53 protein-coding genes, 1 tRNA gene and 1 pseudogene (1 of these 55 running past the window's edge) are annotated in these 54,755 nt (G+C 68.4%); 18 read left to right on the forward strand and 37 right to left on the reverse strand.

Translation table 11 applies throughout. From position 1 onward, the window contains the following. Window positions 1-101: 101 nt before the first annotated feature. On the reverse strand, window positions 102-2,405 hold the full coding sequence (locus RAMLITH_RS25030; protein ID WP_168110197.1) for a HEAT repeat domain-containing protein: 2,304 nt from the start codon (window positions 2,403-2,405) through the stop codon (window positions 102-104). A gap of 14 nt (window positions 2,406-2,419) precedes the next feature. On the opposite strand from RAMLITH_RS25030, the gene RAMLITH_RS25035 reads away from it, so the two are divergent. Beyond that, window positions 2,420-2,776 carry a hypothetical protein gene (locus tag RAMLITH_RS25035; RefSeq protein ID WP_168110198.1) on the forward strand — a complete coding sequence of 119 codons (357 nt, stop codon included), beginning with the start codon at window positions 2,420-2,422 and terminating at the stop codon, window positions 2,774-2,776. Window positions 2,777-2,788: 12 nt separating this feature from the next. Here RAMLITH_RS25035 and RAMLITH_RS26310 read toward each other — a convergent pair. Next, window positions 2,789-3,106, reverse strand: a pseudogene (locus RAMLITH_RS26310) (nSTAND3 domain-containing NTPase); the annotation flags it as partial. Continuing rightward, a complete protein-coding gene (locus RAMLITH_RS25040) occupies window positions 3,003-4,211 on the reverse strand; it encodes a hypothetical protein (RefSeq protein ID WP_168110199.1) in 1,209 nt (402 codons plus the stop codon). The gene RAMLITH_RS25040 and the pseudogene RAMLITH_RS26310, both read right to left, overlap by 104 nt. Before the next feature lie 372 nt (window positions 4,212-4,583). Here RAMLITH_RS25040 and RAMLITH_RS26250 point away from each other — a divergent pair, with 372 nt between their 5' ends. After that, on the forward strand, window positions 4,584-7,556 hold the full coding sequence (locus tag RAMLITH_RS26250; RefSeq protein ID WP_168110200.1) for a TrlF family AAA-like ATPase: 2,973 nt from the start codon (window positions 4,584-4,586) through the stop codon (window positions 7,554-7,556). 73 nt (window positions 7,557-7,629) lie between these two features. Here the strand turns inward: RAMLITH_RS26250 and RAMLITH_RS25050 are convergent, their stop codons facing one another. Next, window positions 7,630-8,325, reverse strand: coding sequence for a DUF6988 family protein (locus RAMLITH_RS25050; RefSeq protein ID WP_168110201.1), 696 nt, complete (start codon window positions 8,323-8,325; stop codon window positions 7,630-7,632). A gap of 583 nt (window positions 8,326-8,908) precedes the next feature. Here RAMLITH_RS25050 and RAMLITH_RS25055 point away from each other — a divergent pair. Beyond that, window positions 8,909-8,984: transfer RNA gene (locus tag RAMLITH_RS25055), tRNA-Lys, on the forward strand. A gap of 11 nt (window positions 8,985-8,995) precedes the next feature. On the opposite strand, the gene RAMLITH_RS25060 is transcribed toward RAMLITH_RS25055, so the two are convergent. The 8 genes from RAMLITH_RS25060 to RAMLITH_RS25095 all read right to left on the reverse strand — a co-directional run bounded on the left by RAMLITH_RS25060 (window position 8,996) and on the right by RAMLITH_RS25095 (window position 17,584). Continuing rightward, a complete protein-coding gene (locus RAMLITH_RS25060; RefSeq protein ID WP_168110202.1) occupies window positions 8,996-9,910 on the reverse strand; it encodes an NAD(P)-dependent oxidoreductase in 915 nt (304 codons plus the stop codon). Between the two features lie 90 nt (window positions 9,911-10,000). After that, on the reverse strand, window positions 10,001-11,422 hold the full coding sequence (locus tag RAMLITH_RS25065) for an FAD-binding oxidoreductase (protein WP_168110203.1): 1,422 nt from the start codon (window positions 11,420-11,422) through the stop codon (window positions 10,001-10,003). A gap of 10 nt (window positions 11,423-11,432) precedes the next feature. Further along, complete coding sequence (locus RAMLITH_RS25070) at window positions 11,433-12,383, reverse strand: 2-hydroxyacid dehydrogenase (RefSeq protein ID WP_168110204.1); 951 nt, start codon at window positions 12,381-12,383, stop codon at window positions 11,433-11,435. After that, window positions 12,376-13,062, reverse strand: a complete 687-nt coding sequence (locus tag RAMLITH_RS25075) for an RraA family protein (protein ID WP_168110205.1) — start codon at window positions 13,060-13,062, stop codon at window positions 12,376-12,378. Before RAMLITH_RS25075 ends, RAMLITH_RS25070 begins: the two co-directional genes overlap by 8 nt. Window positions 13,063-13,083: 21 nt before the next feature. Beyond that, window positions 13,084-14,052 carry a Bug family tripartite tricarboxylate transporter substrate binding protein gene (locus RAMLITH_RS25080; RefSeq protein WP_168110206.1) on the reverse strand — a complete coding sequence of 323 codons (969 nt, stop codon included), beginning with the start codon at window positions 14,050-14,052 and terminating at the stop codon, window positions 13,084-13,086. Window positions 14,053-14,098: 46 nt separating this feature from the next. Beyond that, window positions 14,099-15,058 (reverse strand): tripartite tricarboxylate transporter substrate binding protein, encoded by a 960-nt coding sequence (locus tag RAMLITH_RS25085; protein WP_168110207.1) that lies wholly within the window; start codon window positions 15,056-15,058, stop codon window positions 14,099-14,101. A 25-nt stretch (window positions 15,059-15,083) separates the two neighbouring features. Beyond that, window positions 15,084-16,112: an NAD-dependent epimerase/dehydratase family protein gene (locus RAMLITH_RS25090; RefSeq protein WP_168110208.1), complete on the reverse strand. Its 1,029-nt coding sequence runs from the start codon at window positions 16,110-16,112 to the stop codon at window positions 15,084-15,086. Between the two features lie 2 nt (window positions 16,113-16,114). Further along, window positions 16,115-17,584 carry an aldehyde dehydrogenase gene (locus RAMLITH_RS25095; protein ID WP_168110209.1) on the reverse strand — a complete coding sequence of 490 codons (1,470 nt, stop codon included), beginning with the start codon at window positions 17,582-17,584 and terminating at the stop codon, window positions 16,115-16,117. 103 nt (window positions 17,585-17,687) lie between these two features. Here RAMLITH_RS25095 and RAMLITH_RS25100 point away from each other — a divergent pair, with 103 nt between their 5' ends. Then, window positions 17,688-18,635: a LysR family transcriptional regulator gene (locus RAMLITH_RS25100; protein ID WP_238344396.1), complete on the forward strand. Its 948-nt coding sequence runs from the start codon at window positions 17,688-17,690 to the stop codon at window positions 18,633-18,635. 25 nt (window positions 18,636-18,660) lie between these two features. On the opposite strand, the gene RAMLITH_RS25105 is transcribed toward RAMLITH_RS25100, so the two are convergent. From RAMLITH_RS25105 to RAMLITH_RS25180, 16 genes are all read right to left on the reverse strand, one after another. Continuing rightward, window positions 18,661-19,548 carry an NAD(P)-dependent oxidoreductase gene (locus tag RAMLITH_RS25105; RefSeq protein WP_272954224.1) on the reverse strand — a complete coding sequence of 296 codons (888 nt, stop codon included), beginning with the start codon at window positions 19,546-19,548 and terminating at the stop codon, window positions 18,661-18,663. An 88-nt stretch (window positions 19,549-19,636) separates the two neighbouring features. After that, window positions 19,637-20,131 (reverse strand): DUF3299 domain-containing protein, encoded by a 495-nt coding sequence (locus RAMLITH_RS25110; protein ID WP_168110212.1) that lies wholly within the window; start codon window positions 20,129-20,131, stop codon window positions 19,637-19,639. An 8-nt stretch (window positions 20,132-20,139) separates the two neighbouring features. Beyond that, window positions 20,140-21,345 carry an FtsX-like permease family protein gene (locus RAMLITH_RS25115; protein WP_168110213.1) on the reverse strand — a complete coding sequence of 402 codons (1,206 nt, stop codon included), beginning with the start codon at window positions 21,343-21,345 and terminating at the stop codon, window positions 20,140-20,142. Continuing rightward, window positions 21,342-22,007 carry an ATP-binding cassette domain-containing protein gene (locus RAMLITH_RS25120; protein ID WP_168110214.1) on the reverse strand — a complete coding sequence of 222 codons (666 nt, stop codon included), beginning with the start codon at window positions 22,005-22,007 and terminating at the stop codon, window positions 21,342-21,344. The genes RAMLITH_RS25115 and RAMLITH_RS25120 overlap by 4 nt, the downstream gene beginning before the upstream one ends. After that, window positions 22,004-22,546 (reverse strand): peptide-methionine (S)-S-oxide reductase MsrA, encoded by a 543-nt coding sequence (gene msrA / locus RAMLITH_RS25125; RefSeq protein WP_168110215.1) that lies wholly within the window; start codon window positions 22,544-22,546, stop codon window positions 22,004-22,006. The genes RAMLITH_RS25120 and msrA overlap by 4 nt, the downstream gene beginning before the upstream one ends. Window positions 22,547-22,614: 68 nt before the next feature. After that, window positions 22,615-23,472 (reverse strand): isocitrate lyase/PEP mutase family protein, encoded by an 858-nt coding sequence (locus RAMLITH_RS25130; RefSeq protein WP_168110216.1) that lies wholly within the window; start codon window positions 23,470-23,472, stop codon window positions 22,615-22,617. Beyond that, window positions 23,469-24,836: an FAD-dependent oxidoreductase gene (locus RAMLITH_RS25135; protein WP_238344397.1), complete on the reverse strand. Its 1,368-nt coding sequence runs from the start codon at window positions 24,834-24,836 to the stop codon at window positions 23,469-23,471. Before RAMLITH_RS25135 ends, RAMLITH_RS25130 begins: the two co-directional genes overlap by 4 nt. Before the next feature lie 43 nt (window positions 24,837-24,879). Further along, entirely contained in the window at window positions 24,880-26,352 is a 1,473-nt protein-coding gene (locus tag RAMLITH_RS25140) for a dihydroorotase (RefSeq protein ID WP_168110218.1), read from the reverse strand. Continuing rightward, entirely contained in the window at window positions 26,349-26,858 is a 510-nt protein-coding gene (locus RAMLITH_RS25145) for a LeuD/DmdB family oxidoreductase small subunit (protein ID WP_168110219.1), read from the reverse strand. The genes RAMLITH_RS25140 and RAMLITH_RS25145 overlap by 4 nt, the downstream gene beginning before the upstream one ends. Then, window positions 26,855-28,144, reverse strand: coding sequence for a 3-isopropylmalate dehydratase large subunit (locus RAMLITH_RS25150; protein WP_168110220.1), 1,290 nt, complete (start codon window positions 28,142-28,144; stop codon window positions 26,855-26,857). Before RAMLITH_RS25150 ends, RAMLITH_RS25145 begins: the two co-directional genes overlap by 4 nt. Window positions 28,145-28,148: 4 nt before the next feature. Then, entirely contained in the window at window positions 28,149-28,859 is a 711-nt protein-coding gene (locus RAMLITH_RS25155) for an ABC transporter ATP-binding protein (protein ID WP_168110221.1), read from the reverse strand. Then, on the reverse strand, window positions 28,856-29,611 hold the full coding sequence (locus tag RAMLITH_RS25160; protein WP_168110222.1) for an ATP-binding cassette domain-containing protein: 756 nt from the start codon (window positions 29,609-29,611) through the stop codon (window positions 28,856-28,858). The genes RAMLITH_RS25155 and RAMLITH_RS25160 overlap by 4 nt, the downstream gene beginning before the upstream one ends. Next, a complete protein-coding gene (locus RAMLITH_RS25165) occupies window positions 29,604-30,566 on the reverse strand; it encodes an ABC transporter permease subunit (protein ID WP_168110223.1) in 963 nt (320 codons plus the stop codon). The genes RAMLITH_RS25160 and RAMLITH_RS25165 overlap by 8 nt, the downstream gene beginning before the upstream one ends. A gap of 4 nt (window positions 30,567-30,570) precedes the next feature. After that, a complete protein-coding gene (locus RAMLITH_RS25170; protein ID WP_168110224.1) occupies window positions 30,571-31,443 on the reverse strand; it encodes a branched-chain amino acid ABC transporter permease in 873 nt (290 codons plus the stop codon). A 16-nt stretch (window positions 31,444-31,459) separates the two neighbouring features. Beyond that, complete coding sequence (locus RAMLITH_RS25175; protein WP_168110225.1) at window positions 31,460-32,662, reverse strand: ABC transporter substrate-binding protein; 1,203 nt, start codon at window positions 32,660-32,662, stop codon at window positions 31,460-31,462. Window positions 32,663-32,690: 28 nt separating this feature from the next. Further along, window positions 32,691-33,482, reverse strand: coding sequence for a GntR family transcriptional regulator (locus RAMLITH_RS25180; protein ID WP_168110226.1), 792 nt, complete (start codon window positions 33,480-33,482; stop codon window positions 32,691-32,693). Window positions 33,483-33,643: 161 nt separating this feature from the next. Here RAMLITH_RS25180 and RAMLITH_RS25185 point away from each other — a divergent pair, with 161 nt between their 5' ends. From RAMLITH_RS25185 to RAMLITH_RS25210, 6 genes are read left to right on the forward strand one after another with little or no spacing between them, the layout of a single operon-like run. Then, window positions 33,644-34,336, forward strand: coding sequence for a TetR/AcrR family transcriptional regulator (locus tag RAMLITH_RS25185; protein WP_168110227.1), 693 nt, complete (start codon window positions 33,644-33,646; stop codon window positions 34,334-34,336). Continuing rightward, a complete protein-coding gene (locus RAMLITH_RS25190; RefSeq protein ID WP_168110228.1) occupies window positions 34,333-35,529 on the forward strand; it encodes an efflux RND transporter periplasmic adaptor subunit in 1,197 nt (398 codons plus the stop codon). The genes RAMLITH_RS25185 and RAMLITH_RS25190 overlap by 4 nt, the downstream gene beginning before the upstream one ends. Window positions 35,530-35,541: 12 nt before the next feature. Then, window positions 35,542-38,721 carry an efflux RND transporter permease subunit gene (locus RAMLITH_RS25195; RefSeq protein ID WP_168110229.1) on the forward strand — a complete coding sequence of 1,060 codons (3,180 nt, stop codon included), beginning with the start codon at window positions 35,542-35,544 and terminating at the stop codon, window positions 38,719-38,721. Window positions 38,722-38,735: 14 nt separating this feature from the next. Further along, window positions 38,736-39,425: a protein-L-isoaspartate O-methyltransferase family protein gene (locus RAMLITH_RS25200; RefSeq protein WP_168110230.1), complete on the forward strand. Its 690-nt coding sequence runs from the start codon at window positions 38,736-38,738 to the stop codon at window positions 39,423-39,425. 13 nt (window positions 39,426-39,438) lie between these two features. Continuing rightward, window positions 39,439-39,783: a rhodanese-like domain-containing protein gene (locus RAMLITH_RS25205; protein ID WP_168110231.1), complete on the forward strand. Its 345-nt coding sequence runs from the start codon at window positions 39,439-39,441 to the stop codon at window positions 39,781-39,783. A 25-nt stretch (window positions 39,784-39,808) separates the two neighbouring features. Then, window positions 39,809-41,131 (forward strand): TolC family outer membrane protein, encoded by a 1,323-nt coding sequence (locus tag RAMLITH_RS25210; protein ID WP_168110232.1) that lies wholly within the window; start codon window positions 39,809-39,811, stop codon window positions 41,129-41,131. Between the two features lie 76 nt (window positions 41,132-41,207). Here RAMLITH_RS25210 and RAMLITH_RS25215 read toward each other — a convergent pair whose 3' ends face one another. The 3 genes from RAMLITH_RS25215 to RAMLITH_RS25225 are packed head-to-tail and all read right to left on the reverse strand — an operon-like array spanning window position 41,208 to window position 44,872. Further along, entirely contained in the window at window positions 41,208-42,464 is a 1,257-nt protein-coding gene (locus RAMLITH_RS25215; RefSeq protein WP_168110233.1) for a glycosyltransferase N-terminal domain-containing protein, read from the reverse strand. Beyond that, the gene (gene waaC, locus RAMLITH_RS25220; protein WP_168110234.1) at window positions 42,461-43,441 is read right to left on the reverse strand and encodes a lipopolysaccharide heptosyltransferase I; all 981 of its coding nucleotides are present in this window, start codon (window positions 43,439-43,441) and stop codon (window positions 42,461-42,463) included. The genes RAMLITH_RS25215 and waaC overlap by 4 nt, the downstream gene beginning before the upstream one ends. Before the next feature lie 48 nt (window positions 43,442-43,489). Continuing rightward, a complete protein-coding gene (locus RAMLITH_RS25225) occupies window positions 43,490-44,872 on the reverse strand; it encodes a phosphomannomutase/phosphoglucomutase (RefSeq protein ID WP_168110235.1) in 1,383 nt (460 codons plus the stop codon). A 122-nt stretch (window positions 44,873-44,994) separates the two neighbouring features. Between RAMLITH_RS25225 and RAMLITH_RS25230 the strand changes: the two genes are divergently transcribed. From RAMLITH_RS25230 to RAMLITH_RS25240, 3 genes are read left to right on the forward strand one after another with little or no spacing between them, the layout of a single operon-like run. Then, entirely contained in the window at window positions 44,995-46,533 is a 1,539-nt protein-coding gene (locus tag RAMLITH_RS25230) for a DNA-3-methyladenine glycosylase 2 family protein (protein ID WP_168110236.1), read from the forward strand. Further along, window positions 46,530-47,024, forward strand: a complete 495-nt coding sequence (locus RAMLITH_RS25235; RefSeq protein ID WP_168110237.1) for a methylated-DNA--[protein]-cysteine S-methyltransferase — start codon at window positions 46,530-46,532, stop codon at window positions 47,022-47,024. The genes RAMLITH_RS25230 and RAMLITH_RS25235 overlap by 4 nt, the downstream gene beginning before the upstream one ends. After that, window positions 47,021-47,959 carry a DMT family transporter gene (locus RAMLITH_RS25240; RefSeq protein ID WP_168110238.1) on the forward strand — a complete coding sequence of 313 codons (939 nt, stop codon included), beginning with the start codon at window positions 47,021-47,023 and terminating at the stop codon, window positions 47,957-47,959. Before RAMLITH_RS25235 ends, RAMLITH_RS25240 begins: the two co-directional genes overlap by 4 nt. Window positions 47,960-48,006: 47 nt before the next feature. On the opposite strand, the gene RAMLITH_RS25245 is transcribed toward RAMLITH_RS25240, so the two are convergent. After that, a complete protein-coding gene (locus RAMLITH_RS25245) occupies window positions 48,007-48,315 on the reverse strand; it encodes a hypothetical protein (RefSeq protein ID WP_168110239.1) in 309 nt (102 codons plus the stop codon). 119 nt (window positions 48,316-48,434) lie between these two features. Here RAMLITH_RS25245 and RAMLITH_RS25250 point away from each other — a divergent pair, with 119 nt between their 5' ends. Continuing rightward, the gene (locus RAMLITH_RS25250) at window positions 48,435-49,193 is read left to right on the forward strand and encodes a hypothetical protein (protein WP_168110254.1); all 759 of its coding nucleotides are present in this window, start codon (window positions 48,435-48,437) and stop codon (window positions 49,191-49,193) included. Between the two features lie 3 nt (window positions 49,194-49,196). Here the strand turns inward: RAMLITH_RS25250 and RAMLITH_RS25255 are convergent, their stop codons facing one another. Genes RAMLITH_RS25255 through RAMLITH_RS25275 form a run of 5 tightly spaced genes read right to left on the reverse strand, consistent with a single transcriptional unit; the run spans window position 49,197 to window position 50,153 of the window. Further along, window positions 49,197-49,346, reverse strand: a complete 150-nt coding sequence (locus RAMLITH_RS25255) for a hypothetical protein (protein WP_168110240.1) — start codon at window positions 49,344-49,346, stop codon at window positions 49,197-49,199. A gap of 2 nt (window positions 49,347-49,348) precedes the next feature. Then, window positions 49,349-49,504, reverse strand: a complete 156-nt coding sequence (locus RAMLITH_RS25260; RefSeq protein WP_168110241.1) for a hypothetical protein — start codon at window positions 49,502-49,504, stop codon at window positions 49,349-49,351. Window positions 49,505-49,512: 8 nt separating this feature from the next. After that, window positions 49,513-49,665 (reverse strand): stereocilin, encoded by a 153-nt coding sequence (locus tag RAMLITH_RS25265; RefSeq protein ID WP_168110242.1) that lies wholly within the window; start codon window positions 49,663-49,665, stop codon window positions 49,513-49,515. An 8-nt stretch (window positions 49,666-49,673) separates the two neighbouring features. Next, window positions 49,674-49,838 (reverse strand): hypothetical protein, encoded by a 165-nt coding sequence (locus tag RAMLITH_RS25270; RefSeq protein WP_168110243.1) that lies wholly within the window; start codon window positions 49,836-49,838, stop codon window positions 49,674-49,676. Between the two features lie 15 nt (window positions 49,839-49,853). Continuing rightward, window positions 49,854-50,153, reverse strand: a complete 300-nt coding sequence (locus RAMLITH_RS25275; RefSeq protein WP_168110244.1) for a hypothetical protein — start codon at window positions 50,151-50,153, stop codon at window positions 49,854-49,856. Window positions 50,154-50,368: 215 nt separating this feature from the next. On the opposite strand from RAMLITH_RS25275, the gene RAMLITH_RS25280 reads away from it, so the two are divergent. The 4 genes from RAMLITH_RS25280 to RAMLITH_RS25295 form a co-directional block, all read left to right on the forward strand. Further along, complete coding sequence (locus tag RAMLITH_RS25280; protein WP_168110245.1) at window positions 50,369-51,562, forward strand: acyltransferase family protein; 1,194 nt, start codon at window positions 50,369-50,371, stop codon at window positions 51,560-51,562. A 232-nt stretch (window positions 51,563-51,794) separates the two neighbouring features. Continuing rightward, on the forward strand, window positions 51,795-52,154 hold the full coding sequence (locus RAMLITH_RS25285) for a hypothetical protein (RefSeq protein WP_168110246.1): 360 nt from the start codon (window positions 51,795-51,797) through the stop codon (window positions 52,152-52,154). Then, complete coding sequence (locus RAMLITH_RS25290) at window positions 52,151-53,662, forward strand: oligosaccharide flippase family protein (protein WP_168110247.1); 1,512 nt, start codon at window positions 52,151-52,153, stop codon at window positions 53,660-53,662. The genes RAMLITH_RS25285 and RAMLITH_RS25290 overlap by 4 nt, the downstream gene beginning before the upstream one ends. Next, window positions 53,659-54,755 carry the 5' portion of an O-antigen ligase family protein gene (locus tag RAMLITH_RS25295; protein WP_168110248.1) on the forward strand. The gene runs 259 nt beyond the window's last position, so only the first 1,097 of its 1,356 coding nucleotides appear in the window; its start codon is at window positions 53,659-53,661; its stop codon lies off the right edge, out of view. The genes RAMLITH_RS25290 and RAMLITH_RS25295 overlap by 4 nt, the downstream gene beginning before the upstream one ends.

Here is a 54,755-nt window from a genome sequence, read left to right on the forward strand (position 1 = left end):
TGCCGCCGGCGGCGGCGCCGCCCCATCAAATCGACCCCGTAAGTGTTCATGTGTCCGCGTAAGTTAAGCGGACTCGAGGCTCCTACGCAGCGGCCGCGCGGTCAACATGTGTTCCCTGGTCGCTTACCCAACAGCACCTTTCGGTGGGGGTGGGCCACAAGCCTGCTCACGGCCCTGTCTATCGTGGACTCGGAGCCGAGAACGCCGAGCAGAACGATGACCTGAGCGGCCACTTCGGGCTCCTTGCGAAGGAGCTGTTCAGGGTCGAGAGTACGAAGAATATGAGCATCAAGCACCTCCGCAGCCGAGAGGAGTGCGTGCGCGACCGCTGTTCCCATGCGCGAGTTCTCGGTTCGCAACGCGTATGCCAGCATCCTGTTGTGAACGTCCGGATTGCCGCGGCGGACCACTGCTTGCAGAATAAGAGAACGCAGCTTGGAATCGCGCGTCTTTGACGCCAAGTTGAACAACCGCTTGATTGCATCATTGTCCATCTGCGCCACGTGTGCCAGGGCCGTTGCAGCGACACGCGCGATAGGAAGGCGAGCAACGGGATCGAATCCCATGTCATCGTCTGACCAAGTGTCAGCGACCAGTTTTTCCAGCGCCGGCAGGTACTCGGGACGCGGATCCCGGGCGAGGGCCTCCGCGACAGCTTCGCGCACGTACCGGGATTCGTCGCCGTGCATCGCCAAGAGTCGCTGAGGCAGAGCGCTCTCGCAACGCACCGCGAGGTACTTGAAGGCCTCAGCACGTACTACTCCACGGGGGTGCGACAGCGCCTGCTCCATGATGTCGGTCAGTTGCCTCTGGGCTACAGCCCGCATTGCGAAGCGCGCCACTTCATTGCCAGAGAGCCCATCAAGCAGCCGCTCAAGGTCGGAGCGAATATCGAAGGAGGAATGGAGCAAGGCCCGAATCTTCAACTGCAGTTCCGCCTCGGTCTCAGGCGCGCTGGCCGCGATCATTGAAACCACACGCTCGGTCAAACGCGGGCTCTGCACCTCGTCCGACGCGAGGAAAGGACCGGCCGCTTCTTGCAGCGCTTGCGGCAGAGACTCCCTCCAAGTGTTCAACACCTCTCTCAACTGCGACTCATCTTTCTTAGAGCTCCACGCACGCTTGAGGTCTTCGAAGAGGAGGAGAAGCCGCAGTACGCTCCCACGGCGCTGGATTTCACCGGCGAAGTCGGCAATCCTCGTGTTGCTGCGGACTAAGCAAATCACGACGCTCTCACGGACCGAGCGGCTATCGATAGGCTCGGCCACTCTCTTCAAGAGCAGTGGGAGCAACGACGCGTCCCAGGCTTGCGCCGCTACGTCCCAAGCCCGATCCTCGAACTTAGTGCCGATGCCGAGCTCAAGTAAGGAGCGCACCTCTTGTACGTTCGTAGATGGTTGCCCTTCGGCTTCGTCCGGCAACAGTCGCGCCCATGCTCCGCCAAGGCGCCGCGCCTGTGGGTGGCCGGCAATAGCTTGCCATCCTTGGCTGCGGCGAAGGGCTGCCACGTACTCGTCCACAAGCTCTCCTGCCGTGTAGCCTTCCTCCCCGGCGCTCTCCGAAAGATGCTGAGCGTACCCGTCTGAATACAGGCCGTCCTCAATCTTCTGCCACGTGTCATCCCAATCAGATGGACTTTCCAATTCGTCCAACGCCTTCATCACGACCGAGGTGACTGCCTCCAAGTCCAAGACAGCCCCTGCAGCGATCACCTCGCCATTACTCATCACTCCGTAGCGGATCACCGTGTCCATCGCGCGTATGAAGGAGCTTGCAATGTCAGGCTCAATCCGGCGCAGCCGCTCCACAAGCCGCTTTAGGTAGTGCTCGCTCGCGCTTGGCAGTGCAGTTTCCACCCATTTTCGACACAGCGCACGAACTGATGGGTCTGCGTGCATTGTCGCGAACCATCGCGCGTCAGGTTCGACTCGTTCGCGTCGCTCACGGCCACCAAAGAACATAGGAGCCGGCTCGATTTCCAGCACAAAGCGGGCGAACTCGGCGGGATGACAGTTCGGCGAACCAGCGGCAGCAGCAACTCGCAATGCCTCACGAAAATCTTCCCCCTGCGCCTCTGCCAGTTCGTTGCGGATCCAGCCATCGATCCTTGCCTGTGCCGATGCGCTGGATTGCACTTCCAACATCTCAGATCGCGCGACGAACGCCAGCACGGCGGCTGCCGTCTCTGGACCCCACCCGCCTTCAACGTCCACCTGGGTGAGTGCATCCAAGAGCCTCGCCACTCGCTTGGCAGACTGAACCTGCTCCTCGGCTGCGATCGCAGCAAACGCCGCCTCTGCTCGAGGGTGATAGTAGGAGACAAGCTGGCCCGATTGCCGCAGAGTGCGACCCGCGATAAAGAAGTAGAGAAACCGATCCAAGCCGGCGTCGAAAGCGGCGTCCAATTTCGCGAGGAGCCATGGATGTCGACAAACGCTTGCCGCGTCAGCTTTTTTCGAGCACCCAGCAAAGCCCATACGATGACTGCCCAAAGCTGTTCATGCCTCCCACGCACCTGCTGCGCGATCGTCAACTCAATGAAATCGTGCCGCGCCTTGTCCCGTGCCGCGGCAATCTGTTCAGCGGCCGGAATGCCCGGCTCGTCGGGATCGTGCAGGTTGGCGAAGAACCGATCAATCTCATTCGGGGTCGACAGTTCGTTCAGCACGCGATCATGGACTCGTGCGAGAGAAATCTGCAGGGCGCGCGGCGCAGACGGAATCCGGTCGTCGTACATCCGTCGTCGCTGCGCGCGGCTGTAGTCGTCCGGTTGTAGCGAGATCATCCAGCGCTTGATGCTGTTGCGCACGCCGGCATCCATCATCACATCTTCACGCGTCGTGATGATGAATTTCCGATTTGCACTTGCGGTACGCAGGAGCTGTGGCAATCGATCGAGCCATTGCTCCTGGCGAGGCTCGTACTGGTATTTGCCCCAGGGATCCTCGATGTCAAAGACGACGGGCGTCGTGGTGTCCGCTTCCCGCACTAACGAGGGGCGATCAGCCACGATCCTTCTGTGCCCCTGGCCCGCTTGGTGCACGTGCTCCCAGAGGGCTGCAGCTGTCATAGTCTTCCCGGTGCCGGAGCGCCCGTAGATGATCACCGCATGCTCTCGATCCAGCTTTTCGCACAGCTGCGACCAGTTTTCGGGCCGGATGTACATCGCCACGTCCGCTGACGTCGCCAAATACCCCCCCGTGACGCCCGATGACTTCCGCCAACTCATCGAACGTCCACGTCCGTGCCTCCCGGCCCGTCATCTTCAAGCGTGCGACATCCCGCAGATTCGCGAAGCAGGCATCGCGATTTGCAAGCGGAACCTTCATAGCCTCGACGAGCAACTCACGCACGCGCGAGGCAATTCGTTCTTCATCGTAAGCTTCAATCACCTTGACCCTTCCGGCCGCTTCGGCCGGCAACAGCCTGACGAGTGAAGCCGGCATAGACGGCGGCTCCAACTTCTCGGTGAACCCACGAACAGACAGTGTGCGAGCTACACCGGTCAGTGGGCCGGAGGTGATCAGCAGGTATTCCAGATTGGGAGTCTCCAACCGCTCTTTGGCCGATCTGCGCTGAGGCCCACCGTGTTCTAACAGGCGGGCAATCGCGCTGTGGCTCCAGTCGCCGGTTGCGGTCAACTTTGCCTGGATAACGAGCGGGCGCTCAGCGACCTGGGCGCGAAGACTCATGCGTCCGGGATCCGTCGGATCAGAGGGCGGTGGCGGCGACCCGGTCAACCATGCTTCCACGTCCTCCTGACTCGCCGGCTCTACTTCGATTGAAGACGCCATGCCCTTGGCAAGCACCAGGTCCAGAGCCGCCCAGACTGAGACGTCGGCCTGGTACAAATAACCGCGAAAGCCGGCAGACCCACCGGCAGTCGTTCCGTCACCTAATTGAGTCGTCAGTGCGGTGGGGAACGCCACTTTTTTTTCAATTTGCCTCGGGGCCGCCTTCCCCGTCGTCCGCCTCAACGGCGTCTTCCGCGCACCCCCCTTTGCAACTTGCTTCACAGCGGCCTTGTTCGCGCCAGCTTTTCGCGTCGTGGTCTCCTTGGCAAGCACCATGTTCGGCGCCTGCTGGCGTGCTTTCCCCTTCTTGCCAGGCGACTTACTGACCACCGATGCTCGTGCCGCAGCGGGCTGCTTTGCCGACTGCTTGCCTGCTGGATCTCGGCTCGTTGCGCCTGCGCCTGACTTCTTCGACATGCTCTCGTGCCCCGCCTTGTTTGGACGAAATAAGTATGCCGTGCACCTATGCGTGCAGTTCGCTTACTCGTCCCCACTTGCGTTTGTCGTGTGAGATCGATAGCCCCGGCAATTCGCTGATCCGAAGCAGTCATGTGAACCTTCTTCTCACTAGCAAAGCCGGTCGTCTGAAAAGCATCTGACGGCTTCGGCCTTCACAGAGGCGGCGCCGGCACCCCCTCCTCGACACGCCGGTATACCCGTGTTGAACAGGGTTAGCACGAGGGAGCGCCCGCCCGCAGATGAGCAAAATGCACCCCTTCTGTTACAGTTTTGCTGATGAAACGCGCGCGCGCAGCACGCATGGGATGACAGCAAGACAAGGGGAAAGAAGTGATCACGCGCGGTTCGGAATGGCATCGCTGGGAGCCCCACATCCATGCACCCGGCACCCTACTAAACGACCAGTTCAAATACGGCGACTGGGACGGCTACCTAACGCTTCTGGAGGCTGCGACACCGCGGGTCGAAGCCATAGCCGTCACCGACTACTACACGACCTCCCTGTACGAAGAGGTACTCTCACAAAAGGCACGGGGGCGGCTTCCAGGAGTGGCGCTGATCCTTCCCAACATCGAGGTGCGCCTCGATGTCGCAGCGAAGTCGGGTTTTGTGAATCTGCACCTGCTCGTTGACCCTCACGCCACCGACCACCTTGTCGAGGTCCGTCGTTTTCTCGCCCGACTTCAGTTTCCTGCATACAACGACCGATTCGCCTGCACCCCTGAGGATCTGGCGCGGTTAGGCCGGATGGCGGATCCCGCTATCTCGGACGAACGCGCCGCGTTCGCACATGGCGCTACGCAATTCAAGGTCAACTTCGCACAGCTAAAAGGGGTCTATGTCGAAAGCGCGTGGGCGAAGGCCAACATGCTGATTGGCGTCGCAGGCGGCTCGGGCGACGGTACCTCCGGTCTGCACCAAGCGGCTGACCAGACGCTCCGACAGGAGATAGAGAAGTTCGCACACTTCATCTTCACCAGCAGCCCGGCACAGCGGGAATTTTGGCTCGGACAGCGCGGGCTGACTGCGCAGGAGCTCCAGGCCCGCTACGACGGCTGCAAGCCGTGCATGCACGGTAGCGACGCGCACAACCTGACGACCACCGCGAAGCCAGTGGGAGACCGCTTCTCTTGGATCAAGGGCGCGCTGACATTCGATTCGCTGCGCCAATCCTGCATCGATCCTGCATGTCGCACGTTCGTAGGGCCCGAACCGCCTAAGACTGCGATGCCGTCCCAGGTCGTCTCCCAGCTTGTCATAGAGGAGGCCGACTGGGCCGCAACAAAGTCAATCCCGATAAATCCAGGCTTGGTCGCGATCATCGGCGCTCGCGGCTCTGGCAAGACTGCCTTGGCCGACATGATCGCTGCCGGATGCGAGGCGCTCGGGGACACCGCTTGGCGCCAGGACGAAGACGTCAGCCCCTCTTTCCTAGTCCGAGCCCGCCCCCTTATCGGCGACAGCAAGGTGCGCCTGCAATGGGGCGGCGGGGAGACGACGGGCGGCTACCTGGATGGTCGAGATGTCGACGATGCATGGTCGTTTCCGCGCGCACGGTATCTCTCGCAGCAGTTCGTGGAGGAGCTGTGCTCCGCCCGAGGTGCATCGGAGGGCCTTGTCCGCGAGATCGAGCGCGTGATCTTCGAAGCCCACGCGAACGATGATCGTGAGGGCGCTGTCAACTTCGGCCAACTATGCGAGAACCGTACAGAGCGCTACCGGCAGGCGCGGCAGCGTGAGGCTGAAGCGATCGCAGCGATTTCCGACCGAATCGCCACAGAGTTCGAGAAGGACGCCATCGTTACCAGCCTGCAGTCGCAAGCTGCCGGCAAGGAAACGCTTATCAAGGGCTACACCGCCGACTTGGCTAAGTTGGTCGTGAAGGGAACTGAAGCGCAGGCCAACCGTCACGCAGAGTTGAGCGCAGCCGTGCAGACTCTCACGGGTTGCATCGCGGCGTTCTCTGCACAGCGACGGACCTTTGTAGCAATGCAGGACGAGGTCAAGAACACGCGGACGGCCAAGGCGCCGGAGATGTTGCGGCAGGCAATTGCGCGCCATCCGAGTAGTGGCCTCAACGCAAGTCAATGGGATGCGTTTCTTCTCGTGTACAAGGGTGACGTAGACCGCGCTCTCACCGGCTACATCGCATGGGCGGACGAGCAGATCGCCTCTTTGACCGGCCAACCTGTGACCGTGGGTGACCCGACCGCAGCACTGATCGCGAGCGACGCCGATCTCACCAAGCTTCCCCTGTCGCTACTCAAGGCGGAGATGGGCCGATTGGAGAAGCTGATCAGCGCTGACACGATTGTGCGCAATCAGTATTCCGCGCTCACCCAACGAATCGCGACGGAGAACAGTGCGCTGCAAAAGCTCAGGATGCAACTCGTGGATGCACAGGGAGCCGCAGAGCGGCGGAAGGCGCTTCAGCAGGAACGTGAGGACGCTTACGGTCGCCTGTTTACCGCAGTCATCAGCGAGCAGCACGCGCTGGAGGATCTGTACGCACCGCTGATGACACGGCTCACCGCAATGAGCGGCACATTGAGGAAATTGAGCGTTCAGGTGTCCCGTACTGCCGACGTAGCAAGCTGGGCTTCCCATGCCGAGGATCATCTGATCGATCTCCGCAAGTCAGGGCCTTTTATGGGGCGCGGAACGCTGGCGGAGGTTGCCCGAACCGAGCTGCAGGCGGCCTGGGAAGCAGGTTCGGCAGCCGAAGTGCAGGCCGCGATGGCATCGTTCATCGCCAAATACACGAAGGACCTTCTCGCCCACGCCCCATATGCGCCCGCCGACCAGACAGCTTTCCGCAAGTGGTCCACCCAGTTCGCCCGTTGGCTGTTCGGTACGGACCACCTCGCCGTTCGCTACGAGATCCTCTACGACGGCACCGACATCCGAAAACTATCACCAGGTACGCGGGGCATCGTGCTGCTGCTGCTATACCTTGCACTCGATGATGCGGACGACCGTCCCCTCATCATCGACCAGCCCGAAGAGAACTTGGACCCAAAGTCCGTCTATGACGAACTCGTCCCTCTTTTCATGCAGGCCCGATCGAAGCGACAGGTGATCATCGTGACGCACAACGCTAATCTTGTGATCAACACGGACGCGGACCAAATCATCGTCGCTGATGCGAGCCCCTCCATGGGTTCCGGGCTTCCTACGTTTAGGTATGTCGCTGGCGGGCTAGAGGATGCAGACATTCGCAAGCAGGTGTGCGACATTCTGGAAGGTGGGGCGGAGGCCTTCCAGGCGCGGGCGCGCAGGTTGAGAGTGCGCCTAGAGCGCTGAAGACATGCCGGACTCGTGGCGACTGTTCCGGTTTGCAGCAATGTCGGGCAGGGACTCACCCTATCACTCGATCTCAGTCCCCTGGCTTCGACTCAGGAGCTCCGGTGAGCTTCTGGGTTATCTCCTCGCAGAGGTCCTTCTTGCCAGTCAACTCACCAATCTGACGCAATGCAATCAGAGCCAATGTACCGGCGACCTGAACTAGCTCAATGACTTGCTCGGGATCGAAGTCCGGCTCGATCGTCCGTGTTCCATCGGCATTCTGCTTCCATCGGTTGGAGACTTGGCGCAGGCCGCCGTGAGTAAAGTCGTTCATCGCCTTCCAAGTCGAAGCCTTCAGCTTGGACAGAAACTTGTCTGCAAAGTCTTCATGTTCCTCGATGGCAGCGACCATTTCGCCGAACGTCATCTTGGGCCAGATCCCCTTCTCCGCGAAGCCTGTGACATCTTCAGCTGATGCACGGCGATGCAGCCATCCCGCGCGGACCAAAGCCTCGAACTCCGCTCGCGCGAGAGCGAACGCAGATGCGAACAGGCGCGCAGAGACGAGCTGGATGATCGAGAAGTGGTGCTCAATGGCGAGGTCATAAAAGAGCCCGGGCACAAGAACACGGTGCTCCTGCTTGATCTCCAGACCGTCCAACCGATTGAGGATCCATTCGCGACCATCCCACGCAGCGGCGACCACCTCCCTGAGATTCTCGGGAAGAGCGGGGGCTTGGGGCAGGTCCGGCATAGTTTCTGTGGCTGCTTGCTCGGGGTCTGCCATCAAAAAAGAAAAGCGCCCCTAAACGGGGCGCTTTCACAGAATTGGCGGGGGAGGGCTCTCTTTGGGCCTAAGACTTCCCTAGTGACGTTCGTGACCTCCCTGCAGAGTCCAGTGCGCACAACCCCCAGAATCCCTGCGCCCTTTCGATTGCTTCGCAGCTTTAGTTTGACCTTCATTTCCTGCCCTTCCCTTGGCTCTCGATCTCTAGCGAGACCTCGAACACGATGAAAAAGGAGGCCATGACCACCAGACATCCGCTGAGGAGGTCTCCGGGCATCACCGTGGCCGACATGGCACCGAAGACTGAAACTGGAGCCAGTTTACTCCATGTGGTCGCGCGTGCTATCCGGTCCAGGCCTCGTAACCCCGCCGCACAACTCAGCGAAGGTCGGCTTGAGAGCACTGCTTGCGGTCGTCGTCCGCTCGAGTTGGACATGGAGGCTGTGATACACTCCAAAACGTTGTCCCCGCCGACGTCGAAGGGCTTGCTGATCGAAGCTAAGTCCTTGTCAGATAAGGCCTGTGGATACATTTGTGGCTGAGTCGGAGCGATCCTCCTCCTCTCCACCACGATTTCCTCAGTGGGTTCTTAGCTCAGTTGGTAGAGCAGCGGACTCTTAATCCGTAGGTCGTAGGTTCGAATCCTACAGGACCCACCACTCTCCTCTTTTCACACCGCCCTTGGGCTGCCCGCCTGGAACAGGCGGCTGATCACGGGCCAATAACGATCCTTGTCGCCGGCCTCGATCGCACTTTGCAACAGCGCGTCGACGTGCCGGGCACCCTCGGCGTCGACGCCGCATTCGCCGGCGAGCTTCAGCGCGTAGCGCAGATCCTTGCGGGCATAGTCCACCGAAAACGCCCGCAAGGGGAACTCGTCGGGCACGATGGCCTTCATGCCATGGTTGCGCAGTGCGAAGCTGTCGGCAGAACCCTTCGACAGGACATCGAACAAGGTGCCGACGGCGACGCCGGACCGCTCGCCGATCGCCTTCGCCTCGCTCAGCGCCGCGACGATCTCGAACAGGACCATGTTGTTCAGGATCTTGACCACCTGTCCGCAGCCGACCGCGCCGCACAGGGCGATGTCGCTGGCGAAGGTGGCGATCAACGGTCTCACCTGCTCGAATTCCTCCGGCGTGGCCCCGACCATCACCGACAAGGTACCAGCCTCCGCAGCCGCCCGGGTGCGCGCAACAGGCGCGTCGATGAACACCATGCCTTGCTGCGCAAAGTCGTCGGCCAGCCGCCGCGTGACATCCACCGACGTGGTACTGAGGTCGACCACCATGAGGCCGCGCCGGCCGTTCGCGAGAATGCCTTCGGAGGCCCGGCAGACCTCATCCACGATCTCGCCCGAAGGCAGGGACAGGAAGAGCACGTCGACTGAAGCGGCGATCTCCTTCGCGGAGGACGCGGGCTTCACGCCTTGCGCTACCAGCCGCTGCAGCGGGGCCGCATCCTTGTCCAGCGCGATCAGGGCAGCGCCCGACTTCGACGCCAGATTGCGGCAGATGGGCTCCCCCATGACGCCTAGGCCGATAAACCCGATGGAACGGGGCTGCGCAACTTGACTGCTGTTCATGGAAGATTTCCCTGGAATGGATGTGAGTGTGTGGCGGACCGGATCACGGCTGGGGCTCGGTTCGAGGTGGCATCGGACTTTTCGGCGGTTTCACTCCACGGACTGATGGGGCAGTACCTTGCCCGGGTTCATCAGCCCCCTTGGATCCAGCGCCTGCTTGATCCGCCGCAACAGAGCGATCTTGACCGGGTCCTCGTATCGCTGAAGATCGGCGGTGCGCAGGCCCCCGATCCCTTGTTCAGCACTGATGGAGCCACCATGGTCGCGGACCCGGTCGTGCACCAGCAATGACAAGTTCTGCTGCACGGCTGCAAAGGCTGCTTCCTGCTGACGCACGGGTTGCAGGATGTTGTAGTGCAGATTGCCATCGCCGAGATGGCCGAATGTGGCACTGCGCACTCCCGGGAATTGCTCCTGCAACACCCTGTCGGTGGTCGTCACGAAGTCAGCCATGCGAGAGGTGGGAATAGAGATGTCGTGCTTGGCACACCTGCCTTCTGCCGCCACCGCCAGAGTGATGCTCTCGCGCAGGTGCCAGAAAGCTTGCGACTGCGCCACGCTCTCGGCAATCGCCGCATCGTCGATCTCTCCTGCCTCGAGCGCCGCCGAAAGGAGGACATCGAACCGGTCGCGAGCGCGCAGCTCGCTTTCGGCGTCCGAGGACTCGAGCAACACGAACCAGGGGGCCGTCGGCAGCGGAAGCCGCTGGTCCGGGAAATGCCTTGGCACGAGTTCCAGAGCCACCGACGACATCAGTTCGAAGCCAGTGAGTTCCGCACCCAGCACGGAACGGGCTCGCGCGAGCAACGCGACAGCCTGCTCGATGGATGCCGTGGCGGCAAAAGCAGTGCGTTGCCCTGCCGGCAGCGGAAACAACTTCAGGGCCGCGGCGGTAATGATGCCGAGTGTGCCTTCCGAGCCGATGTAGAGATCGCGCAGGTCGTAGCCGGTGTTGTCCTTGCGCAATGCGCGCAGCCCGTTCCAGACCTCGCCTTCGGCCGTGACCACCTCGAGGCCCAGCGTGAGCTCGCGTGCGTTGCCGTAGCGCAGCACCTGCGTGCCGCCCGCATTCGTGGCCAGGTTTCCGCCGATCATGCACGTGCCTTCGGCGCCCAGCGACAGCGGAAACAGGCGACCGGCGGCGCGCGCCGCCTCCTGCACCGCCTGCAGCACGCAGCCGGCTTCTGCCACGAGCGTGTTGTTGTCGGTGTCGATCGAACGGATGCGATTCATGCGTCCGAGCTGTATGACGACGGCACGTCCCGACTGGTCCGGCGTGGCGCCGGCGACCTGCCCGGTATTGCCTCCTTGGGGGACGATCGGAGCGCCATGCTCGACGCACGCGCGCACAACGTCACGCACCTGCTCTGTCGTGGCCGGCCGCACGACGGCAACCGCGCGCCCCGTCGCCACCTTGCGCCAGTCGGTCAGGAATGGCGCGCAGTCGTCGCCGGTCAGTACGTGGGATTCGCCCACGGCACGACGCAAGGCGCCCAGCAAGCTCTCGTTCATGATGTCAGTTTCAGGCGCGAATGGGAGTGAGCAGGCCGCGTCCGGCCATGAAGGAGGCCAGGTTGTCGAGCACGAGCTGCCCCATGGCACGCCGGGTTTCGACCGTGGCGCTGCCTACGTGCGGCATGAGTGCGACCTGGTCCATGTCCATCAGCTCCCGAGGGACCGCAGGTTCGTTCTCCAGCACGTCCAGGCCGGCTCCGCCCAGCCGTCCTTCCAGGAGCGCGCGCACCATCGCAGCCTGGTCGATCACCGTTCCGCGCGCGATGTTCACGACGATCCCCTCCGGTCCGAGCGCGTCGAGGACCTCGGCCGACACGAGGTGCCGCGTCGCAGGTCCACCCTCGCACGCAACGACGAGGAAGTCTGCCCAACGCGCCAGTTCGGTCAACGAGGACTCATACCGGTACGGGATGCCCGCGCGCTTGCGCCGGTTGTGATAGCGCACGTCCATGCTGAAACCGGACCCGCGGCGTGCGATCGCTTCGCCGATCCGGCCCAGGCCCAGGATGCCGAGGCGCTTGCCGCTCACCCGCGTGGAGAGCGGAAAGGCACCGATCGTGCGCCATTGCCCCGTCTTCACGTAGCGGTCGCCGACGGCGGTGCGGCGGGCGGCGGCGATCAGCAGCCCCCAGGCCAGATCGGCGACGCAGTCGTCGAGGACGTCTGGCGTGTTGCTGACCACGACGCCGCGGGCACGCGCTGCCGCAACGGCTATGGTTTCGTATCCGACGCCCCAACTGCAGATCGCCCGCAGGTCCGGCAGACGCTCGATGATGGACGCCGTGCAGCCGTGGCGCACGGAAGTGACCACGGCCGAGACACCGGCAGCGCGCCTGGCGACGGCTTCCAGCCCGCCGGGCTCCGCCCACAGGCGCAGCACTTCGTACTGTGCCTGCAACTCCCGGTCGATCTCGTCGCCTAGCGGGCCGACCTGGAGGACCGCGGCCCGCTCAAGCATCTTGCCGAGGAGCGGATTTCTTCAGCGGAATGTAGTTGGCGTCGGCCGCGGCTTCGGCAAAGCTCTTGCCGGCGCGAACGCCTTTTTCGACCGCGTGGTCCACCCCCAGGATCCGCTCGGCTTCGACCAGCACCCGCGGCACTTCCTGGCGCGGCACCACCACGACGCCGGTGTCGTCCACCACGACCAGGTCGCCCTCCTTGACGGAAATGCCGCCGATCGTGACCGGCTCGCCCATCGCCTGCAGCTTCAGGCGCGTCTTGCCGGTCGTTGGCGTCACCCAGCGGGCCGCCAGGGTGAGGCCGGTGGCGCGGATTTCGTCGGTGTCGCGGCAGCCCCCGTCGATGACGACCGCCGTCGCCTGCCGGCCGGCGGCGGCCAGCGAGGCGATCCCCCCAAAGGTTGAAATCGCCGCGCCGCCCACGTCGACCATCAGCACGCGCCCGGGACCGGTCGCCGCGACGAGCCGGCCGACCGCGAAATCGGCCCGGTCGAAGTCGCCCAGCGGTCCCCATTCGTGGCGCGCGGTGGCAGCGAAGCCGACGGCCACGCCTTCACCACTGCGGCGCGCGATACCCTGGACCACGCCGGCGATGCCGCAGGCGTCCAGCGCATCCGACCACGTGCTGCTTCCCATCCGGGCGCAGCGTTCGAGCAGCGCCTTGTCTTCTGGATTCATCGAATGTCCCTGTCTCGGTTGTCAGTCCACCTGCGCGCCGGACAGGCGGACGGCCTCGGCCCAACGCTTCAGCTCGGCCTGGATATGCGCCTGGAAGGCTTGCGGCGTGCTGTTGTCCACGTCGCCACCCATGTCCTTCAGCTTGGCGGTGAACTCGGGAACGGCGACGATCTTCGCCACGTCGCGGTAGATGCGATTGGTCAGTTCCGGCGACATGGTTCCGGGGCCGAACAGCCCGAACCACGTGGCAGCCACGAACCCCGGCATCCCCGCCTCGGCAAACGTGGGCACGGAGGAAATAGCTTCCACGCGCTTGCTGTGCGCCAAGGCAATGGCCTTGAGCTTGCCCGCCTTGATGTGCGGCAGTGCGGCCGACAGGGTGACGAAGGCCATCGGGACCTGGCCGCCGATCAGGTCCGTGATCATCGGCGAGTCGCCCTTGTACGGCACGTGCGTCAGCGTCAGCTTGTTCTGGGCCTTGAACAGTTCCATCGTCAGGTGCTGCGGCGTTCCATTGCCGGTGGAGGCGAACGACATACCGGGATCGGACTTCGCCTTCGCGATCAGGTCGGACAGGCTCTTGACCGGCAGGGAAGGATTCGTCACCAGCACCAGCGGGATCGTGGAGGTGAGAGTGATGGGCGTGAAGTCCTTCACCGGGTCGAACGGCACTTTCTTGTAGAGGCTCGCCCCGATCGTGTGCGCCGCCGTCGTCATGTACAGCGTGTAGCCGTCGCCAGGAGCCCGGGCGACGAATTCGGCGGCGATGAGCGTGCCCGCCCCTGGCTTGTTCGCCACGACCACCGGGTGACCCCAGGACTGGGTGAGCTTGTCCGCAACCATGCGGGCAATCACGTCGGTCGCGCCGCCGGCCGGATACGGCACGACCAGGCTGACCGGCTTGGTCGGATAGTTCTGCGCGGTGGCGGCCAAAGGCAGGGCAATGGCGCAGGCCAGCAGCGCTCGCGCGCCGAAAGTCTTCAGATTCATGGCTTATCTCCTGAGTAATGGTTGTGGTTGATGGGTCGATCTGCGGTCAATCGGTCCAGCGCTTCCTTGCCCACATCCGGCGGAAACCGGCTTCGGACGCGTCGAGGCGCTTTTTCCACTCGGCGCCGGGCAGGTAATCCATTTCGGTGAACTGCTGCTTCATCTGCGCCTGGAACTCGGGACTGGCCGCGATCTGCCGCAGCGCAGCGGCGATCTTCTGCTCCACGTCGGCGGGCAGGCCCCTGGGGGCGACGATGCCGCGCTCGGAGGCGAACACGAGGTCGACGCCCTGCTCCTTGAACGTGGGCACGTCCGTGGCGAGACTGGACGGCTTCGCGCTTGCCTGCGCCAGCGGCCGCATGGTCTTGCCGGCCTGCGGCATCACTTCACCCAGGTTCAGGCCGCCGATGGTCACGTGTCCACCCAGCATGGCCGTCTTCAGCGGGCCCGCGCCCTGGAACGGGACGTGAAGCAGCCTGGTGCCGGTGAGTTCCTCGAACATCACCATCTGCAGGTGGTCGTCGGTTCCCGCGCCGGTCGAGCCATAGCTGATGGTGCCCGGAGCCCTCTTCGCGGCGGCGATCACTTCGGCAAGGTTCTTGTACGGGCTGCTCAGCGTGACGCTGAACGCGCTCGGATCGCGTACCAGGTTGCCCAGGTAGGTGAAGTCGGCGGTCGTGAAACCGGCGTCGCGCTCGATCGGCAGCGTCAGAACACCGGGAAAGTTGGTCATCCCGAGCGTGTAGCCATCAGCCTTGGCACGGGCGACGTAGCTCAGGCCAATGGCGCCGGAGGCCCCAGGTTTGTTGTTGACGACCACCTGGCCGCCCAGCGCCTTGCCCAGATGCTGGGCCAGCGTACGGGCCGTGATGTCGGTCCCGCCGCCGGCGGCGAAACCGACCACGATTTCGATCGGCCGGTCAGGCCAGGCGAATGCCGGCGCCGAAGCGCACAAGGCGGAAATGGCGACGGCGGTGCCGGCGAGCAGCGATTGCAGATTGTTCATTGGTTCCTTCTCCTCGGATCGGGCGCTACCTGGCGCGGGCTTCCTGCGCTTCGCGCCAGGCGAGCAGGCGGCGAATGCCTTCCTTCATCGAAACCTGCGGCTTCCATCCGATCACCTCACCGGCAAGATCGTGCGGGATGTGGAAGGCGCCACCCGACGTCAGGCGCACGGTTCCCGGAGGATCCGGCTTGATCTCGGGCTCCAGCGTGCTGCCGCAGTAGTCCAGTACCAGTTGCACCAGTTCTCCGGTGGTCACGGGCTCGGGGCCCGAGATGTTCATCGCCACGTCGGTCGCGGCGCTGCGGAACGCGGCGACGTTGGCGCGAGCCACGTCGGCGACGTTCACGAAATGCTTGGTGTCCTTGCCGTCTCCCGGCAGCACGGGCCGCTCACCGCGGCGCACCCGGTCGTAGGTTTCCATGATGTACAGCGCATTGGCGGCGCGGTAATGCTGCCGCTCGCCGTAGACGGTGGAATAGCGCAGCACGAGGTAGTCCTGTCCGTACTTCTGGTGGTACTGGCGGCACAGCTGCTCGCCCATGATCTTCGAGGCGCCGTACAGGATGGCCGCCGGCGGCGCCCCCGTCGAATGGAACGGCCCCCCCTCGGCCAGCGCCCCGACGATGCCGGTTCCGTAGCCGTACACCGCGTTTGAGGAGGCGAAGACCACCTTTTTCACCTTGTTGACGCGACAGGCCTCCAGCATGTTCTGCGCACCGCGGACGTTGACATCCACGGCTTCCCACGGCGTCTGCGAGAAACCCAGCGTCATGTAGGCCGCCAGGTGGAGCACGCCGTCCATGCCCTCGGTGGCCGCGATCAGCTCGTGCAGCCGCATGAGATCGCCCCTGACGATGCGAACGCGCGGGTTGTCCTTCAGGTGCGCGATGGCCTCGGGCGTGCCGAAGGCGAAGTTGTCGAGCAGCACCACTTCCTTGACGCCGGCCTCGAGGAGGCGGTCGGCCGTGTGCGAGCCCACGAGGCTGGCCGCGCCGGCGATGAGGATGCGCGAGCCGTCGAGATCGAGGGCCTTGCCCTGCTTTGCGGTAGTCATGTTCAGAGTCCCAGGGGTTTTTCGTGCATGCCGAAGAAGACGCTCTTGACCTGCGAATACAGGCGCAGGCCGTGGAAGCCCTTCTCGCGGCCGATGCCGCTGGCCTTGAAGCCGCCGAAGGCGGTGGCGATGTGCGATTGCTTGTACGTATTGATCCAGACCGAGCCGGCCTGCAGCTCGCGCGCCACGCGCCAGGCGCGGGCGTAGTCGCCCGTCCACATGCCAGCCGCGAGGCCGTACACGGTGCCGTTGCCTTGTGCGATCACGTCGGCTTCGTCCTCGAAGGGAAGGCACACCAGCACCGGGCCGAAGATCTCCTCCTGGCAGGCACGTGCCGTGTTGGGAAGCCCCTCGATCACGGTGGGCTGGTAGAACCAGCCGTTGGCGAGTGCCGGATCGTCCGGAAGGCCGCCGCCGACCAGCACCCGGCCGCCTTCGCTGCGGGCCAGGTCGACATAGCCGGCCACCTTGTCGCGGTGGGCGCGGGACACCAGCGGGCCCATCTGCGTCTTCGGGTCATGGGGCATGCCGACGCGCACATTCCTGGATCGCTCGACCAGCGCGTCCATGAAGCGTCCGTAGAGCGACTTCTGGACGAACAGACGGGTGCCCGCCACGCAGCTCTGCCCCGCCGAGCCGTAAATGCCGGAGGCGACGCCCGCCACCGCCTTGTCGAAATCGGCGTCGTCGAAGACGATATGCGGCGACTTGCCGCCCAGCTCGAGGCCGACGGGAATCAGGCGTTGGCCGGCGATGGCGCCGATGGCGCGGCCGGTCTCGGTGCCTCCGGTGAACGACACCATCCGCACGCCAGGATGCTTGACCAGAGCGGCGCCGACGTCCTCGCCGTATCCCGGCAGGACCGTGAGCAGGCCATCCGGCAGGCCGGCTTCGGTGCAGATGCGGGCGAGTTCGAGCGCCAGCTGGGGCGTCTCTTCCGACGGCTTCAGCAGCACCGCATTGCCGGCTGCCAGGGCCGGTGCCACCTTCTGCGCCTCGGCCATGATGGGCGAATTCCACGGCGTGATCGCCGCGATGACGCCGTAGGGCTCGGCAAGCGACATGGAGAAGTACTCGCCGCGCGGGCTCGTCACCTCGTTCTGCCATGTCTCGCACAACGCGGCGTAGTAGCGGAAGAAGTACGCCGCGTTGTCGACCATGTTCTGGCATTCCTTGAGCGGTTTGCCGCTGTCGAGCATCTGCAGCTGCGCCAGTGCCTCGCGCTCGGCCGTGATGCGCCGGCCGATCTCGTACAGCGTCGTCGCCCGTTGGTCTGGCCGCAGCTTGCGCCAAGGCGAGCTGCGGAATGCTTTCTCCGCGACCACGACGGCATCGTCCACATCGCGCGGCGTGGCGCGTGCCACGGTGCCGATCACCGACCCGTCACCGGCATAGATGGAACTGATGGTTTGGCCGCGGCCGTCGCGCCACTCGGCGCCGATGCGGAAAGGCTTGACTGTCTCTGCGTTCATGAGCGTTCCTGAGCAGGGTCTCCGGACCCGGACCAGCCGATCATGGTTGCGCGAGCGGTATTAGGGCAAATCGAAATTCGCGGTCTATTATTAGCCCATGACTATGAGCATCAAGTATCGGCCGCTGAAGGCGTTCCTGCTGGCGGTCCAGACCGGCTCCTTCACCCATGCAGCCGATCGGCTCGGCGTGACGCAGCCGTCGTTCACGGCGCTGATCCGCGACCTCGAGGACATTCTCGGGGTGCGGCTGTTCGATCGGAACACCCGTGGCATTGCGCTCACCGCCGCCGGCAAGGACTTCCTGGCCCGGATCGAGCGCCCGGTGGCCGATCTCGAGGAGGCGTACCGCAGCATCCTGGACCTGGCTGCGGTGCGGCGCGGTTCTGTCGTGGTAGGGTCGTTGCCATCGACGTCGCTGACCCTGGTTCCCCCGGCGTTGAGGATGCTGCGGGCGGCGCATCCGACACTGCGCGTCCGGGTCGTGGAGGCCCACAACGACGACCTGGTGACGATGGTGCGCACCAACCAGATTGAATTCGCGATCGCGGCGATGCTTGCGCCGGCAGCAGACCTGGCGTTCCAGCCGTTGCTCGAGGACGCGTTCGCTGCGGTGTTCCCCGCCGGCCACGAGCTGGCCGCGCGACCGCGCCTGCACTGGCGCGACGTCGCTCCCCACGACCTGATCCTGCTGTCCCGGGGCTCCAGCGTGCGCGAGCTCTACGACGAGGCCATGGGGGATCGCCCCTCGACGGCGACGGCAGCCTCGCGGTACGACGTCACGCACATGACGACCGCGATCCGGCTGGTGCGCCAGGGATTGGGCATCACCGTGCTCCCCTCGCTGGCATTGCCGGAGCTCGATCTCAAGGGCTTGCTGGCATGCAGGCTGGCGGACGCATCGGCCCGGCGAACCATCGGCGTCCTGCATCGCAAGGATCGAAGCCTCTCGGCGGCGGCGAGCGCTTTCGCGGCGCAGCTCGCCGCCGTGGCCGCCTCGGTGATCAGGGACGCTGGCGGGAAGGCCCGCAGCAAGCCCGCGGTTCCCCGTTAGGAGCTGCGCTTTCTTCGTCCCCCGATCACCTCCTCGGCGCCAGGATCTCCACCAGTTCGGGAATCAGCGCCTTGTCACCGGCGCGGCCCAGCGCGCGCTCGAGCGTCCCCAGCACCGCGGCGGCAATCTCCTTCTCAGCGCCGGCCTCTGCTGCCATGGCGTTGTAGTAGCCGAGGTCCTTGGCCGCATTGGCCACCGAGAAGCGCAGCCCGGAGACGTCGCGCGCCAGCAGGAAGGGCTTGAGGCGCTCCAGGGCGATGCCGCCGCCGCCGCCCTTGGCCAGCACGTCGACGAACACTTCGGGCGAAACGCCGCTCTGCTGTGCGCAGGCGGCAGCCTCCGCCAGCAGCGTCACCATGCCGAGCGAGACGTAGTTGTGCAGCAGCTTCATGCTGTGCCCGGCGCCGATGGGGCCGGCGTGCATGATGTTCTCGGCGAAGCAACGCAGCAGCGGCCGGCACTCCTCCAGCAGCGCCGCGTCGCCGCCCACCAGCAGGTTGAGGCGGCCCTCGGCGGCCTCCTTGGGCGTACGCGTCATCGGCGTGTCCAGGAAGCGGCCGCCCTTGGCCTGCACGGCCTGCGCCATGCGCGCCGTGGTGCCCGGGATCGAGGTCGAGCAATCGATCACGACGGTGCCCGCGCGCAGGCCCTTCAGCACACCGTCGGAACCGGTCAACACCGCTTCGACCTGCGGGGCGCCGGTCAGCACCAGGATCACCACGTCGGAGCGGGCGGCGAGCTCCGCCGCGCTGGTGAACGTGCGGGCGCCGCCCGCCTCCAGCGCATCCAGCGGCTGGTTGCCCGGGTGTTCGAGCACCGCCAGCTCGTAGCCGTGCTTCTGCACGTTGGTCGCGATGCCGTGGCCCATCATGCCGATGCCGACCATGCCGATGTTCTTCATTGCAGTCTCCAGTGAGTGAGTTCGCCGGCCCCGCGGCGAAAACCGTCAGCATACCTGCCGGCGCAGCCGCGGCAGCGAGCGTTCTCCGCCGGAAGGCGTCTTACTTGACCCCCACGCCGTCGGTGATGCGGTAGTACAGGCCGTACTGGTCGTCCTCGAGCAGCGCGAACTTGCCTTCCACCACGACCGGGTCGAGCGTGTAAGGCACCGGCGTGCGGGTGCGCACCTCCACCATGCTCTCGGGCCCGCCGGGCACGCAGAAGCCGCACGACAGCGGCACCGACGTCAGCAGGAAGTGGGTCTGCTTCTCGCCCGGCTCCAGCGGCATCATGAAGCCCTGCACCCGCTGCGTCTTCTGGTGCAGCGCCTGCTGCGGCTTGTCGAAGACGGGCAGCACCTTGTTCTTCTCGGTCTTCGTCTTCACGGCCGTCAGCAGCGACCACGGCACCACGTCGGAGCGTGCCGGCAACGGCGCGAACGGGCTGTTCGGGTCGTGGATGCCGGGGCCGGTGCCCAGCGGCACCGGTGCGCTCAACTGCGCTGCGGCGGACACGGCGATGAGGATGGCGGCAAGGCCGGCGGCGGCTCGTTTCATGGGGGGCTTCACCTGGGATTGAGCAATTCTGCGACATCGACGCGGTAGGCGCTGACGGCGGGGATCAGCGCGGCGAGCGTCGCCACGATCAGAGCGGCGGCCGGGATCCAGAGTTCCTCGGCGAGCCAGAGCCGCCCCGTCACGGGCAGCGAACGCTGGGCCTCCAGCATGGCACCGACCAGCCCGGCCAGCGCATGGCCGGCGGCCAGCCCCAGCGCCGACGCCAGCAGTGCCAGCCACCAGGCCTCGCACAGCAGCAGCGCCGCCACCTTGGCCGGGCGCGCGCCGAGCATGCGCAGCATCGCGAGATCGGCCCGCCGCTCGCGCACCGCGTTCCACAAGGCGATGAAGACGCCCAGGGCCGCCGTCAGCAGCAGCACCGCGCCGAAGCCGCGCAGCACGTCGGAGCCCACGCCCACCATCCGCAGCAGGCGCGAGACCTCCACCGCCGGGGCCGCGGCCTGCATGGCGGTGCTCGCGTTCACGAACCGCGGAAAGCTCACGGCGGCCAGCGGCGTCTTGTACTTGATCAGCGCCATGGTGACTTCGCGCTTCTCGTCCTGGGCGTGCGCCTTCCCGTCGGACGGCTGCGGAGTGTGCTCGTGCACCTCCCACACCGATTCGGTCGACGTCAGGACCAGGCGGTCGGCCACGCAGCCGCAAGGCTCGAGCACGCCCGTCACCTGGTACGGGTGTTCGCCGTGGCCCGCCCCGCCGCCGCCAGCGATGCCGTGGCTGCCGGCAAAGCTGTTGCCGGCCCGCAGGCCCGTGTCCTGCGCCACGTGGGCGCCAATCACGGCTTCGAGCGGCGCCTGCCAGGCACGCCCATGGTCCAGCGTCAGCCGGTAATGGGCGAGGTAATCGGCGTTGGTGCCGACGATGCGGAAACCGCGGAAGCTGTCGCCGAGGCTGAGCGGAATCAGTTTCGCGACGTGCGGATGGCGCGCAAGCCTTTCCACCTCCGCCAGCGGGATGTTGCCGGGCGGCACGTCGATGTGGAACACGCCCGCCAGGATCAGCTGCATCGGGCTGCCCTTGGCGCCCACTACCACGTCGATGCCGGCGAGGTCGCGCTCGAAGGCGCGGTCGACCTGCTCGCTGGCCAGCAGCACGAAGGTCATCGATGCCAGTCCCAGCGTGAGCAGCAGCAGGTTGAGCAGCGCGGCGAGCGGGCGCGACCAGAGGTAGCGGAACGACAGCGCGAGCGTCTTCACGCGACGGCCTCGCGCGCGGCAACCGGCGCCGCCAGCAGGTAGACCGAGGCGCCGGGCAGCGCGTCCTGCACGCGCCTGTCGTGCGTGGCGACAACGAGCGTGGCCTCGCAGCGGGCGGCCGCCTCGCGCAGCAACTTCACGGCGCTGGCGGCGGCGACATCGTCGAGGCTGGCGGTCGGCTCGTCGGCGAGGATCACGCGCGGGCTCATGAGGACGCTGCGCGCCAGCGCCACCCGCTGCGCCTGTCCGCCCGAGAGTTGCGACGGCCGCCGGTGCGCGAGCTCGGCCACGCCCAGCGCCTCGAGCGCCCGCTGCACGGCGGCGCCGTCCTCGGGCAGCCCCGCGGCATAGAACGCGAGCCCCAGGTTGCCAGCTACGGTGAGCGCCTGGCTCAGGTGCAGCCGCTGCGGCAGGAAGCCGAGGTGGCGCGAGCGCCAGCGGTCGCGGGCCGCGCCGGCGAGATCGCCCAGCGGTTGCCCCGCGACGACCATCTCACCCGCGGCCGGCGTGAGCAACCCCGCCGCCAGCGACAGCCAGGTCGACTTGCCCGTGCCGGAATTGCCGCGCAGCAGCAGCGTCCCGCCTTGTGGCACCGACACGTCCGGGAAGGACAGGTCCGGCCCGCCGGCGTAGGCGTAGCGCAGCGCTCGCGTCCGGATCACGCTTTCACCAGGTCGACAAAGGTCTTGCGGAACTTGGCCACCTTGGGCGCGGCCACGGCCATGCAATAGCCCTGGTGCGGGTTCTTCTCGAAGAAGTCCTGGTGGTACTCCTCGGCCGGCCAGTAGTTGGCCAGCGGCAGCACCTCCGTGACGATGGGCCGCCCGAACAGCTTGTCCTCGCCCATCTGCCGGATCATTTCCTGCGCCACCCGCTGCTGTTCTTCCGTCGTGTAGTAGATGCCGCTGCGGTACTGGGTGCCGGTGTCGGCGCCTTGCCGGTTCAGCGTCGTGGGGTCGTGGATGACGAAGAAGACTTCCAGGATCTGGCGCACGCTGATCTGCGCCGGGTCGTAGGTGAGCTTGACCACCTCGTTGTGGCCCGTCGTCCCGGTGCACACCTGCTCGTAACTCGGCCGCTCGACGGTGCCGTTGCTGTAGCCGGACTCGACGTCGGTCACGCCGCGCACCTTGACGTAGACCGCTTCGGTGCACCAGAAGCAGCCGCCGCCGAGGACGATCGTTTCGAGCGCAGTGGACATGGATGACTCCTTGCTGAAGAAGCGCCATCGTAGCGGCGGCGTCCGGGCGCTTCACCGCGCCCCCTCGATCACCCCTCGTAGCGCTTGCCGGTCGCCATCAGGTCGGGCGTTCCGATCAGGCCGTTGAGCTGGTCGAAGTCCAGCATCCGGCCGCGCCACGGCGCCGTCGTGCCGTGCTGGCGCAGGCTCGCGTAATAGCCTTGCAGCGTGTGCGCCACGGCCCGCGCCGTGCCGCCTGGAAAGATGACGATGCGAAAGCCCCGTCGCCCCAGTTCCCCCGCGTCCTGCACCGGTGTCTTGCCGCCCTCGACCATGTTGGCCAGCAGCGGCACGCGCTGCGAGAAGCGGGCGCAGGCCGCGTCCATGTGTTCCGGCGAGCGCAGGGCTTCGACGAACAGCGCGTCGACGCCGCACTCGAGGTAGCGTTCGGCGCGCTCCAGCGCCGCCTCGAGGCCTTCCACCGCCAAGGCGTCTGTGCGCGCCAGGATCAGCGTTTCCGGGGAGCGCCGGGCATCGAGCGCCGCCCGCAACTTGCCCTGCATTTCGGCAACCGGTACCACGCCCTTGCCGTCGAGATGGCCACAGCGCTTGGGAAAGGTCTGGTCCTCCAGCTGGATCATGGCGGCGCCGGCGCGCTCGAACTCGCGCACGGTGCGCTGCGTGTTGAGCGCATTGCCGAAGCCGGTGTCGGCGTCGACGATCACCGGCAGCCGCACGCGGTCGGTGACGAGCGCCAACGTCTGCGCGACCTCTGTTGCCGTCGTCAAGCCGACGTCGGAGCGGCCCAGCCGCGTGTAGGCGATGGAGGCGCCGGAAAGGTACAGCGCCTCGAAGCCGGCCTGTTCCGCGATAAGCGCGCTGAACGCGTCGTAGATGCCGGGTGCGAGCAGCGGTTGCGCCGACTGCAGGCGTTGCCGCAAGGTCATGTCGATTCCTTGGCTGAAAGCAGTTGGGCCGCCGTGGCGGCCGAGATCGCGCCGCCGGCAACGGCGCTGAGCAAGCCGTTGCCCGAAAGATAGCCCCACACGGCGTTGCCCGAGACGCCGCGCGCCGCGCCGCCGGCGGCCAGCAGGTTGGGCCAGGGCGAGCCGTCCTGCCGCAGCACGCGGCAGTGCGCGTCGATGTCCAGGCCGCCCTGGGTGTGGAACAGCGCGCCGGTCACCTTCACCGCGTGGTAGGGCGGCGCGAGGGCGCGTGCGAAGCGCCGGCCGTCGTCCGCGACCGCCCCCGGCCTCACGCCGTCCAGCGTCGCCTGCAGGACGGCGGGGTCGCAGCCGATCATCGCGGCCAGATCGGCGACGTTCGCAGCGGTGCGCACGGCGCCCGCCGCCCGCGCCTCCACAAAATCCGGAAACTGCTGCGCGAATTGAAGCAGCGGCGTGTCGAAGACGTCCCACGCGATGCCGCCGGGCTGCGCCAGCACCTGCACCGCGGCCTCCGAATAGCCCTGCGTCTCGTCGTGGAAGCGCCGGCCCTGCGCATTGACCTGGATTCCGCCTTCCGTCATCAAGGCCCACGAGATCAGGATTCCTTGCGCCTCGGCCCACGAGCCATGGCCCTGGTAGCCGCCGAGGTCCGCCAGCCGCGCCGCCAGCGCCCGCCCCCACGCGATGGCGCTGCCGTCGTTGCCGGCATGGCCGCCGAAGGTGGCATCGGCCATCTCGGGCAGCAGTTCACGCACCAGTTCGCGGTTGCCGCCGAAGCCGTTGCAGGCCAGCACCAGCACGTCGCAGCGCAGATGCTCGGTCGTGCCATCGGGGCGCACGAAACCCAGGCCCACGGCCGCGCCGTCCTGCATCCACAGCTGCGTGACCCGTGCCTGGGTGATCACCGGTACCTCCGCGGCATCGGCGGCGCGGCGCAGGCGCTGCATCAGGCCGGCGCCGGTGCGCTCCGGCACGGCGTGCATCCGCGGCCTGGTGTGGCCCGGATAGAGAAAGCCTTCCAGCACCTCGAACTGCAATCCGTGCCCACCGGCCAACGCGTCGAGGGCCGGAGCGATGGCCCGCGCGTAGGCCTCGACGAGGTGGGGCGCCGCCGTGCCGCGGGCCTTGGCCTGGATGTCGGCGGCGAATCGCTCCGCGCTGTCTTCGATGCCTTGCGCGCGCTGCGCGGTGGTCCCCGCGGCGGGAATGAAACCCGAGGAGAGTGCGGTGGAGCCAGCAGGCGCCGCGTCGCGCTCCAGCACGACGCATTCCCGGGAGCGGCCGGCCAGCATCAATGCACTGGTGAGCCCGCAGGCGCCGGCGCCGACGATCGCCACCGGTACCTGCGGCGCGTCGGCGGGCATTGGCCCCGCGCAGACCTCAGGCGCCACTTCCGCCGCCATCGCTTCAGGCCGTGGGACGGAACAGGTACTGGCCGTCCGGTTTGCCGATCACCCGGCCGTCCTGGCAGATCAGCGTCCCGCGCAGGAAGGTCTCCTCGACCCGCGCGGACAGCTCCAGCCCCTCGAACGGCGTGTAGCCCTGGGTCGAGGGCGAGTCCTTGGCCGAGATGGTCCAGGTGCGCGCCGGATCGACCAGCGCGAGGTCGGCGTCGTACCCTTCCGCGATGTCGCCCTTGCTGTTGAGGCCGAAGCGCTGCGCCGCGTTCCAGCTCGTCACCCTGGCCATGTGGTTGTAGCTCATGCCGCGGCGCGTGCCTTCGCTCACCAGCGCCGGCAGCAGGTACTCGGTGCCGCCGAAGCCGCTCTTGGCCATCCAGATGTTGCCGAAGTAGCGCTTGGGAATCTTGGTCTCGTGGCGGCAGCACGCGTGGTCGCTCACCACCCAGTCCAGCTCCTCGGCCAGCAGCGCATTCCACAGGAATTCGACGTCGGCGCGGGGACGGATCGGCGGATTCACCTTGGCCAGTTCCGCCGCCGGGCTGTCGATGTCGAGCATCAGGTGGCCGATGGTGACCTCGCGCTTGAAGTCGATGTGCGGGAACACGTCGGCCATCATCAGCGCCGCCTGCACCGCCTTGCGCGACGACAGGTGCAGCAGGTTGATGTTGGGCAGCGCCGTCTCGTTGGCGAGGTAGCTGGCGATGAACACGGCCAGCCCTTCCGAATGCTGCGGCCGCGACGCGCTGTAGGCCGCCAGCCCGGAGAGCGACTTGTCCTTCTCCACCAGCTTGGTGTAGGCCGTCATGATCTCGGCCGTCTCGCAGTGCAGCGACAGCGAGATCTGGTGCGCGCGGTCCGGCAGCTTCTCGCGGGCGGCCTGGATGGCGCGCATGACGAACTCGAAATGGGCGTAGTCGTAGCGCTCGCCCTCCCCGATCATCAGGAACTCGCGCTGGCTGTCGCTGGCGCCGTGCAGGCCGTGCGAGCCGTAGAACATGAAGATCTTGAAGCTGGCGACGCCGAACTTCTCGATCAGGGTCTCGATCTCGGTGTTGTGCGTGCTGTCCATTGGCGCCAGGTGGAAGCCGTAGTCCACGTGGAAGCGCCCTTTCGACAGCTCCAGCACCTCGGGATAGAAATCGCGGTACGGCCCGCCCTTGTTCAGGTAGTACTGGCCGGTGCGGAAGTAATTCAGGCTGGACGTGACGCCCCCCATCGCCGCCGCCTTGCTCTCGCTGACGGCGTCCTCGACCAGCGGCGAGTAGATGCCGCTGTGCATGTGCGCGTCGACGACGCCGGGAAACGCCAGCCGGCCCTTGCCGTCGTGCACCGTCTTCGCCAGGGACGGGTCGATGCCCGGCGCCACCTTGGCGAACTTGCCGCCGGCGATGGCGATGTCGGACTCGTGCACCGTGTTGCCGTGGGGCCGCACCACGCGCACGTTCCTGATCAGCAGGTCATAGACGGGAGCGCTCATGGGGTGGTCCTCCGTGAAGAGCGTTGTTGCAACTGCGCGAGCAGGCCCCCGGCCGCGACCATGTCGAGCAGGAACCCGGGAATCGGCTGGGTGGGCAGCAGCTCGCCGCCCGGACGCACGATGCGCCCGGCCGCGGCGTCGAAATCGATGCGCTCGCCCTCGGTGATCTCTTCGGCCCGCTCGCACGTGAGCAGCAGCAGCCCGACATTGAATGCGTTGCGGAAATACAGGCCGCTGAAGGACGGCGCCACGACGGCGGCGAGCCCCAGGTGCACCAGCGCCGAAGCAGCCTGCTCGCGCGACGAGCCGATGCCGAAGTCGGGGCCCGCCACCAGCACGTCGCCGGGCCGCACGCCGGCGGCGAAGTCCGGGCGCACCGATTCCAGGCAATGGCGCGCGACGACCTCGATGCCGTGCTTCATCGCATGGCCGGGCGCCAGCTGGTCGGTATCGACCTGCGCGCCGACCCGCCACACGCGCGCACCGGCGGCGGCAATGGCGGTCATGGCCGCGCCTCCGCCAGCACTTCGCGTGGATCGCTGATCACGCCCCGCAGCGCGGAGGCCGCCACCGTGTACGGCGACGCGAGATAGACCTGCGCCGTCGGCGAACCCATGCGGCCCTTGAAGTTGCGCGCCGTGCTGGAGATCACCGTGGTGTGGTCCTCCATGACGGCGCCGTAGCCGGCGCAGGCGCCGCAGGCCGTGGCGTACAGCTGCGCGCCGGCGTCCACCAGCGCCTGCAGCACGCCTTCGGCGCGCGCCGCCTCCTGGTCGGCGATGCTGGCCGGCGCCACCATCAGCCGCACGCCGGGGGCGACGCGCCGGCCGCGCAGCACCTGCGCCGCCGCCCGCAGGTCCTCGAGCTTGGCGCCGGTGCAGGCGCCGATGTAGGCGACGTCGACGGGCGTGCCGGCGTGCTCGGACACTGCCTTCGCGTTGGCCGGGCTGTGCGGCGCCGCCACCACCGGGGCCAGGTCCGCGGCGTCGAATCGGTGCGTCTCGCAGCCGGGCAGCGCGAGCGCCTCCGGATCGGTGAACAGCCCGGCGATGTCGACGCCGGGCGCGCCGTGCGCCGCGAGCCAGTCCACCGTCGTGGCATCCGGCGCGACCAGTCCCACCTGCGCCCCGAGTTCGGCACTCATGTTCGCCAGGGTCATGCGCTCGGCCATGCCGAGGGCCTGCACGGCGTCGCCGCAGAACTCGATCGCCTGGTAGGCGCCGCCGTTCATGCCGAACCGGCCGATCATGTGCAGCATCATGTCCTTGGCCAGCACGCCGGGAGCGAGCTGCCCGTCCCACTGCATCCGGGTCGTGCGCGGCACCTGCAGCCAGATCTCTCCCGTGACGACCACCCCCAGCATCTCGGTCGCGCCGACGCCGAACATGTAGGCGCCGAACGCGCCGCCGGTCGGCGAGTGCGAATCGCCGCCGACGCAGAACATTCCGGGACGGATGTGCCCGTGCTGCGGCACGACGACGTGGCAGATGCCCTGGCTGTCGTAGACGTGCGGCAGGCGCTGGTCGCGCGCCCATTCGCGCGCGATCCGCACGATGCGGCGCGAATCGTCGTCCTGCTCGGGCACGTAGTGGTCCATTACCAGGACCACGCGGGACGGGTCCCAGATGGACGCGCCCAGCGACTCCAGCATCGGCTTCAGTCGGCGCGGGCCCGACGAGTCGTGGAACATGGCCAGGTCGACCTTGCAGGTGACGATCTCTCCCACCGGCACCTCACTGCGCCCGCATGCGCGGGCCACGAGTTTCTGCGCCAAGGTCTGGGGGATGTTCATGGGATCACAAGCCGAGATAGGCGCGGCGCAGCTCGTCGCTGCCGAGCAGTTCGGACGGCAGCCCGGAAAACCGTACGGCGCCATTCTCCAGGACGTAGGCGCGGTCCGCCACCTCCAGCGACTGGCCGACGTTCTGCTCGACCAGCAGGACGGCCAGGCCACCGTCGCGCAGGCTGCGGATCAGCGCGAACAGCTCCTCCACCAGGATCGGCGACAGGCCCAGCGACGGCTCGTCGAGGATCAGCAGGCGCGGCTCGGCCATGAGCCCGCGGCCGATCGCGAGCATCTGCTGCTCGCCGCCGCTGAGCGTCCCGGCCAGTTGCGCGGCACGCTCGCGCAGGCGCGGAAACAGCTCCAGGGCGCGCTCCAGGTTCTGCCCCCGGCGCTCGCGCCCGCGCGCATAGGCGCCCAGCTCCAGGTTCTCGCGCACCGTCAGGTTGGGAAAGATGCGGCGCCCTTCGGGCACCTGGATCAGCCCGGCGCGGACGACGTCGCGGTAATGGGCGCGAGTCAGGTCCGCGCCATCGAAAGCAATGCGGCCCGACCATGCGCGCACCAGCCCGGACACGACGTTGTTCAAGGTGCTCTTGCCGGCGCCGTTGCTGCCCAGCAGCGCCACGGCCTCGCCGTCGCCGACCCGCAGGTCGATGCCACGCAGCACTTCGACGGCGCCGTAGCCGGCCCGCAGGCCCTGCACCTGGAGCAGCGCGGTCATGCCGGCGCCTCCTGCGCGCGCAAGCGCGCCGCCGCGCCGTGGCCGAGGTAGGCCTCGATCACCCGCTCGTCGCGCGTCACCTCGCCGGGCGTTCCCTGCGCGATCAACTGGCCCTGCGCCAGCACCCACACGTGGCCGGCCAGGTTCATGACGGCCTGCATCACGTGCTCGATCATCAGCACCGTGACGCCGCCGGCGTTGATGTCGCGCACGACCGGGATCATGTCGGCGATCTCGGTCGGATTCAGCCCGGCGAGCACTTCGTCGAGCAGCAGCAGTCGCGGCCCGGTGGCCAGCGCCCGTGCCAGTTCCAGCCGCTTGCGCCCGGCCACCGTGAGGTCGGCGGCCGGCTTGTCCAGGTGCGGCGCCAGCCCGACCCGCTGGGCGACGATCTCCGCATGCTCCAGGGCGGCGCGCCGGCTCGCCAGCCGCAGGTGGGCGCCGACGGCGATGTTCTGGCGCACCGTCTGCTGCGCGAACGGCTGGACGATCTGGAACGTGCGCGTCATGCCGGCGAGCGCATTCCGATGCGGCTCGCGGCCGGTGATGTCCTCGCCGGCGAAGCGGATGCGCCCGCGATCCGGCTTGAGGAATCCCGACATCAGGGCGAACAAGGTGGTCTTGCCGGCGCCGTTGGGGCCGATCAGCGCCGCCAGGCTGCCGGCCGGAACCTCCAGGGTGACGTCGCGCACCGCCTGCAGCCCGCCGAAGGAGCGGGAGACGCCGTCGAGCGCCAGCAGCGCCTTAGCCACGCCGGTCCCCTTCCCTGCGGCGCCAGCGCAGCGGCACGCCCATGCCGGCGATGCCGCGCGGCAGGAACATGACGATCAGCACCAGCACGGCGCCGTAGATCACCATGTTGATGCCGGGCAATGCGCCGAACAGGTTGCGAGTCAGGTCCGCCAGCAGGTGCAGAGCAATCGCGCCGAGCACCGGCCCCCACAGCGTGCCCATGCCGCCGACGATCGCCGCCACCAGCGCCTCGACCGAGGTCGCCGGGCCGTACGCGATGCCGGGGTCGATGTACTGGAACACCTGCACGTAGAACGCGCCGCCCGCGCCCATCAGCGCGCCGGACAGGCAGATCGCGCCCAGCTTGATGCGGAACGGATCGACGCCGACGGCTCGCGCCGCGTCCTCGTTGTCGCGCACCGCCTGCAGCCAGGCGCCGAAACGCGAGTGCCGCAGCCACGCGCTCACGAGCAGCGCGGCCGTCACGAAGGCGAGGATCAGCCACAGGTAGCCGGCGCGGTCCGCGAACTGCATGTTGGCCGCCGACTCGCGCAGCGGCACCATCAGCCCGACGCCGGCGCCGGTGAACGGCACCGACAGCGCGACGATCCGGAACACCTCCGCGAAGGCCAGCGTGACCAGCGCGAAATAGGAACCCTTCAGGCCGTAGCGGAAGGACAGTGCGCCGACGAACAGCGCGACGGCGGCGCTCGCGGCGAGCGCCAGCGGCAGCGCCAGCCAGGGATTGACCCCGTGCAGCTGCGCGATCGCCTGGGCGTAGGCGCCTGTGCCGAAGAACAGCGCATGGCCGAAGGAGAACTGGCCGCCGAAGCCGCCCAGGATGTTCCAGGCCTGGGCCAGCAAACACGCGTACAGGGCCATCATGGCGAAGTTGAGGACCACGCCCGACGACGTGGCAAGCGGGATGCAGGCCACCAGCGCGGTGAACAGGGCGATCGCGGGGAGATCCCTCACCGTCTTAGCCTCTCGCCCCGAACAACCCCTGCGGCCGCAGCAGCAGGACCAGGATGAAGATCGCGAAGATGCCGACCTGTCCCAGCGACTCGCCCAGGTAGAGGCCACCGAGGGACTCCACGACGCCGACGATCAGCCCGCCCAGCAGCGCCCCGGCGAAACTGCCCATGCCGCCCAGGACGACGATGGTGAAGGCGACCAGCACGAAGCCGGTGCCCACCTGCGGATTGACGTAATAGGCGGGCAGCAGGAAGCAGGCGGCGGCGCCGAGGCAGGCAAAACCGATGCCGAAGCTCATGGCGTACACATGGTCGACGTCGATCCCCATGAGGCGGGCGCCCTGCTTTTCCTTGGCGACGGCGCGGATGGCCCGGCCGAGGTCGGTCTTCGCCATCAGCAGCATCAGCAGCGCGGAGACCAGCAGCGCGCCGCCGAACGCGATCAGCTTGGTCAGCCCGATCATGGCCGGCCCGATCGCCACGGTGGTGAGGGTGTAAGCGGTGTCGATCGTGCGGGTGTCGCTCTTGAACAGCAGCAGCGCCCCGTTCTCCAGCACGATGGCCAGCCCCAGCGTCACCAGCAGGATGTTCTCGTCCTTGCCGTGGCTGGCGCGGTTGACGACCGCGCGCTGCAGGCCGTAGCCGAGCGCGAACATCGCCGGCACGACGGCCGGCAGCGCCAGGTAGGGGTCGATCCCGAACCGCTCCTTGAGCAGGTACACCGCGTACAGCGCCACCATCAGCGCCGCCCCGTGGGCGAAGTTGATGATGTGCAGCACGCCGTAGATCAGCGTCAGGCCCAGAGCCACCAGCGCGTACACCGCGCCGGTGGTGATGCCGTTGAGGACGGCGGGAAACAGGATGCTCAGTTCCAGCATGCGCGGGGCCGGCTCCTCAGGCGCGCAACGGGAAGACCGGCTCGATCTCGCGGTACTCGCGCGGCACGATCACCTTGATGTCGTTCTTCGCCACCTGCGTCATGAGCGGCTGCGCCCCGGTGTTCTGCCCGTTCACGAACTTCGTCGGCCCGTACGGCATGAAGTGGTCGGAGAAGGTGCTGGCCTCCAGGGCGGCGGTGATGGCGGCGCGATCGGCGCTCTTGGCCCGGTTGATCGCGTCGGCCAGCAGCATCATGGCCGTGTAGGTGTTGAAGATCTCGTAGGTGTAGAACAGGTTCTTCGCTTCGACGCGCTTTCGCAGTTCGGCCGAGCGCTTGTCCTTCGGATTGAACCAGTGGTTGCAGTCGATGATGCCGTTGGCGGCGTCGGGAAACTCCTTGACGAACTTGTAGCTGGAGGCCGCGCCGCCCAGCACCGAGTAGATCGCCTTGGGCGTCACCTTCTGCTGCTGCATGGTGCGCACCAGCAGCGCGTACTCGTTGTAGTAGTTGGCGGGGATGACGATGTCGGGGTTGACGGCCTTCATCCGCAGCACGATGTTGTTGAAGTCGCGCGTGGGATTGGCGTGCTTGATGACCTCCTTGACCTCGTAGCCGTAGCCTGGCAGTTCGCGCGCCAGCAGGTTCGCCGTGCCGGTGCCGAACAGCGACTCTTCGTGGACGATCATCACCGTCCTGGCGGGTTTGCCGGCCGCGGTGTTCAGCACGTGCAGGTTGGCCACCGCGATCTCGGCGCACTTCTTGTAGCCGGGGCCGAACCGGAACGTGTTCTTCAGGCCGCGCTCGACGATCTGGTCGGCGACCCCGACGTCGACCACGTGCGGCAGGTTGTACTTGGCGGCGGCCTGGGTGGTGGCCAGGCAGATGGCGGACGCATAGGCGCCGAGCACGGCGGCGACGCCCGCCTCGTTCATCTTCTCGACCTCGGCGGTACCGGCCTGCGGCGTGGACTGGGCGTCCCCGAGCAGCGCCTCGATCTTCGCGCCGCCCAGCGACTTGATGCCGCCCGCCTTGTTGATGTCCTCGATGGCCATCAGCGCGCCTTGCCGGCACTGCGAGCCCGAAAACGCGAGCGCCCCGGTCACCGGGTGCAGCACGCCGATCTTGACGGCGCGCGGCTGGGCGCCGGCGACCAGCGGGACGGCGACGGCCGAGGCGGCGGCGGCCGTTTGCGTCAGAAACAAGCGACGGGTGCTCATGGTCTTTGCTCTCCTGGAGTGGCAAAAGCTACTGAAAGTGGGCGGCGAGGTCGGTGCTCACCCACACCTTCGCGTCGATGCTGCCGACGCGCGACAACTGCATCTCGTACTCGTAGCGGTCGGGCCGGTACAGCCCGTGCAGCCACTGCACCGGGCGCTCCTGCTCGTCGAAGATCAGGCGCCGCACGGCCAGCAGGGCGCTGCCGACCGGCAGGTCCAGGTGGCGGGCAACGTCGGCGTCCGCGAGCCGGGCCGAGATCGTCTGCACGGCGCGGCCGACCTTGACGCCGGACTGCTCCAGCAGCAGCAGGATCGGCTTGGCCTCGAGGTCGCGCCGGCCGAAGCCCCGCGCCACTTCCGCGGGAACGTAAGTGGTGATGTGCGACAGCGGCCCGGCGGCGGTGCTGCGCACCCGCACCGCCTTCTGCACCGGGGCGCCCGGCGCCAGCCGCAGCGCGCCGGCGACGCTGTCGGACGCCGCCACGGTCGCCACGTCGAGGACCTTCACGGTGGTGCGCAATCCCATGCTCACCAGGTTCTCCAGCAGCCCCGTCAGGTGGGTGCGCATCGGCTCGGTCCCGGCCGCGGCGGGCGGGGGGCCGGGGTCGAGCGGCCGCGTGCCGCGCCCGGGTTCGCGGGCGATGAGGCCTTCCCGCGCCAGTTCTGCCAGGGCCCGCCGCACCGTGACGCGCGCCACGCCGAACTGCTCCATCAGGGCCAGTTCGCCCGGCAGTCCCGCCGCGAACCGGCCTTCGCGCACCTGCTCGCGCAGCACCAGGTAGATCCGGTGGTACTTGGGCAGGGGCAGCGGGTGCGCCATGGACGGCATCGTCGGCGGCGTCAAATGTCCTGTCACTAGGACAATTACCACCCCGGCCGGGCGCGAAAAACATCTGACCTGCCGCAATAAGGCTCCGCGGAAGGCTTGACCGGAATGCGTGAAAAAGTTACTGTACTAACCGGTCAGTCAGTACATCCGAAATGCCTTCTCTCGCCGGCACCCCTGCCGAAGCCGCCCCTGTCCCTCCGAAACGCGAGCGCCGCAAGGAAGCCCGCCCCGGCGAGCTGCTGGCCGCCGCCCTGGAGCTGTTCGTCGAGAAGGGCTTCGCTGCCACACGTTCCGAGGAGGTCGCGGCCCGCGCCGGCGTGTCCAAGGGCACCCTCTTCCTCTACTTCCCCACCAAGGACGAGCTGTTCAAGGCGGTGGTGCGCGAGAACGTCTCCGGGCGCTTCCGGGAACTGAACCAGGAGTTCCGCCAGTTCGAGGGCAGTTCGGCCGACATGTTGCGCACCGGCCTGCGTCTGTGGTGGGAACGGGTGGGCGCCACCCAGGCGTCGGGCATCAGCAAGCTGATCATGAGCGAGGCGCGCAACTTTCCGGAGCTGGCGGATTTCTGCCAGCACGAGGTGATCCAGCCCTGCCAGGAGCTGATCTGCTGGATCCTGCAGCGCGGCATCGACCGCGGCGAGTTCCGGCCGGTCGACCTGCGCTATGCGGCTGCCAACACGATCGGCGCGATGGTCTTCCTGATGATGATGAAGCACTCCCTGGCGCCTTGCCTGCCGCACGACCAGCGGCTCGACCCGCAGCGCTTCATCGCCGCCCACGTGGACACCTTGCTGCAAGGGCTGTGCGTGCGGCCGCACGGCGTCAACGACGCGCCGGCATCATGAACACGCGCCTGCTCAAGTGGGTCGCCCTGCTGGTGCTGCTGGCACTGGTGGCCGCCGGCGCGTGGCGCGCCTGGTCGGCGCGCCAGGCGCAGCAGGAGGCGCTGGCGCTGGCGACGGCCGGACGCCAGCAGACGGTGGTGGAACTGGCCGCCACCGACGTGGCGCGCGCGCAGCGGCACCAGCTCACCCAGGGCCTGCCGATCTCCGGCTCGCTCAAGGCGGTGAATTCGGCACTGGTCAAGGCCCGGGCGGCCGGCGAGCTGCAGGGCCTCGCCGTCCGCGAAGGCGACCGGGTCCAGGCCGGGCAGGTCATCGCGCGGATCGAATCGACCGAGTACGCGGCGCGCGTGCGCCAGGTGCAGGAACAGGCCGACGCCGCCAAGGCGCAGATCGACATCGCGCAGCGCCAGTGGAACAACAACAAGGCGCTGGTCGACCAGGGCTTCATTTCGCGGACGGCGCTCGACACCTCGCTGAACAATCTCAACGCGGCGCAGGCGAACCACCAGGCGGCGCTGGCGGCGGTGGAGGTCGCCCGCAAGAGCCTCGACGACACCGTGGTGCGGGCGCCGATCGCGGGCTTCGTCGCGCAGCGGCTGGCGCAGCCGGGCGAGCGCGTCGGCGTCGAAGCCCGGATCGTCGAGATCGTCGACCTCTCCAGGCTGGAGCTGGAGGCGACGCTCAGCGCGGCCGATTCGCTGGCCGTGCGCGTGGGCCAGGAGGCGCAGTTGCAGGTGGAAGGCAAGCCCGAGCCGGTGCGAGCCCGGGTGGCGCGGATCAATCCGAGCGCCCAGCCGGGCAGCCGCAGCGTGCTGGCCTACCTCGCGATCGAGGCGCCCGCCGGCCTGCGGCAAGGCTTGTTCGCGCAGGGCACGCTGCACACCGGCGAGGTACGGGCCATCGCGGTGCCCCTCGCAGCCGTGCGCACCGACAAGCCGGCGCCCTACGTGCAGGTGGTCGCCAACGACGTGGTCGCGCATCGCACGGTGGAGCCGGGGGCGCGCGGCGCCGTCGGCACCGAGACCATGGTCGCCGTCACCGGGTTGAACGAGGGCGCCCTGGTGCTGCGCAGCAGCGTCGGCCCGCTGCGCGAAGGCACCCCCGTGCGCTTCACGGGGGGCCACCCTCACCCCAGCCCTCTCCCGCAGGCGGGAGAGGGAGCAAGTCCGCCAGCGGCCGCGCCCCGCCCCTAGCCCCTCCCCAGCATGTGGTTCACCCGCGTCAGCCTGCGCAACCCGGTCCTCGCGACGATGGTGATGCTCGCGCTCGTGGTGCTGGGCGTGTTCTCGTACCAGCGGCTGAAGGTCGACCAGTTCCCCAACATCGACTTCCCGGTCGTCGTGGTCACCGCCGAATATCCGGGCGCGTCGCCCGAGATCGTCGAGAGCGAGGTGACCAAGAAGCTGGAGGAAGGCGTCAATTCGATCGCCGGCATCAGCTCGCTGTACTCGCGCACCTACGAGAACTATGCCGTCGTCGTGATCGAGTTCCAGCTGCACATCGACGGGCGCAAGGCGGCGGAGGACGTACGCGAGAAGGTCGCCAGCATCCGGCCGCTGCTGCGCGACGAGGTCAAGGAACCGCGGGTGCTGCGCTTCGATCCGGCCAGCCGCGCGATCTGGTCGGTGGCCGTGCTCCCGGACGCCAGCCGCGGCAAGGCGCTGAGCCCGGTCGAACTCACCAACTGGGCCGACCAGGTGCTCAAGAAACGGCTGGAGAACGTGCGCGGCGTCGGCTCGGTGACGCTGGTGGGCGGCACCCGGCGCGAGATCAACGTGTACCTGAACCCGGCCGCCATGGAGGCGATGGGCATCACGACCGACCAGGTCGTCGCCGCGGTGCGCAACGAGAACCAGGACCTGCCGGTCGGCGCCGTGCGCTCGCTGGCGCAGGACCGCGTCGTGCAGATCGCCGCCCGCATGGAGCGGCCCGAGGACTTCGCCCAGATCATCGTGGCCCGCAAGAACGGCTTTCCGGTGCGGGTCGGGCAGGTGGCGCGGGTGGCCGACGGCGCCCAGGAACTGGACAGCCTGGCCCTCTACAACGGCGAGCGCACGCTGCTGCTGACGGTGCAGAAGTCGCAGGACGAGAACACGATCCAGGTGGTGGACGGGCTCGCCGCCACGCTGGCCGGCATGTCGGCCCAGCTGCCGCCGGGCCTGCGGCTGGCGCCGGTGACGGACGCCTCCCGGCCGATCCGCGTCGCCGTGGAGAACGTGCGCAAGACGCTGGTCGAAGGAGCGCTGCTCACGGTGCTGATCGTCTTCCTGTTCCTGAACTCCTGGCGCTCGACGGTGATCACCGGGCTCACCCTGCCGATCGCGCTGATCGGCACCTTCCTGTTCATGCATGCCTTCGGCTTCACCATCAACATGGTGACGCTGATGGCGCTGTCGCTGTGCGTCGGCCTGCTGATCGACGACGCGATCGTGGTGCGCGAGAACATCGTGCGCCACGTCCAGATGGGCAAGCCACCGTACCAGGCCGCCATGGAAGGCACGAATGAAATCGGCCTGGCGGTGCTCGCGACGACGCTCTCGATCGTCGCCGTGTTCCTGCCGATCGGCTTCATGGGCGGGATCATCGGCAAGTTCTTCCACGAGTTCGGCGTCACCATCGTCGCGGCGGTGCTGATCTCGATGTTCGTCAGCTTCACGCTGGACCCCATGCTGTCCTCGATCTGGCACGACCCCGAGATCGAGGCACACGGCAGGCGCAAGGCGAACCCGGGCCTGTATGACCGCACCATCGGCCGCGTCACCGGCTGGTTCCACCACGCGACCGAGTCGCTGGGCGAGGTCTACCAGGGCATCCTGCGCTGGTCGCTTCGCAACCGGCTGCTGACCCTGGTCGCCGCCGTCGCGATTTTCGGGTTGAGCGTGGCGATGCTGCCGCTGCTGGGCACCGAGTTCGTGCCCAAGGCCGACTTCTCCGAAACGACGCTGAACTTCAACACGCCGGTGGGCTCGTCGCTGGAAGCGACCGAGGCCAAGGCGCGCCAGGTGGAGGCGATCCTGCGCGAGGCGCCGGAAGTCGACTACACGCTGACGACGATCAACACCGCCAACGCGCAAGGCAAGATCTACGCCTCGGTCTACGTGCGGCTGGTCGACCGCCAGCGGCGCACGCGCAGCGTCGACGAGATGTCCACCGTGCTGCGCGAGCGACTGAAGCAGGTGCCGGGGATCACGGTGACCCACGTCGGCCTGCTCGACGCGGTGGCCGGCTACAAGCAGATCGAGTTCTCGCTGCTGGGCCCGGACCTGAAGGAGCTGGAGCGGCTGTCCAGGCTGCTGACCGAGCGCATCCGCGCCGTGCCGGGGCTGGTCGACCTCGACTCCAGCGTCAAGCCCGACAAGCCCGTGATCGCCGTCGACGTGCGGCGCAACGTCGCGTCCGACCTCGGCCTGTCGGTGGCGCAGATCGCCGGCGCCCTGCGCACGCTGGTGGCCGGCCAGACGGTAGGCAACTGGCGGGCGCCGGACGACCAGACCTACGACGTCAACGTGCGCATGGCGCCCGACGCGCGCACCACGCCGCAGGACCTGGAGCGCATTCCGTTCGCCCTGGGCAGCAACCCGGACGGCAGCGCCCGCATCGTGCGCCTGAACCAGGTGGCGCAGGTGCGCGAAGCGACGGGCCCGAACCAGATCAACCGGCGCGACCTCACCCGCGAGGTGGCGATCAGCGGCAACGCCGCCGGCCGCTCCGCCGGCGAGATCTCGGACGAGATCCAACAGCGCCTGGAAGGCGTTGCCTTGCCGCCGGGCTATTCGTACAAGTTCAGCGGCTCCACCAAGAACATGGCCGAGTCGTTCGACTACGCCGTCTCGGCCCTCGCGATGGCCGTCATCTTCATCTACATGATCCTCGCCAGCCAGTTCAGGAGCTTCCTGCAACCGCTGGCGCTGATGACGTCGCTGCCGCTGACGCTGATCGGCGTGGTCCTGTCGCTGCTGGCGTTCGGCTCGACCTTGTCGATCTTCTCGGTGATCGGCATCGTGATGCTGATGGGACTGGTGACCAAGAACGCGATCCTGCTGGTGGACTTCGCGATCCGCATGCGCGATCAGGGCATGAACCGCACCGAGGCGCTCCTGCACGCCGCCAAGGTGCGGCTGCGCCCGATCCTGATGACGACGCTTGCCATGATCTTCGGCATGGTGCCGCTGGCCTTCGCGATGAGCGAGGGGTCGGAGCAACGCGCGCCGATGGGCCAGGCCGTGATCGGCGGCGTGATCACGTCGTCGCTGCTGACGCTGGTGGTGGTGCCGGTCGTGTACTGCTACCTCGACGACCTGGCCGCGTGGCTGCGGCGGCGGCGCCCCGCCGGCGGCGGTGCCCGCGCGGTGCCGGCCTCTAGAATTGATGACATGACCTTGTGAAACGGAGCTCTCCAATGACGAACCTCAGCAACCTCGACCTCGCCCGCGCGAACATGATCAAGCAGCAGATCCGCACCTCGAACGTGACGGACGACGAAGTGATCTCCGTGCTCTCGGCGGTGCGGCGCGAGGAGTTCGTGCCGCTGGCCGACAAGGCCCTGGCCTTCGCCGAACTGCGCATCCCGCTGGTCGAGCCCGCCGAGGAGGCGCTGCGCAACGGCCATTGCATGCTGGAGCCGCTGATCGAGGCCCGCATCCTGCAGGAACTGCGGCTCAAGCCGACCGACAAGGTGCTGGAAGTCGGCGCCGGCTCGGGCTATATGGCCGCCCTGCTGGCCCAGCGCGCGCAGCGCGTGATCACGCTGGAACTGCACCCCCAGCTGGTGGAACTGGCCCGCGCGAACCTGCAGCGCGCCGGCGTCACCAACGTCGAGGTGCGCAAGGCGGATGGCTGCAAGGGCCTGCCCGGCGAAGCGCCGTTCGACGTCATCGTCCTCAGCGGCTCGGTGGCCGAGGTGCCCGCGGCCCTGCTGTCGCAACTGAAGATCGGCGGGCGCCTGTCGGCGATCGTCGGCTTCGACCCGGTGATGCGCGGCACGCTCATCACCCGCACCGGCGAGAGCACGTACACGACGGCCCAGCCCTGGGACACCGTGGCGCCGCGGCTGCAGAATTTCCCGGAGCCGGCCCGGTTCCAGTTCTGAAGGGGACGACGCGTTGATCGATCAGGTGCGGCCGGCGGAGCTCGCCGCGTGGATCCAGTCGCACGCCGGGGCCGGCCGTCCGGCGGTGGTGCTCGACGTGCGCGAGCCGTGGGAGCTCGCCACCGCGAGCATCAAGCCCGACGGCTTCGAGCTGGTCGCGATCCCCATGAGCCTCATTCCCGTGCGCCTGCAGGAGCTCGATCGCTCGCAGCCGGTGGCGGTGCTGTGCCATCACGGCGGCCGCAGCCAGCGCGTCGCCATGTTCCTGCAGCAGCAGGGATTCAGCGACGTCGCCAACGTGGCCGGCGGCATCGAACTGTGGTCGCGTGAACTCGACCCCGCCGTGCCGCGCTACTGAAACGAAGACAACCCAAGGAGGGATCATGACGAGCTTGCGGCTTCTTCCCCTGGCGCTCGCCCTGGCCGTGGCCGGCATCGCGCCGGTCCGCGCGCAGAGCCTGCTGGAGCTGTACGAATCGGCGCGTGCCTACGACGCCACATGGCAGTCGGCGAAGGCGCAGTACGACGCCAACCTGTTCCGTGCCGAGCAGGCGCGGGCCGGCGTGCTGCCGTCCGCCAACCTCGGCGCCGGCCTCGTCCGATCGAACTTCGAGTCGACGGTCCCGCAGGTCGACCGCGGCATCACGACCCAGAGCGCCACCATCAGCGCGTCACAGCCGCTGTACCGGCCGGCGAACTTCGCGACCTGGGAGCAAGGCAAGCGCCAGGTGGACCTGGCGCAGGCGCAACTGACCTCCGCGAGCCAGGACCTGATCGTCCGCGTGAGCCAGGCCTATTTCGACGTGCTGGCGGCGCAGGACACGCTGGCCTTCGTGCAGGCGCAGAAGACGGCCGTCGGCGAACAGCTCGAGTCGGCGAAGCGCAATTTCGAGGTCGGCACTTCGACGATCACCGACACTCGGGAAGCGCAGGCCCGCTACGACCTCGTGATCGCGCAGGAGATCGCGGCCGAGAACGACCTGCGGGTCAAGAAGCTGGCGCTCGACTCGCTCGTCGGCAAGCCGAACGTGAAGCCCAATCCGCTCGCGTTGCCGGCCGCGGTGCCGGCGCCCGAGCCCGCCGACGTCAATGCCTGGGTGCAGCAGGGCGAGGAGAACAGCCCGGCGATCCGGCAAGCGAAGACGGCGGTGGAGATCGCGCAGCTGGAGACCGAGAAGGCGAAGGCCGGCCACCTGCCGACGCTGGACCTCACGGCCAGTTACGGCGTCAACCGCAACCCCGGCGGCAGCGCTTCGGTGCCGACCTCGACGCGCAGCAACACGGCCAGCATGGGGCTGTCGTTCAACCTGCCCCTCTTCGCCGGCTTCGCGACCCAGAACCGCATCCGCGAGACGCTGTCGCTCGAGGAGCGGGCGCAGGCCGACCTGGAGGCGAGCCGCCGCGCGGTGGCGCAGGCGATCCGCAGCGCCTTCTTCGGGCTGGTGTCGGGCCAGGGCCAGGTGAAGGCGCTGGAGGCGGCCGAGGCTTCGAGCCTGAGCGCGCTGGATGCGAACCGGCTGGGCTACCAGGTGGGGGTGCGGATCAACATCGACGTGCTGAACTCGCAGAGCCAGTTGTTCCAGACGAAACGCGACCTGGCGCAGGCGCGCTACAACGTGCTGGTGGGGCACCTGAAGCTGCGGCAGGCGGCGGGGACGCTGCTGCCTGAAGACCTGGCGCGGTTGAACGCCTTGCTGGCGAAGTAGGGAAGCGGGAGCGGACAGCCGTACGCTGTTGCGGCTTCTGCGTAACCTCTGCGGCTTTTGCGTCCGGCTGTTTGCATTAGCCCCGGATCAACGCCAGTACCGCCTCCGCCGTGCGGTCCGCCGCCCCGCGGTGGGCGGCGGCGAAGGACAGGCCGGCCGCGGCGGTGGCCTCGCGGCGCGGCGCATCCATCCCGAGCTCGATCGCCGCGCGGACCCCCTCCTCCATGCCGCCCACGCGCAGCGCCGCACCCGCCTCCTGCGCAAGTGCCGCCGCCTCCGCGAAATTGAACGTGTGCGGTCCCATCACGACCGGGCAGCCGCACGCCGCCGCCTCGATCAGGTTCTGGCCGCCCAGCGGCTCGAAGCTGCCGCCCAGCAAGGCGCAATCGGCCAGCCCGTAGTACAGCGCCATCTCGCCCAGCGAATCGCCGATCCACACCTGCGCGTCTTCGGGCGGCGCGGCCCACTGGCTGCGGCGGGCCATGCCGAAGCCGCGCGCCGCGACGAGCGCCGCGACCTCGTCGAACCGCTGCGGATGGCGCGGCACGATCAGCCAGCGGATGCCAGCCGCCGCGTCGCCGAGCGCCCGCACGGCGTCCAGGAACTGCGCTTCCTCGCCCTCGCGCGAGCTGGCGAACATGACGACCGGCAGTCCCAGCGCGGCGCGCCACGCACGGCCTTGCGCAAGTTGCACCGGATCGGGCGCGGCATCGAACTTGAGGTTGCCGAACACGCCCTGGACGCTGGCCCCGGCTTCGCGCAGTCGTTGTGCATCCGCCTCGGTCTGCGCCCACGCGGCCGCCAGGCCGCCATACGCAGGACGCGAGAGCCGCGCCAGCCGCCGCGCCTGCGCCAGCGACTTCCCGCTCAGGCGCGCGTTCGCGAGCACCAGCGGCACCTGCCGGGCGCGGCATTCCGCCACGACGTTCGGCCAGACCTCGGTTTCCATCAACACGCCGGCGCTGGGCCGGAAATGCTCCAGGAAGCGGCGCACGGCGCCCGGCGTGTCCCAGGGCAGCCAGGCCTGGCAGTCGCCGGTGCGCAGCAGGCGCTCGCCTTCGGCCCAGCCGGTCGCCGTGCCGTGCGTCAGCAGCACCCGCAGCGACGGATCGCGCTCGCGCAGGCGTTCCAGCAGGATCGCGGCGGCGCGCGTCTCGCCGAGCGACACGGCATGGATCCACAGTGCCCCGGGTTCCGCCGCCGTGCGGTAACGTCCGAAGCGTTCGTCTATCGCATGGAGGTAGCCGGGCTCGGCCGCGCCGCGGCGGCGCAGCTTGCGGCGCAGGAAAGGCTGCGCCCCGATCAGCAGGAGCGAGTAGAGCGGCCGGATCACGCCGTGCTCACCTCGCGCCACGCCTCCCACACGGCATCGACCGAAGGGGTGGGCTCCGCGTAGACGGACCGCTGGCGCGTACGGCCCGGCCCCGGCAGCGGGCCGGTGCGCCAGGCCGTGTCGAAGTTGTAGATCTGCACGTGCGGCAGGTCGAGGGCGACGGCGACGTGGCTGAGGCCGCTGTCGACGCCGACGACGCCGCTGCAGGCGGCCAGGCGGTCGGTCAGTTCGCCGAGCCCCGCGCGCGGCCAGACCTGCGCGGCCGGGCCGAGCGTCTGCGCCAGCCGCTGCGCGCGCTCGAGTTCGGTGTCGTCGCCGTGCGGCAGTCCGACGCCGAAACCCTGCGCGACGAGCCGCCGGCCGAGGTCGATCCAGTGCGCTTCGGGCCAGCACTTGTCGGCCCGCGACGTGCCATGGACGAAGGCGACGCAAGGCTGGCGATCACCGGCGGCGGCGGCGCTGGCGCGCAGGCCGAAGCGCAGTTCGTGCGGGACTTCGTAGCCGAACGCGCGGGCGCACAGCTCGCGCGAGCGCGCGACGGCATGCACGTGCGGCTCGATGCGAACGGCGACGTCGGCCAGCCACCGCGTCGGCGCTTCGTAGCTGGAGCCCTCGGTGCGGTTGGCCATCGCATAGCGCCGGCCGTCGGGCGCGAGCCGCGCGGCACGGGCGACGAGCGCGGATTTCGTCAGGCCCTGCAGGTCGATGACGGCGTCATAGGCCTGCCCGCGCAGCTGCTCGCGGAAGGACCGCCATTCGGCGCGCGTCCGGGGCGCCAGCGGGGCCTTGCGCCAGCGGCGCAGGCCGAAGGCGATGACGTGGCGCACGCCATCGCAGCGTTGCACGAGTGGCGCGAAGCCGCCCTCGACCACCCAGTCGATCGCAGCATCAGGTCGGGCGGCCCGCAGGTCCTGCACGGCCGGCATGGCGTGCACGACATCGCCGAGGGACGAGAGCTTGACGATGAGGATGTTCACAGGCCGTCATTGTGGCCGAGAGCCGTCTGCCGGCTTTCCTGTACCGACTCAGTGCGCCGCCGCCCCGACCTGCGCATCCGGCTTCACGCTGCGCAGCAGGGCCAGCATCTCGCCCTCGATCCGATGCAGCGCCTCCGGCGTGTGGCCTTCGAACCGCAGCACGAGGACCGGCGTCGTATTGGACGCCCGCACGAGCCCGAACCCGTCCGGCCAGTCGACGCGGACGCCGTCGATCGTCGAAACCTGGGCCGGCGGCGCGAACCGCGCGCTGGCGACGAGCCGCTGCACGAGGACGTGCGGCTCGCCCTCGGCGCACTTCACGTTCAGCTCCGGCGTCGAGAAGCTGGTCGGCAGCCCGTCGAGGACGGCGCTCGGATCGTCGTGGCGCGAGAGGATCTCCAGCAGCCGGGCGCCGGCGTACGTGCCGTCGTCGAAGCCGTACCAGCGCTCCTTGAAGAAGATGTGGCCGCTCATCTCGCCGCCGAGCGGCGAGCCGACTTCCTTCATCTTCGCCTTGATCAGCGAGTGCCCGGTCTTGTACATCAGCGGCACGCCGCCGGCCTCGCGGATGGCGGGCGCGAGGCGCTGCGTGCACTTCACGTCGAACAGGATCGTGCCGCCCGGCACGCGCGACAGCACGTCGCGGGCGAACAGCATCATCTGGCGGTCGGGATAGATGTTGTTGCCGCCCCGGGTGACGATGCCGAGCCGGTCGCCGTCGCCGTCGAAGGCGAGGCCGAGGTCGGCGCCATGCTCGCCGATGGCGGCGATGAGGTCGCGCAGGTTCTCCGGCTTGCTCGGGTCGGGATGGTGGTTCGGGAAATCGCCGTCGACCTCGCTGAACAGCTCGATCACTTCGCAGCCGAGGGCCCGGAAGATGCCGGGAGCCGAGGCGCCGGCGATGCCGTTGCCGGAATCGACGACGATCTTCAGGGGCCGGGCCAGCTTGACGTCGCCGGCGATGCGGTCGCGGTACGGGGCGAGGACGTTGACGTTGCGGACCGTGCCGGGTTGTTCGGCGGCGGGGCCGCCGGCTTCCATGGCGTGGCGCAAGGCCTGGATCTCCTCGCCGTAGATGGCGCGGCCGGCGAGGACCATCTTGAAGCCGTTGTAGTCCTTCGGGTTGTGGCTGCCGGTGAGCTGGATGCCGCTGGAGCAGAGGGTACTGGCGGCAAAGTACAGCATGGGCGTCGTGGCGAGCCCGATGTCGATGACGTCGACGCCTGAACTGCACAACCCGCGGACGAGGGCGGCGCTGAGCGAGGGACCGGACAGGCGGCCGTCCCGGCCGACGGCGACGGCCGTCTCGCCTTCGGCGCGGGCCATGGCGCCGAACGCGCGGCCGAGCGACTCGGCGACGGCCTCGTTCAAGGTGCTGGGGACGACGCCCCGGACGTCGTAGGCCTTGAAGATGCTCGGCGAGAACTGCATGGAGGGGTCGCTTCCTGGATGAGGTGATGCTCGAAGGTGATCGACCATTCTAGGCCGGCGCCCGCAGGCAACATGTCCGAAAACGGCCAGTCCGGCGCCGGCCGCTGCTTATCATCGGCGCCATGAGCCCGTATGTCTCCGACCTCGAACCGGACGCCTGCTACCTCGCCCTGAAGGCGCGGGACGCCCGCTTCGACGGCTCGTTCTTCACCGGCGTCACCTCGACCGGCATCTACTGCCGGCCCGTGTGCCGCGTGCGGACGCCCAAGCGGGAGAACTGCCGCTTCTTCGGCCACGCGGCCCAGGCCGAAAGCGCCGGCTTCCGGCCGTGCCTGCGGTGCCGTCCCGAGCTGGCACCGCGTTCGGTCGCCTGGTCGGTCCAGGATGCAAGCGCCATCCTCGCCCACCAGGCAGCCCGGCTGCTGGAGGATCCCGAAGCGTGGGGCGGCACCGTTCCGTCGGTCGAGCAACTGGCGGCCCGGCTCGGCGTCAGCGACCGCCACGTGCGGCGCATCTTCGAAGCCCAGTTCGGCGTTTCGCCGGTGCAGTACCTGCAGACCCGGCGGCTGCTGACGGCCAAGCAATTGCTGGCGGACACGGCGCTGCCCGTCACGCAGGTGGCCCTGGCGAGCGGTTTTGCGAGCGTGCGGCGCTTCAACGCGGCGTTCGTGGCCCATTACGGACTCAATCCGACGCAGTTGCGGCGCGAAGGGGCCGAGCGGCACGGCCAGGGCGTCACCGTGCGCCTGGGCTACCGGCCGCCGTACGACACGGTGGCCATGCTGGCCTTCTTCGCGCAGCGGCAACTGCGTGGCGTCGAGCTGGTGCGGGAGGCGGCCGACGGCGGCAGCCTGGTGCGAACGCTGGCCGTGGAGGCCGGAGGCTGCGTCCACCGTGGCTGGCTGGCGGTGCAGTTCGACGCGGCCCATCACCAACTGGTGCTACGGGTCGCCGACTCGCTGGCCCCCGTCCTGCCGCTCGTGATCCGGCGGGTCCGATGCGCGTTCGACCTCGACGCCGATCCGCGCAACATCAACAAGGTGCTGCACGGGCCGTTTCCCGGCGGCGACGGCTTGCGGGTGCCGGGCGCGCTGAGCGGCTACGAGCTGGCCGTGCGGGCCGTGCTGGGCCAGCAGATCACGGTGGCGGCGGCCCGGACGCTGGCCCAGCGGCTGCTCGACCGCTTCGGCGAACCGATCGCGACGCCGTGGCCCGAGCTGACGCGCCTGTTTCCCGAACCGGCCGTGCTGGCAAACGCGAGCGGCGACGCCCTCGGCCAGCTGGGCATCGTGCGGCAACGGCAGGCGGCGATCGTCGCGATCGCGCGCGCCGTCCACGAGCAGCGGCTCGAGCTGCACGGCAGCGCCGACTTGGCGGCGACGCTGCAGGCGTTGACGGCGCTGCCGGGGATCGGCGACTGGACGGCGCAGTACATCGCGATGCGGGCGCTGCGCTGGCCCGACGCGTTCCCATCGGGCGACGTCGCGCTGCACAAGGCGCTCGGCGTGCAAGGCGAGCCGCGGCCGGCGCGGGCGGCGCTCGCTGCTTCCGAGGCCTGGCGGCCGTGGCGCAGCTATGCCGTGATCCGCGCTTGGCACGGCCTGGCAGTGCCGTCCCCATCCACCGCAGCGCCGTCGCCGGTGCTCGAGGAGTCAGCATGAAATTCCATCCTTCGCTGGTGCAGGCGCGCCATGCCAGCCCGCTCGGCCCCATGATCCTGGCGGCGAGCGAAGCGGGCCTCGCGGGAGCCTGGTTCGAAGGACAGCGCCACCTCCCGGAGTGCTCCGGGTGGCGGCAGGCGCCGGATCATCCGGTGTTGCTCGAGGCGATGGCCCAGCTCGACGACTACTTCGCCGGGCGGCGGGACGGCTTCGACCTGCCGCTGGACGTCGCCGGCGGCACGCCGTTCCAGCGGTCGGTGTGGCAGGCGCTGCGAACGATCCCGCGCGGACAGACGATCAGTTACGGGGCGCTCGGTGCACGTGCCGGCTGTCCGGCGGCGGTCCGCGCGGTCGGGGCGGCGGTGGGCCGCAATCCGCTGTCGATCGTGGTGCCGTGCCACCGCGTCGTCGGGGCCGACGGCTCACTGACGGGCTACGCCGGCGGCCTCGAGCGCAAGCGCGCGCTGCTGCGACTCGAGGGCGCCGCATGACGGGTGCCGACAAGCCGCTGGCGGCGCCAGCGCTGGCCGTGGCGCCGCCACGCGCCTGGGTCGCCGAATTCGTGCTGCTGGGCGCGATCTGGGGCGCTTCGTTCCTCTTCATGAAGACGGCCGTCCACGACTTCGGCGTGCTGCCGACGGCGGCGGTGCGGGTATTCATCGCGGCGGCCTGCCTGTTGCCGCTGGTGCGGTTGCGCGGCCTCGGCCCGTCGTTCCGCCGCCACTGGAAGATGGCCTGCCTGCTGGGCATCCTCAATTCGGCGATTCCGTTCGTCTGCTTCTCGTTCGCGCTGCTGTCGATCACGACGGGGCTCTCGGGCATCCTCAACGCGACGGTGCCGCTGTTCGGCGCCGTCGTCGCGTGGCTGTGGCTGGGCGACCGGCCGAGCGTTTCGCGCATGGTCGGCCTGTCGATCGGCTTCGGCGGCGTGGCACTGCTGGCGTGGGACCAGGCCCGCTTCAAGCCGGGCGCCTCGGGAATCGCGCCGGTCTGGGCGATCCTGGCCTGCCTGGTGGCGACGCTGTGCTACGCCGTCGCCGCGAGCGCGACGAAGCGCTACATGGCCGGCGTGCCGGCGATGGTGACGGCCGCCGGCAGCCAGCTCGGCGCCGCCCTGGCCCTCGTCGTTCCGGCGCTGTGGCTGTGGCCGGCGCGGATGCCCGGTGCCGATGCCTGGGCCGCCGTGGTCGCGCTGGGCGTGGCGTGCACGGGCATCGCGTACATCCTGTACTTCCGGCTGATCGAACATGCCGGCCCGTCGCGGGCGCTGGCCGTGACGTTCGTGGTGCCGGTGTTCGCGGTGTTCTACGGCGCGCTGCTGCTGGGCGAAGCCGTGACGCCGTGGATGCTGCTGTGCGGCGCGATCATCGTGTGCGGGACGGCCTTGTCGACGGGGTGGCTGAAGCTGCCGGCGCGGGGGAAATAAACCCGTACGCAGGGACGGCGTCTGCGTACCGAGGTCCGCTCCCGAATTCAGAACCGAGGGAGGTCCCGCAGAGTCCGTCCCGGCGCCTCCGGGTCAAGCGCCAGCGTCTCCGTCCCTTCGGGCAGCACGTCCACCTTCACCTCCGGGCCGGGCTGCAGGCGGCCCTCGTCGTCGGGGAACAGGCTGATCACGGTGTCGCCTTCGACCAGGCGGTCCACGACCTCCGTCAGCCGCGTCGGCGCGGGGCGCAGGTCCCAGCGTTTCTGCGAGCTGTCGATCAGGCCCATCATCGCCTCCACGATCTGCGCGCCCGCGTAGCGGACGGCGGTGATGCCGTATGTCGCTCTCTCAACCATGCGGCGATTGTGTGCTGCAGGGATGGCCGCACGATCAGGCAATCGCCACAACGGCCGTGGGACCGTGCCTACGGCAGCGGTACGCGGCGCTACACTGCTGCGCTTTGGCCGCCGCCGCAATGACCGCCCAGCGCCCGCCCTCCTCCGCCGAAGCGGCGCCGCCCCCGCTTGGGAAGGCCCACGCGCGTCGCCTGCGCGAGATCTGGCGCTCGGCCGGCTGGCCATGCCACGACCTGCTCGAGGTCGACCTGCTCGCCGCCGGCCTGCTCGAGCGGGTGCACGCGCCCTCCGGCCACGAAACACTGCGCGTGACCGATGCCGGCGTGCAACTGCTCGCCGCGACAGCCGTCGGCAACCGCGCCTCCTTCTCCGCTCACGAGGCGCTGGTGGAGCGGGTTGCGCGCGAGATGGGACGCGCCGGCCGCGTCGCATGGCGCGGACTCTCGCTGCGGGCGCAGGTCCCCGCCGAAGGCGCGGCGGCGACGCGCTGGTGCATCGCGAAGCCCGACGTCTTCTCGATCCGCAACACGACGGTGGCGACGTACGTCGACCCGGTCGTGCACGAAGTGAAGGTGCGCCGCGCCGACCTGCTGGGCGACCTGCGCAACGGGGCCAAGCGCGCCGCCTACCTCGACATCGGCGAATGCTGGTACGTGCTCGGCTGCGACGCCAGGGGCCGCTGCATCGCGGCGCCCGACGAGGTACCGCCCGAATGCGGCGTGCTCGTCGTCGAGCACGGCCGCCTGGTGCTGGCGCGCGCCGCGCCGCGCCGCGGCCGCAACGGCCTGCCGTTCGGGGTGTGGATGGCGCTGGCCAAGGCGGCGCCGGTGGCGGGCCTCGACGAAGGCGCGCAGCCGCTGCTGGGCCTCGCAGCCTGAGGCCTACTGCTTCGGGTGCTCGGACTTGCCGGGCTGCGGCGTCTTCACGCGCCCCTTTTCCGGGTCCTGGGCTTCCGTCTCGTGCAGTGGCTCCGGATTCGCCGGCTTGGGCGGCTCGGTCGGCGCCGGGCTGGGAGCGGATGCGGTGCTCATGGTCATTCCAGGTCGGGGTCGCCGCCCGAGTCGCGCGGCTGCGTCCCGTCCGCGTCGTGGTCCTCGGACGGAATGTCGTCTTCCATGCCCTGCTCCGGCTCTTCCTTGTGCTGGCCGGGTTCCGGCGGCACGCGGCCGCCTCGGGTGACGTCGTTCATGTCGCTCCTCAGATGGTGGGCGGCTTGACGCCCGGGTCTTCGGGCTCCGCGGGCGGCAGCATGGGACCGAACTCCGGCTCCACCGGCAGGTGGGTCGGATTCTCCTGCCCCGGCTCGGGTTGCGGCGGCAGCGGTTCGGGCTCGACGGGATGGGTGGCCATGCCCCGCATCATCGCGCGGCGCGCGGGGACCTGTCCAGCGCAGGGGATGCCTGCCCGGTCTCGCCATCGGGCCGGGGCGGCGGCGGCCGGTCCGGCGGCGAGAAGCCGTCGTTCAGCACGGGCGGTCCGGGCTCGTGATCGTGCAGGCTCGGATCGACGTCGTAGGGAATCATGAGCCCGGCGGCAGCTCAGTTGTCGTGAGTGATCCGCTGCGCCTCGCGCCGCACGACCGTGCTCGGCTCGTGCGTGAACGGCAGGCGCGGCAGCCCGATCAGTTCCTGCAGGTGCGCGTGGGCGCGATCCATGTCGGCGCCGATCATGGCGAGCGCGACTTCATGGCCGGGTTCGTTCTTCGCGATGTCGAGGTAGGCCGCGCGCAGGCGCTGGTAGTCCTCCTCGGCCCGGGCGACTTCTTTCTGCAGGGTTTGCACCCGGGTGTGTTCGGAACGGCTGTAGCGCATGGGTCGGACCAGGTTTGGTGCAAGCATGGCGCCGTCCGCGCGTGCCCCGCGATTGCGCATGGCACGTTGACGCGAGGCGGAGCGCCACTCGTGAAATCGATGCTAGTGAACAGCAAACCACACCCCTGTAGGACAAGCCAGACAGACGCCGCAGGCGCACGCCTCTGTCGCCCATTTCGCGCCAGAGCTTCGCTAGGATCAACGTAATCGAAGCACACGCTACAACCACTGTCGCAGCGCGCATGTCCGCACCGAAGAACACCGCCAATCATTTCGACGCGCTGGATGGCTGGCGCGGGCTCTGCGCCTGCCTGGTCGCGCTGTTCCACTTCCACGGCAACAGCCCCGTGTACTCGTGGGACCTGATCCGCAACAGCTACCTGTTCGTCGACTTCTTCTTCGTGCTCAGCGGCTTCGTGATCGCGTGGAACTACGGCACGCGGCTCGGCACGTGGACCGATGTGCGTCAGTTCCTCGTGCTGCGCGTCGGCCGCCTGTACCCGCTGCACGCCTTCATGCTGGCGCTGTTCGTCGCCTGGGAGGGCGCCAAGCTCGTGATCGGCCGCATCAGCCCGCCGGGGCCGCAGGCCTTCGTCGGCGAGAACCAGCCCGAAACGATCCTCAGCAACGTGTTCCTGGTGCAGAGCCTGCACGTCAACGACGCCCTGAGCTGGAATGCGCCGAGCTGGTCGATCAGCACCGAGCTGTGGGCCTACGTCATCTTCGCCCTGGTCTCCGTCACGCTGGGGCTGCGGCACTGGATGCTGGCGCTGGTCGCGCTCGCCGCGCCCCTGTTCCTGCTGTCGGTGACGAGCACCGGCATGGACGTCACGTACGACTGGGGACTGGTGCGCTGCGTGTTCGGCTTCGCGCTGGGCGTCGCCTGCGCGCGCCTGTACCGGTTGCGCGGCGAGCGTCCCGAAGGGCCCGGCACGGCGGCGACGCTGCTCGAGTGCGTGGCCCTGGCGGCCGTGGTGTGGTTCGTCGCGTGGGCCGGCAAGAGCAACTGGTCGCTGCTGGCGCCGTTCGTGTTCGCCGCCGCGGTCCTGGTGTTCGCCGACGAGCGCGGCTGGTGGAGCCGGCAGCTGCAGCGCCCGCTGTTCAAGTGGCTGGGGATGCTGTCGTACTCGATCTACCTCACGCACTACCTCGTGGTCGTGCTGCTGCCGGTGTTCTTCAAGCGCGCGCTGCACCTGGACCTGTGGACGCCGGTCACCCTGGCGAGCGGCGAAACCGTCGAACTGTTCGGGCGCAGCGCCGTCGAGGGCACGGCGCTGTTCGGCGTGGTGCTGGCACTCACGATCGCGTTCAGCGCCTTCACCCATCGCTGGATCGAAACGCCGGGCCGGGACTGGAGCCGCGCGCTCGCCAGACGGCTCGCGCGCCGCACTGCTGCGGCTGGCGCGCCGGCACCGACCGGGGTGTCGGCCCCCTGACGCGGGACGCGGACACGCTCATCAAGGGGAACTTTTCGCCATGGACCTGCCACGCCGGGATGCGGTACAGCAACATGCGGCGCGGGGCGCCGCGCAGCGTATGCCGCACGTGGCGCTTCGCTCGCGTGCGACGGCGACGAATAGCCTGAAAGAGCCAAGCCGAGCGGCCCCATCCGCGACGTCGCCGGCGCAGAATTTCATTTCGACCTTCCAGCATTCCAGGGAGACACAGATGCATCAATTGCTGACTTCCATCGTCCTCTGCCTTGTTGCGCACACAGCGGCCGCCCAATGCGTCGACGCGACGCCCCTGGCAGCGCAGGTCCACGCCGGCGCCGGCATGATCCGGACCTCCGCGACGGCCGCCGCGGCGCCGCTGCCCAAGCCGGCCGGCGGCGACCTGATCAAGACGGCGGCCGCCGGCCCGCGCGAAGTCGCGATGCGGCAGTCACCGTCGGTCTCCGGGCCGCCCAAGGCGCAGGCGGCCGACGAGGAGGACCAGCCCCGCCGCACGGGTCCCGCGATGCTGATCGCGGCACTGGCCGTGATGACGGCGATCGCGCTGCGCCGCTCCGGGGGGTCCGGCCAATGACGTCGCGGGCCCTCGCGGCGCTGGCGGAACGCGCGCTGAAGTGGAGCGCCGCGACGACCGTCGCGCGGTTCGCGCTCCAGTTCGGCGCGCAGGTCGCGCTCGCGCGGATCCTGGGCCCCGACAACTACGGCGTGTACGGCATCGGCATCGCGGTGCTGACGTTCGTCGCCTTCCTCTCCGGCTCGAGCTTCAGCTGGAACCTCATGCTGCTGCCCGCCGTCGACGACGACGACATCCGCTTCTCCTTCACGTGGCAGGTGATCGTCGGCAGCGGCTGCGCGCTGGCGATGTACGCCGCCGCCCCGGCGATCGCCGTGTTCTTCGGCGACGCACGGGTGGAGGGCATGGTGCAGCTGCTCTCGATCGCCAGCCTGCTCACGGCCGCGAGCGCGCCGGCCACCTGCCTGCTGCAGCGCGACCTCAACTTCCGGATGCTGGGCCTGGTCCAGCTCGCGAGCTATGCCGCCGGCTACCTCCTGGTCGGCGTGCCCATGGCCTTGCACGGCTGGGGTCCGTACGCGCTCGGGACCGCCGCCGTGGTGCAGGCGGCGATGGTGTTGATCACCTCCTATGCTGCGCGGCCGCATCCGCTGCGTCCGCTGCTCTCGCATGCAGGCGGTGCCGCCGCGCTCGCCACCGGTCGCACGGTCTTCGTGACGAACGTCGTCAACTGGATCCTCGGCAACATCGACCGCGTGCTGATCGGCCGCGTGCTGAACGCTTACGCGGTCGGCCTGTACAACGTGGCCTACAACCTGGCCTCGATTCCCAGCACGCTGCTGCTCGGCGCGCTGCAGCCCACCTTCCTCGCCGCCGGCGCCAGGCTGCAGGACGATCCGCAGCGGCTCGCGCAAGGCTGGCGCCTGGCGCTCTCCTGCGTCATGGTGCTGGCCCTGCCGGCGGGCGTCGTGCTCGCCCTGCTGTCGGCGGACCTCGTGCAGCTGCTGTACGGCGCGGCATGGTCGGAGTCGTCCTGGGTGCTGGGCCTGCTGTTCCTGTGCCTGCCGGCATGGGCCTGCTGGGGCATTTCGACGCCGGTGCTGTGGAACACGGGGCGCAAGCACCTCGAGTACATGTTGCAGCTGCCCTTGCTGGCCATCGCGCTGCCGGCCTGGTGGGTCATGGCGCCGTCCGGGATCCGCGCGATCGCCACCGTGTCGGCCTTCATCATCTTCGCGCGGGCCGCCGTCATCGTCATCGCGGCGCTGCGCGCCCTGGGGCTGCACTGGCTGGTCGTTGCCGGCCCGCTGGCCCGCGGTGCCGGCCTCGCCGCGGTGTGCGCGCTGGCGGTACTCACGGCCCGGCACGCGGCGGCCGGGTCCGCGCTGCCCGGCATCTCGCTGGCGGCCGGCAGCGCCGGCGCGCTGGCGGTGCTGCTCCTGGTGCTGGGCGTCTGGCCGCAACTGCTCGGCGCCGAAGCCCGCGCCGTGCTGGCCCGCTTCATGCCCTTCCTGCGCACCGCACCCGAAGCGCCGTTCGGCGCCCGCCCCGAAGGACTGCCGCGATGACCGTCACCGACCGTTCGACGCCCGGCACCCAGGGCTTCCTGCACTGGATGCTGCCGCTGATGCTGGGCCTGGTAGCCGTCACGGTTCTGCTGTCCGGCCGCAATCTCTCGCAGATGTTCGCCGACCTGGCGCAAGGCGGCGGCATGTACCTCCACCCGGCCGTCGCCTGGCTGCAGCGCGGCGTGTCGCTCGTGCTGCTGCTGATCTCGGCCGAACGGCTCGTCAACCACGTCGCGATGCGCCGGCACCTGCCGGCGCCGCTGCTGGCCTGGGCCTTCATCGCCTACTGGAGCGCCACGGTCGCGGCGCCGGCCCTGTTCGGATCGCACCCGCAGCTCTCGCACGAATACCTCTACTCGCTGGTGATCGGCATGGCGGCCCTGCTGGCGACCGGGCACGACCGTGAGCGCGTCCTCGGCGCGGCCCGCAACGCGCTGTTCCTGTTCCTTGCGGCCGGTGCCGTGCTGGCCGTGGTGAATCCGGCGATGGTGCTCGACACCGCATACCGGCAAGGGGTTCTGCCCGGCATCCCGCGCTTCGGCGGGCTCGCCACCCACCCGGTGGCGCTCGCGATGTTCGCCCAGACCTTCCTGCTGTGCCTGTGGGTGCGGCCGTTCCAGAGCCGCTGGCTCACCGTGCTGGGCTGGGTTCTGGGGCTCGCCGTCGTTTTCTTCGCCCAGTCCAAGACTTCCTGGATCGCCTTCCTGCTGTGCTCGGCGGCGATGCTGGCGGTGCGCCATGGCGCCGCCGTGTGGCGCCGCATCGGCGACCCGCGCGAAGGTGCGTTCGGCATCGTGGTGTGCCTGGGCGCGATCGTCTTCGTCGCCGGCACCGTCGCGCTGCTGCTGTTCGCCGACCTCGGCGGCGAGGCGGCCAGCTTCCTGGAAACCGAGGAAGGCGCGCAGCTCATGAGCATGACCGGCCGCGACCAGATCTGGGTCGTCGCGATGGAAGAGTGGCGCGCCAGCCCCGTCTTCGGCTATGGCCCGGGGCTCTGGGACGACGACTTCCGCGCCGCGATCAACATGCCGCAGGCGACCAACGCCCACAACCAGTTCATGGATACGCTGGCCCGCTCGGGCGTCGTCGGCGC

Origin of the sequence: Ramlibacter lithotrophicus (genome assembly GCF_012184415.1) — a bacterium.
Classification (GTDB): domain Bacteria; phylum Pseudomonadota; class Gammaproteobacteria; order Burkholderiales; family Burkholderiaceae_C; genus Ramlibacter; species Ramlibacter lithotrophicus.

What these genes read in the sequence shown, in the direction of transcription:
- RAMLITH_RS25035 (WP_168110198.1), top strand. Translation starts at nt 2,420, where the DNA reads ATGGATGTCGACAAACGCTTGCCGCGTCAGCTTTTTTCGAGCACCCAG.
- RAMLITH_RS25040 (WP_168110199.1), bottom strand. Translation starts at nt 4,211, where the DNA reads ATGTCGAAGAAGTCAGGCGCAGGCGCAACGAGCCGAGATCCAGCAGGC.
- RAMLITH_RS25050 (WP_168110201.1), bottom strand. Translation starts at nt 8,325, where the DNA reads ATGGCAGACCCCGAGCAAGCAGCCACAGAAACTATGCCGGACCTGCCC.
- RAMLITH_RS25060 (WP_168110202.1), bottom strand. Translation starts at nt 9,910, where the DNA reads ATGAACAGCAGTCAAGTTGCGCAGCCCCGTTCCATCGGGTTTATCGGC.
- RAMLITH_RS25065 (WP_168110203.1), bottom strand. Translation starts at nt 11,422, where the DNA reads ATGAACGAGAGCTTGCTGGGCGCCTTGCGTCGTGCCGTGGGCGAATCC.
- RAMLITH_RS25070 (WP_168110204.1), bottom strand. Translation starts at nt 12,383, where the DNA reads ATGCTTGAGCGGGCCGCGGTCCTCCAGGTCGGCCCGCTAGGCGACGAG.
- RAMLITH_RS25075 (WP_168110205.1), bottom strand. Translation starts at nt 13,062, where the DNA reads ATGAATCCAGAAGACAAGGCGCTGCTCGAACGCTGCGCCCGGATGGGA.
- RAMLITH_RS25080 (WP_168110206.1), bottom strand. Translation starts at nt 14,052, where the DNA reads ATGAATCTGAAGACTTTCGGCGCGCGAGCGCTGCTGGCCTGCGCCATT.
- RAMLITH_RS25085 (WP_168110207.1), bottom strand. Translation starts at nt 15,058, where the DNA reads ATGAACAATCTGCAATCGCTGCTCGCCGGCACCGCCGTCGCCATTTCC.
- RAMLITH_RS25090 (WP_168110208.1), bottom strand. Translation starts at nt 16,112, where the DNA reads ATGACTACCGCAAAGCAGGGCAAGGCCCTCGATCTCGACGGCTCGCGC.
- RAMLITH_RS25095 (WP_168110209.1), bottom strand. Translation starts at nt 17,584, where the DNA reads ATGAACGCAGAGACAGTCAAGCCTTTCCGCATCGGCGCCGAGTGGCGC.
- RAMLITH_RS25100 (WP_238344396.1), top strand. Translation starts at nt 17,688, where the DNA reads ATGAGCATCAAGTATCGGCCGCTGAAGGCGTTCCTGCTGGCGGTCCAG.
- RAMLITH_RS25110 (WP_168110212.1), bottom strand. Translation starts at nt 20,131, where the DNA reads ATGAAACGAGCCGCCGCCGGCCTTGCCGCCATCCTCATCGCCGTGTCC.
- msrA (WP_168110215.1), bottom strand. Translation starts at nt 22,546, where the DNA reads ATGTCCACTGCGCTCGAAACGATCGTCCTCGGCGGCGGCTGCTTCTGG.
- RAMLITH_RS25130 (WP_168110216.1), bottom strand. Translation starts at nt 23,472, where the DNA reads ATGACCTTGCGGCAACGCCTGCAGTCGGCGCAACCGCTGCTCGCACCC.
- RAMLITH_RS25135 (WP_238344397.1), bottom strand. Translation starts at nt 24,836, where the DNA reads ATGCCCGCCGACGCGCCGCAGGTACCGGTGGCGATCGTCGGCGCCGGC.
- RAMLITH_RS25140 (WP_168110218.1), bottom strand. Translation starts at nt 26,352, where the DNA reads ATGAGCGCTCCCGTCTATGACCTGCTGATCAGGAACGTGCGCGTGGTG.
- RAMLITH_RS25145 (WP_168110219.1), bottom strand. Translation starts at nt 26,858, where the DNA reads ATGACCGCCATTGCCGCCGCCGGTGCGCGCGTGTGGCGGGTCGGCGCG.
- RAMLITH_RS25150 (WP_168110220.1), bottom strand. Translation starts at nt 28,144, where the DNA reads ATGAACATCCCCCAGACCTTGGCGCAGAAACTCGTGGCCCGCGCATGC.
- RAMLITH_RS25155 (WP_168110221.1), bottom strand. Translation starts at nt 28,859, where the DNA reads ATGACCGCGCTGCTCCAGGTGCAGGGCCTGCGGGCCGGCTACGGCGCC.
- RAMLITH_RS25170 (WP_168110224.1), bottom strand. Translation starts at nt 31,443, where the DNA reads ATGCTGGAACTGAGCATCCTGTTTCCCGCCGTCCTCAACGGCATCACC.
- RAMLITH_RS25175 (WP_168110225.1), bottom strand. Translation starts at nt 32,662, where the DNA reads ATGAGCACCCGTCGCTTGTTTCTGACGCAAACGGCCGCCGCCGCCTCG.
- RAMLITH_RS25180 (WP_168110226.1), bottom strand. Translation starts at nt 33,482, where the DNA reads ATGGCGCACCCGCTGCCCCTGCCCAAGTACCACCGGATCTACCTGGTG.
- RAMLITH_RS25185 (WP_168110227.1), top strand. Translation starts at nt 33,644, where the DNA reads ATGCCTTCTCTCGCCGGCACCCCTGCCGAAGCCGCCCCTGTCCCTCCG.
- RAMLITH_RS25190 (WP_168110228.1), top strand. Translation starts at nt 34,333, where the DNA reads ATGAACACGCGCCTGCTCAAGTGGGTCGCCCTGCTGGTGCTGCTGGCA.
- RAMLITH_RS25195 (WP_168110229.1), top strand. Translation starts at nt 35,542, where the DNA reads ATGTGGTTCACCCGCGTCAGCCTGCGCAACCCGGTCCTCGCGACGATG.
- RAMLITH_RS25200 (WP_168110230.1), top strand. Translation starts at nt 38,736, where the DNA reads ATGACGAACCTCAGCAACCTCGACCTCGCCCGCGCGAACATGATCAAG.
- RAMLITH_RS25210 (WP_168110232.1), top strand. Translation starts at nt 39,809, where the DNA reads ATGACGAGCTTGCGGCTTCTTCCCCTGGCGCTCGCCCTGGCCGTGGCC.
- RAMLITH_RS25225 (WP_168110235.1), bottom strand. Translation starts at nt 44,872, where the DNA reads ATGCAGTTCTCGCCGAGCATCTTCAAGGCCTACGACGTCCGGGGCGTC.
- RAMLITH_RS25230 (WP_168110236.1), top strand. Translation starts at nt 44,995, where the DNA reads ATGAGCCCGTATGTCTCCGACCTCGAACCGGACGCCTGCTACCTCGCC.
- RAMLITH_RS25235 (WP_168110237.1), top strand. Translation starts at nt 46,530, where the DNA reads ATGAAATTCCATCCTTCGCTGGTGCAGGCGCGCCATGCCAGCCCGCTC.
- RAMLITH_RS25240 (WP_168110238.1), top strand. Translation starts at nt 47,021, where the DNA reads ATGACGGGTGCCGACAAGCCGCTGGCGGCGCCAGCGCTGGCCGTGGCG.
- RAMLITH_RS25245 (WP_168110239.1), bottom strand. Translation starts at nt 48,315, where the DNA reads ATGGTTGAGAGAGCGACATACGGCATCACCGCCGTCCGCTACGCGGGC.
- RAMLITH_RS25250 (WP_168110254.1), top strand. Translation starts at nt 48,435, where the DNA reads ATGACCGCCCAGCGCCCGCCCTCCTCCGCCGAAGCGGCGCCGCCCCCG.
- RAMLITH_RS25255 (WP_168110240.1), bottom strand. Translation starts at nt 49,346, where the DNA reads ATGAGCACCGCATCCGCTCCCAGCCCGGCGCCGACCGAGCCGCCCAAG.
- RAMLITH_RS25260 (WP_168110241.1), bottom strand. Translation starts at nt 49,504, where the DNA reads ATGAACGACGTCACCCGAGGCGGCCGCGTGCCGCCGGAACCCGGCCAG.
- RAMLITH_RS25265 (WP_168110242.1), bottom strand. Translation starts at nt 49,665, where the DNA reads ATGGCCACCCATCCCGTCGAGCCCGAACCGCTGCCGCCGCAACCCGAG.
- RAMLITH_RS25270 (WP_168110243.1), bottom strand. Translation starts at nt 49,838, where the DNA reads ATGATTCCCTACGACGTCGATCCGAGCCTGCACGATCACGAGCCCGGA.
- RAMLITH_RS25275 (WP_168110244.1), bottom strand. Translation starts at nt 50,153, where the DNA reads ATGCTTGCACCAAACCTGGTCCGACCCATGCGCTACAGCCGTTCCGAA.
- RAMLITH_RS25280 (WP_168110245.1), top strand. Translation starts at nt 50,369, where the DNA reads ATGTCCGCACCGAAGAACACCGCCAATCATTTCGACGCGCTGGATGGC.
- RAMLITH_RS25285 (WP_168110246.1), top strand. Translation starts at nt 51,795, where the DNA reads ATGCATCAATTGCTGACTTCCATCGTCCTCTGCCTTGTTGCGCACACA.
- RAMLITH_RS25290 (WP_168110247.1), top strand. Translation starts at nt 52,151, where the DNA reads ATGACGTCGCGGGCCCTCGCGGCGCTGGCGGAACGCGCGCTGAAGTGG.